General features: G+C 70.4%; 64 protein-coding genes (1 of these 64 running past the window's edge). 37 read left to right on the top strand and 27 right to left on the bottom strand.

Annotated features, from left to right (window positions below; all coding sequences use genetic code 11):
• Nucleotides 1-38, top strand: partial view of an isocitrate lyase/phosphoenolpyruvate mutase family protein gene (locus DEU35_RS00315; protein WP_103210743.1) — the final stretch only. 739 nt of this gene lie to the left of the window's left edge; 38 of the gene's 777 nt are visible here — the last part of the coding sequence; its start codon lies beyond the left edge, outside the window; the stop codon is at nucleotides 36-38.
• 63 nt (nucleotides 39-101) lie between these two features.
• On the opposite strand, the gene DEU35_RS00310 is transcribed toward DEU35_RS00315, so the two are convergent.
• The 3 genes from DEU35_RS00310 to DEU35_RS00300 all read right to left on the bottom strand — a co-directional run bounded on the left by DEU35_RS00310 (nucleotide 102) and on the right by DEU35_RS00300 (nucleotide 2,256).
• Nucleotides 102-755, bottom strand: a complete 654-nt coding sequence (locus tag DEU35_RS00310; protein WP_103210745.1) for an LON peptidase substrate-binding domain-containing protein — start codon at nucleotides 753-755, stop codon at nucleotides 102-104.
• 74 nt (nucleotides 756-829) lie between these two features.
• Nucleotides 830-1,885, bottom strand: coding sequence for an aromatic acid exporter family protein (locus DEU35_RS00305; RefSeq protein WP_307723121.1), 1,056 nt, complete (start codon nucleotides 1,883-1,885; stop codon nucleotides 830-832).
• 2 nt (nucleotides 1,886-1,887) lie between these two features.
• Nucleotides 1,888-2,256: a helix-turn-helix domain-containing protein gene (locus DEU35_RS00300; RefSeq protein ID WP_103210747.1), complete on the bottom strand. Its 369-nt coding sequence runs from the start codon at nucleotides 2,254-2,256 to the stop codon at nucleotides 1,888-1,890.
• 93 nt (nucleotides 2,257-2,349) lie between these two features.
• On the opposite strand from DEU35_RS00300, the gene DEU35_RS00295 reads away from it, so the two are divergent.
• On the top strand, nucleotides 2,350-3,210 hold the full coding sequence (locus DEU35_RS00295) for an SDR family oxidoreductase (RefSeq protein WP_103210749.1): 861 nt from the start codon (nucleotides 2,350-2,352) through the stop codon (nucleotides 3,208-3,210).
• Between the two features lie 41 nt (nucleotides 3,211-3,251).
• Here the strand turns inward: DEU35_RS00295 and DEU35_RS00290 are convergent, their stop codons facing one another.
• A complete protein-coding gene (locus DEU35_RS00290; RefSeq protein WP_103210752.1) occupies nucleotides 3,252-3,614 on the bottom strand; it encodes a DUF2834 domain-containing protein in 363 nt (120 codons plus the stop codon).
• A gap of 52 nt (nucleotides 3,615-3,666) precedes the next feature.
• Between DEU35_RS00290 and DEU35_RS00285 the strand changes: the two genes are divergently transcribed.
• The 3 genes from DEU35_RS00285 (at nucleotide 3,667) to DEU35_RS00275 (ending at nucleotide 5,718) form a co-directional block, all read left to right on the top strand.
• A complete protein-coding gene (locus DEU35_RS00285; protein ID WP_103210754.1) occupies nucleotides 3,667-4,008 on the top strand; it encodes a TraR/DksA C4-type zinc finger protein in 342 nt (113 codons plus the stop codon).
• A 53-nt stretch (nucleotides 4,009-4,061) separates the two neighbouring features.
• Nucleotides 4,062-4,277, top strand: coding sequence for an SCO4848 family membrane protein (locus DEU35_RS00280; RefSeq protein WP_103210757.1), 216 nt, complete (start codon nucleotides 4,062-4,064; stop codon nucleotides 4,275-4,277).
• A gap of 133 nt (nucleotides 4,278-4,410) precedes the next feature.
• Nucleotides 4,411-5,718 carry an MFS transporter gene (locus DEU35_RS00275; RefSeq protein ID WP_116238310.1) on the top strand — a complete coding sequence of 436 codons (1,308 nt, stop codon included), beginning with the start codon at nucleotides 4,411-4,413 and terminating at the stop codon, nucleotides 5,716-5,718.
• Here the strand turns inward: DEU35_RS00275 and DEU35_RS00270 are convergent.
• Together DEU35_RS00270 and DEU35_RS00265 are read right to left on the bottom strand one after the other, a co-directional pair.
• Entirely contained in the window at nucleotides 5,648-6,379 is a 732-nt protein-coding gene (locus tag DEU35_RS00270) for a membrane protein insertase YidC (RefSeq protein WP_116238309.1), read from the bottom strand. The genes DEU35_RS00275 and DEU35_RS00270 overlap by 71 nt on opposite strands.
• 118 nt (nucleotides 6,380-6,497) lie before the next feature.
• Nucleotides 6,498-6,776 (bottom strand): DUF6412 domain-containing protein, encoded by a 279-nt coding sequence (locus tag DEU35_RS00265; RefSeq protein WP_218026316.1) that lies wholly within the window; start codon nucleotides 6,774-6,776, stop codon nucleotides 6,498-6,500.
• Nucleotides 6,777-6,837: 61 nt separating this feature from the next.
• Here DEU35_RS00265 and DEU35_RS00260 point away from each other — a divergent pair, with 61 nt between their 5' ends.
• Nucleotides 6,838-7,347, top strand: a complete 510-nt coding sequence (locus DEU35_RS00260) for a glycine cleavage system protein R (RefSeq protein ID WP_116238308.1) — start codon at nucleotides 6,838-6,840, stop codon at nucleotides 7,345-7,347.
• A 110-nt stretch (nucleotides 7,348-7,457) separates the two neighbouring features.
• Here DEU35_RS00260 and DEU35_RS00255 read toward each other — a convergent pair whose 3' ends face one another.
• Entirely contained in the window at nucleotides 7,458-7,841 is a 384-nt protein-coding gene (locus DEU35_RS00255; protein WP_116238307.1) for a DUF3054 domain-containing protein, read from the bottom strand.
• A gap of 110 nt (nucleotides 7,842-7,951) precedes the next feature.
• Between DEU35_RS00255 and DEU35_RS00250 the strand changes: the two genes are divergently transcribed.
• Nucleotides 7,952-8,383 carry a VanZ family protein gene (locus DEU35_RS00250; RefSeq protein WP_103210769.1) on the top strand — a complete coding sequence of 144 codons (432 nt, stop codon included), beginning with the start codon at nucleotides 7,952-7,954 and terminating at the stop codon, nucleotides 8,381-8,383.
• Nucleotides 8,384-8,390: 7 nt separating this feature from the next.
• Here the strand turns inward: DEU35_RS00250 and DEU35_RS00245 are convergent, their stop codons facing one another.
• Both DEU35_RS00245 and DEU35_RS00240 read right to left on the bottom strand, forming a co-directional pair.
• Nucleotides 8,391-9,467 (bottom strand): HAMP domain-containing sensor histidine kinase, encoded by a 1,077-nt coding sequence (locus DEU35_RS00245; RefSeq protein WP_116238305.1) that lies wholly within the window; start codon nucleotides 9,465-9,467, stop codon nucleotides 8,391-8,393.
• Nucleotides 9,460-10,128: a response regulator transcription factor gene (locus DEU35_RS00240; RefSeq protein WP_116238304.1), complete on the bottom strand. Its 669-nt coding sequence runs from the start codon at nucleotides 10,126-10,128 to the stop codon at nucleotides 9,460-9,462. The genes DEU35_RS00245 and DEU35_RS00240 overlap by 8 nt, the downstream gene beginning before the upstream one ends.
• Nucleotides 10,129-10,222: 94 nt before the next feature.
• Between DEU35_RS00240 and DEU35_RS00235 the strand changes: the two genes are divergently transcribed.
• Both DEU35_RS00235 and DEU35_RS00230 read left to right on the top strand, forming a co-directional pair.
• Nucleotides 10,223-10,726, top strand: coding sequence for a metallophosphoesterase (locus DEU35_RS00235; RefSeq protein WP_103210775.1), 504 nt, complete (start codon nucleotides 10,223-10,225; stop codon nucleotides 10,724-10,726).
• A 78-nt stretch (nucleotides 10,727-10,804) separates the two neighbouring features.
• Complete coding sequence (locus DEU35_RS00230) at nucleotides 10,805-11,410, top strand: M15 family metallopeptidase (protein ID WP_103210777.1); 606 nt, start codon at nucleotides 10,805-10,807, stop codon at nucleotides 11,408-11,410.
• A gap of 47 nt (nucleotides 11,411-11,457) precedes the next feature.
• Here the strand turns inward: DEU35_RS00230 and DEU35_RS00225 are convergent, their stop codons facing one another.
• Nucleotides 11,458-12,642 (bottom strand): acyl-CoA desaturase, encoded by a 1,185-nt coding sequence (locus DEU35_RS00225; protein ID WP_396652074.1) that lies wholly within the window; start codon nucleotides 12,640-12,642, stop codon nucleotides 11,458-11,460.
• Between the two features lie 150 nt (nucleotides 12,643-12,792).
• Nucleotides 12,793-12,996, bottom strand: a complete 204-nt coding sequence (locus DEU35_RS00220; protein ID WP_013583139.1) for a cold-shock protein — start codon at nucleotides 12,994-12,996, stop codon at nucleotides 12,793-12,795.
• A gap of 530 nt (nucleotides 12,997-13,526) precedes the next feature.
• On the opposite strand from DEU35_RS00220, the gene DEU35_RS00210 reads away from it, so the two are divergent.
• Together DEU35_RS00210 and DEU35_RS00205 are read left to right on the top strand one after the other, a co-directional pair.
• Entirely contained in the window at nucleotides 13,527-13,877 is a 351-nt protein-coding gene (locus DEU35_RS00210; RefSeq protein ID WP_116238303.1) for a biopolymer transporter Tol, read from the top strand.
• Nucleotides 13,878-13,927: 50 nt separating this feature from the next.
• A complete protein-coding gene (locus DEU35_RS00205; protein WP_116238302.1) occupies nucleotides 13,928-14,419 on the top strand; it encodes a pyridoxamine 5'-phosphate oxidase family protein in 492 nt (163 codons plus the stop codon).
• A 49-nt stretch (nucleotides 14,420-14,468) separates the two neighbouring features.
• On the opposite strand, the gene DEU35_RS17330 is transcribed toward DEU35_RS00205, so the two are convergent.
• Nucleotides 14,469-14,600: a hypothetical protein gene (locus DEU35_RS17330; RefSeq protein ID WP_258027975.1), complete on the bottom strand. Its 132-nt coding sequence runs from the start codon at nucleotides 14,598-14,600 to the stop codon at nucleotides 14,469-14,471.
• Between DEU35_RS17330 and DEU35_RS17500 the strand changes: the two genes are divergently transcribed.
• Both DEU35_RS17500 and DEU35_RS00195 read left to right on the top strand, forming a co-directional pair.
• Entirely contained in the window at nucleotides 14,599-14,868 is a 270-nt protein-coding gene (locus tag DEU35_RS17500; protein WP_309545564.1) for a DUF2256 domain-containing protein, read from the top strand. The genes DEU35_RS17330 and DEU35_RS17500 overlap by 2 nt on opposite strands.
• Entirely contained in the window at nucleotides 14,865-16,328 is a 1,464-nt protein-coding gene (locus DEU35_RS00195; RefSeq protein ID WP_181904527.1) for a cryptochrome/photolyase family protein, read from the top strand. Before DEU35_RS17500 ends, DEU35_RS00195 begins: the two co-directional genes overlap by 4 nt.
• 76 nt (nucleotides 16,329-16,404) lie before the next feature.
• Here DEU35_RS00195 and DEU35_RS00190 read toward each other — a convergent pair whose 3' ends face one another.
• Complete coding sequence (locus DEU35_RS00190) at nucleotides 16,405-16,620, bottom strand: DUF2945 domain-containing protein (protein WP_103210869.1); 216 nt, start codon at nucleotides 16,618-16,620, stop codon at nucleotides 16,405-16,407.
• Nucleotides 16,621-16,801: 181 nt separating this feature from the next.
• On the opposite strand from DEU35_RS00190, the gene DEU35_RS00185 reads away from it, so the two are divergent.
• Nucleotides 16,802-18,331, top strand: coding sequence for a catalase (locus DEU35_RS00185; RefSeq protein ID WP_116238300.1), 1,530 nt, complete (start codon nucleotides 16,802-16,804; stop codon nucleotides 18,329-18,331).
• Nucleotides 18,332-18,487: 156 nt separating this feature from the next.
• Here the strand turns inward: DEU35_RS00185 and DEU35_RS00180 are convergent, their stop codons facing one another.
• From DEU35_RS00180 to DEU35_RS00170, 3 genes are read right to left on the bottom strand one after another with little or no spacing between them, the layout of a single operon-like run.
• A complete protein-coding gene (locus tag DEU35_RS00180; RefSeq protein WP_116238299.1) occupies nucleotides 18,488-19,075 on the bottom strand; it encodes a hypothetical protein in 588 nt (195 codons plus the stop codon).
• On the bottom strand, nucleotides 19,072-19,905 hold the full coding sequence (locus tag DEU35_RS00175; RefSeq protein WP_147301810.1) for an endonuclease/exonuclease/phosphatase family protein: 834 nt from the start codon (nucleotides 19,903-19,905) through the stop codon (nucleotides 19,072-19,074). The genes DEU35_RS00180 and DEU35_RS00175 overlap by 4 nt, the downstream gene beginning before the upstream one ends.
• Nucleotides 19,902-20,651, bottom strand: a complete 750-nt coding sequence (locus DEU35_RS00170) for a glycosyltransferase family 2 protein (RefSeq protein WP_103210797.1) — start codon at nucleotides 20,649-20,651, stop codon at nucleotides 19,902-19,904. Before DEU35_RS00170 ends, DEU35_RS00175 begins: the two co-directional genes overlap by 4 nt.
• Nucleotides 20,652-20,762: 111 nt before the next feature.
• On the opposite strand from DEU35_RS00170, the gene DEU35_RS00165 reads away from it, so the two are divergent.
• Genes DEU35_RS00165 through DEU35_RS00155 form a run of 3 tightly spaced genes read left to right on the top strand, consistent with a single transcriptional unit; the run spans nucleotide 20,763 to nucleotide 22,952 of the window.
• On the top strand, nucleotides 20,763-21,500 hold the full coding sequence (locus tag DEU35_RS00165) for a sulfurtransferase (protein ID WP_103210799.1): 738 nt from the start codon (nucleotides 20,763-20,765) through the stop codon (nucleotides 21,498-21,500).
• Between the two features lies 1 nt (nucleotide 21,501).
• A complete protein-coding gene (locus tag DEU35_RS00160) occupies nucleotides 21,502-22,455 on the top strand; it encodes a dipeptidase (protein ID WP_116238297.1) in 954 nt (317 codons plus the stop codon).
• On the top strand, nucleotides 22,452-22,952 hold the full coding sequence (locus tag DEU35_RS00155; RefSeq protein ID WP_180993489.1) for a GNAT family N-acetyltransferase: 501 nt from the start codon (nucleotides 22,452-22,454) through the stop codon (nucleotides 22,950-22,952). Before DEU35_RS00160 ends, DEU35_RS00155 begins: the two co-directional genes overlap by 4 nt.
• 121 nt (nucleotides 22,953-23,073) lie before the next feature.
• Here DEU35_RS00155 and DEU35_RS00150 read toward each other — a convergent pair whose 3' ends face one another.
• Together DEU35_RS00150 and DEU35_RS00145 are read right to left on the bottom strand one after the other, a co-directional pair.
• Nucleotides 23,074-24,309: an NAD(P)/FAD-dependent oxidoreductase gene (locus DEU35_RS00150; RefSeq protein WP_116238296.1), complete on the bottom strand. Its 1,236-nt coding sequence runs from the start codon at nucleotides 24,307-24,309 to the stop codon at nucleotides 23,074-23,076.
• A gap of 49 nt (nucleotides 24,310-24,358) precedes the next feature.
• Nucleotides 24,359-24,709 carry a helix-turn-helix transcriptional regulator gene (locus DEU35_RS00145; protein ID WP_103210871.1) on the bottom strand — a complete coding sequence of 117 codons (351 nt, stop codon included), beginning with the start codon at nucleotides 24,707-24,709 and terminating at the stop codon, nucleotides 24,359-24,361.
• Nucleotides 24,710-24,809: 100 nt separating this feature from the next.
• Here DEU35_RS00145 and DEU35_RS00140 point away from each other — a divergent pair, with 100 nt between their 5' ends.
• The 3 genes from DEU35_RS00140 to DEU35_RS00130 are packed head-to-tail and all read left to right on the top strand — an operon-like array spanning nucleotide 24,810 to nucleotide 27,003.
• Nucleotides 24,810-25,217, top strand: a complete 408-nt coding sequence (locus DEU35_RS00140) for an arsenate reductase ArsC (protein WP_103210809.1) — start codon at nucleotides 24,810-24,812, stop codon at nucleotides 25,215-25,217.
• The gene (locus tag DEU35_RS00135) at nucleotides 25,214-26,509 is read left to right on the top strand and encodes an FAD-dependent oxidoreductase (RefSeq protein ID WP_116238295.1); all 1,296 of its coding nucleotides are present in this window, start codon (nucleotides 25,214-25,216) and stop codon (nucleotides 26,507-26,509) included. Before DEU35_RS00140 ends, DEU35_RS00135 begins: the two co-directional genes overlap by 4 nt.
• Nucleotides 26,476-27,003, top strand: coding sequence for a GNAT family N-acetyltransferase (locus tag DEU35_RS00130; protein WP_246077960.1), 528 nt, complete (start codon nucleotides 26,476-26,478; stop codon nucleotides 27,001-27,003). Before DEU35_RS00135 ends, DEU35_RS00130 begins: the two co-directional genes overlap by 34 nt.
• 47 nt (nucleotides 27,004-27,050) lie before the next feature.
• On the opposite strand, the gene msrA is transcribed toward DEU35_RS00130, so the two are convergent.
• Entirely contained in the window at nucleotides 27,051-27,605 is a 555-nt protein-coding gene (msrA, locus tag DEU35_RS00125) for a peptide-methionine (S)-S-oxide reductase MsrA (protein ID WP_103210815.1), read from the bottom strand.
• Nucleotides 27,606-27,643: 38 nt separating this feature from the next.
• Entirely contained in the window at nucleotides 27,644-28,102 is a 459-nt protein-coding gene (gene msrB, locus DEU35_RS00120) for a peptide-methionine (R)-S-oxide reductase MsrB (protein ID WP_103210816.1), read from the bottom strand.
• A 187-nt stretch (nucleotides 28,103-28,289) separates the two neighbouring features.
• Here msrB and DEU35_RS00115 point away from each other — a divergent pair, with 187 nt between their 5' ends.
• Together DEU35_RS00115 and DEU35_RS00110 are read left to right on the top strand one after the other, a co-directional pair.
• Entirely contained in the window at nucleotides 28,290-29,117 is an 828-nt protein-coding gene (locus DEU35_RS00115) for an SDR family NAD(P)-dependent oxidoreductase (RefSeq protein WP_103210817.1), read from the top strand.
• Between the two features lie 103 nt (nucleotides 29,118-29,220).
• Entirely contained in the window at nucleotides 29,221-29,934 is a 714-nt protein-coding gene (locus DEU35_RS00110; RefSeq protein ID WP_103210818.1) for a TetR/AcrR family transcriptional regulator, read from the top strand.
• 15 nt (nucleotides 29,935-29,949) lie between these two features.
• Here the strand turns inward: DEU35_RS00110 and DEU35_RS00105 are convergent, their stop codons facing one another.
• Both DEU35_RS00105 and DEU35_RS00100 read right to left on the bottom strand, forming a co-directional pair.
• Entirely contained in the window at nucleotides 29,950-30,306 is a 357-nt protein-coding gene (locus DEU35_RS00105) for a hypothetical protein (protein ID WP_116238294.1), read from the bottom strand.
• Nucleotides 30,293-30,697 (bottom strand): hypothetical protein, encoded by a 405-nt coding sequence (locus DEU35_RS00100; protein WP_103210820.1) that lies wholly within the window; start codon nucleotides 30,695-30,697, stop codon nucleotides 30,293-30,295. The genes DEU35_RS00105 and DEU35_RS00100 overlap by 14 nt, the downstream gene beginning before the upstream one ends.
• 162 nt (nucleotides 30,698-30,859) lie before the next feature.
• Here DEU35_RS00100 and DEU35_RS00095 point away from each other — a divergent pair, with 162 nt between their 5' ends.
• The 5 genes from DEU35_RS00095 to DEU35_RS00075 all read left to right on the top strand — a co-directional run bounded on the left by DEU35_RS00095 (nucleotide 30,860) and on the right by DEU35_RS00075 (nucleotide 34,871).
• Nucleotides 30,860-31,555, top strand: coding sequence for a YafY family protein (locus tag DEU35_RS00095; RefSeq protein ID WP_103210821.1), 696 nt, complete (start codon nucleotides 30,860-30,862; stop codon nucleotides 31,553-31,555).
• 92 nt (nucleotides 31,556-31,647) lie between these two features.
• On the top strand, nucleotides 31,648-32,022 hold the full coding sequence (locus DEU35_RS00090; RefSeq protein WP_116238293.1) for a VOC family protein: 375 nt from the start codon (nucleotides 31,648-31,650) through the stop codon (nucleotides 32,020-32,022).
• Nucleotides 32,023-32,126: 104 nt separating this feature from the next.
• Nucleotides 32,127-33,557, top strand: coding sequence for a ferric reductase-like transmembrane domain-containing protein (locus tag DEU35_RS00085; RefSeq protein WP_103210823.1), 1,431 nt, complete (start codon nucleotides 32,127-32,129; stop codon nucleotides 33,555-33,557).
• A 10-nt stretch (nucleotides 33,558-33,567) separates the two neighbouring features.
• Nucleotides 33,568-34,089 carry an FMN-binding protein gene (locus DEU35_RS00080; protein WP_116238292.1) on the top strand — a complete coding sequence of 174 codons (522 nt, stop codon included), beginning with the start codon at nucleotides 33,568-33,570 and terminating at the stop codon, nucleotides 34,087-34,089.
• Nucleotides 34,086-34,871, top strand: a complete 786-nt coding sequence (locus tag DEU35_RS00075) for an FAD:protein FMN transferase (protein WP_116238291.1) — start codon at nucleotides 34,086-34,088, stop codon at nucleotides 34,869-34,871. The genes DEU35_RS00080 and DEU35_RS00075 overlap by 4 nt, the downstream gene beginning before the upstream one ends.
• 26 nt (nucleotides 34,872-34,897) lie before the next feature.
• Here DEU35_RS00075 and DEU35_RS00070 read toward each other — a convergent pair whose 3' ends face one another.
• From DEU35_RS00070 to DEU35_RS00060, 3 genes are read right to left on the bottom strand one after another with little or no spacing between them, the layout of a single operon-like run.
• Nucleotides 34,898-35,866, bottom strand: a complete 969-nt coding sequence (locus tag DEU35_RS00070; protein WP_116238290.1) for a sensor histidine kinase KdpD — start codon at nucleotides 35,864-35,866, stop codon at nucleotides 34,898-34,900.
• Nucleotides 35,863-36,540, bottom strand: a complete 678-nt coding sequence (locus DEU35_RS00065) for a response regulator transcription factor (RefSeq protein ID WP_116238289.1) — start codon at nucleotides 36,538-36,540, stop codon at nucleotides 35,863-35,865. The genes DEU35_RS00070 and DEU35_RS00065 overlap by 4 nt, the downstream gene beginning before the upstream one ends.
• Entirely contained in the window at nucleotides 36,537-36,848 is a 312-nt protein-coding gene (locus DEU35_RS00060) for a hypothetical protein (RefSeq protein ID WP_056227956.1), read from the bottom strand. Before DEU35_RS00060 ends, DEU35_RS00065 begins: the two co-directional genes overlap by 4 nt.
• Nucleotides 36,849-37,013: 165 nt before the next feature.
• Here DEU35_RS00060 and DEU35_RS00055 point away from each other — a divergent pair, with 165 nt between their 5' ends.
• The 7 genes from DEU35_RS00055 (at nucleotide 37,014) to DEU35_RS00025 (ending at nucleotide 45,009) form a co-directional block, all read left to right on the top strand.
• Nucleotides 37,014-37,982, top strand: a complete 969-nt coding sequence (locus DEU35_RS00055; RefSeq protein ID WP_116238858.1) for an intradiol ring-cleavage dioxygenase — start codon at nucleotides 37,014-37,016, stop codon at nucleotides 37,980-37,982.
• A gap of 144 nt (nucleotides 37,983-38,126) precedes the next feature.
• Complete coding sequence (locus DEU35_RS00050) at nucleotides 38,127-38,789, top strand: G5 domain-containing protein (protein WP_246077961.1); 663 nt, start codon at nucleotides 38,127-38,129, stop codon at nucleotides 38,787-38,789.
• 47 nt (nucleotides 38,790-38,836) lie between these two features.
• Nucleotides 38,837-39,562, top strand: a complete 726-nt coding sequence (locus tag DEU35_RS00045; RefSeq protein WP_103210828.1) for a CoA pyrophosphatase — start codon at nucleotides 38,837-38,839, stop codon at nucleotides 39,560-39,562.
• Between the two features lie 63 nt (nucleotides 39,563-39,625).
• Nucleotides 39,626-41,305, top strand: coding sequence for a glucose-6-phosphate isomerase (pgi, locus tag DEU35_RS00040; protein ID WP_116238857.1), 1,680 nt, complete (start codon nucleotides 39,626-39,628; stop codon nucleotides 41,303-41,305).
• A gap of 310 nt (nucleotides 41,306-41,615) precedes the next feature.
• Nucleotides 41,616-42,590 carry a phospholipase gene (locus tag DEU35_RS00035; RefSeq protein WP_246077962.1) on the top strand — a complete coding sequence of 325 codons (975 nt, stop codon included), beginning with the start codon at nucleotides 41,616-41,618 and terminating at the stop codon, nucleotides 42,588-42,590.
• Between the two features lie 90 nt (nucleotides 42,591-42,680).
• Nucleotides 42,681-43,259 carry a PadR family transcriptional regulator gene (locus DEU35_RS00030; RefSeq protein WP_103210829.1) on the top strand — a complete coding sequence of 193 codons (579 nt, stop codon included), beginning with the start codon at nucleotides 42,681-42,683 and terminating at the stop codon, nucleotides 43,257-43,259.
• Between the two features lie 52 nt (nucleotides 43,260-43,311).
• Nucleotides 43,312-45,009, top strand: a complete 1,698-nt coding sequence (locus tag DEU35_RS00025) for an AarF/ABC1/UbiB kinase family protein (RefSeq protein ID WP_116238288.1) — start codon at nucleotides 43,312-43,314, stop codon at nucleotides 45,007-45,009.
• 88 nt (nucleotides 45,010-45,097) lie between these two features.
• Here the strand turns inward: DEU35_RS00025 and DEU35_RS00020 are convergent, their stop codons facing one another.
• A complete protein-coding gene (locus tag DEU35_RS00020) occupies nucleotides 45,098-46,228 on the bottom strand; it encodes a hypothetical protein (RefSeq protein ID WP_103210831.1) in 1,131 nt (376 codons plus the stop codon).
• Nucleotides 46,229-46,292: 64 nt separating this feature from the next.
• Between DEU35_RS00020 and DEU35_RS17285 the strand changes: the two genes are divergently transcribed.
• Nucleotides 46,293-49,307, top strand: a complete 3,015-nt coding sequence (locus DEU35_RS17285; RefSeq protein WP_220340827.1) for a DEAD/DEAH box helicase family protein — start codon at nucleotides 46,293-46,295, stop codon at nucleotides 49,305-49,307.
• 4 nt (nucleotides 49,308-49,311) lie between these two features.
• Here the strand turns inward: DEU35_RS17285 and DEU35_RS00010 are convergent, their stop codons facing one another.
• Entirely contained in the window at nucleotides 49,312-50,232 is a 921-nt protein-coding gene (locus DEU35_RS00010; protein WP_116238287.1) for a lytic transglycosylase domain-containing protein, read from the bottom strand.
• Between the two features lie 543 nt (nucleotides 50,233-50,775).
• Between DEU35_RS00010 and rpsA the strand changes: the two genes are divergently transcribed.
• Nucleotides 50,776-52,230 (top strand): 30S ribosomal protein S1, encoded by a 1,455-nt coding sequence (gene rpsA, locus DEU35_RS00005; protein WP_056227982.1) that lies wholly within the window; start codon nucleotides 50,776-50,778, stop codon nucleotides 52,228-52,230.
• Nucleotides 52,231-52,335: 105 nt separating this feature from the next.
• Nucleotides 52,336-52,509 carry a hypothetical protein gene (locus DEU35_RS16930; RefSeq protein ID WP_170210603.1) on the top strand — a complete coding sequence of 58 codons (174 nt, stop codon included), beginning with the start codon at nucleotides 52,336-52,338 and terminating at the stop codon, nucleotides 52,507-52,509.
• Nucleotides 52,510-52,964 lie beyond the last annotated feature (455 nt).

Raw genomic sequence — 52,964 nt, 5'->3', positions numbered from 1 at the left:
ACGGGGTCATTCCGTCGTCGGTGCGCGAACTCAACTGACGAGAGGGTCGGGGCGTCACTCGCCCCGCGTGGCGTCCCGGCCCTCTCCCGGTGTTCGCGGGCTCAGTCCTCGTCGGTCGGTCCCTCGTCGTCGACGACGATCACGCCGTCGGGAACGGGGTCGCCGAGCAACGGCTCGGCCGCGAGGGTGAGGTCGATCGTGGCGCGCAAGAGGCCGCCGAGAGTCATCGACCGCAGCAGCTCCATCTGGTCGAGTTCTCCGAGCGGGGCGATCGCCGCGACCTGCCATGCGCGGGGGAGCGGCTCCTCCGCCAGCTCCACCTCGGGATCCCACCGCGTTCCGCCGAACAGTTGCGCGCGGCCGAGCACGCGACGCACGATTCGCTCGGCTTCCTCGAGGAGGGGGAGAAGAGCATCGTTCCACTCGAGGTCGGGAAGCGCGCGTATGTCGGCCCTCGGGTAGGGGTCGTCGTCGAGCCACGCGACGATCTCGAAACGTTCGGTTCCCCGCGCGACGATCTGCATCTGGCCGGCCTGCGGAACCACCTGGCTGAGCTGCGCCATCGTGCCGAGGGGGAAGCGCTGATCCCCGCCACCGGTCTCGCTGCCACGCTCGATGAGGACGACGCCGAAGGCAGGATCCGTCTCATCGAGCAGGCGTCCGAGCATGACGAGATAACGCTCCTCGAAGATCCGCAACGCGAGGGGCGTGTGCGGGAAGAGCACGGCCCCGAGGGGGAACATCGCGGTACCCATGTCCTCAGTCAACCAGGGGAGGACCGACCCGGGGGCGAGTGGGCGCGATCAGCGAGAGAGTTCCCAGGTGGAGGTCACTCGTGCTCGTCGCGCAGCGTCTGGTGGACGCGGTGGAGGTCCATCAGCAGGGAGCCCACGAGCACCCAGTGCGCGGTCGACGGCGTTCGGATCTGCAGGGGACGCGTGAGGGCCGGCTCCTCGTCGACCGCGCGCTCGGGGCCCGCGTCGAGGGCGAAGGCCAGTCGCACGTCGTGCGCGGCGCGATGCAACTGCTCGGCGATCGCGCGGACGGCGGGTTCGTCGGCGATCGTCTGCTCGTAGCCGTCGTAGACCGCGCGGGTCATCCCGATGGTCTGTGTTACGACGGGGCTGAAGCGGTCGACGAGTGCATCCATCTCCGCGAGGTCGGTGCGGTGTCGGCCGCTGCGGGGGTTCAGCGCCAGCGAGTCGGCTCCGTCGCGGATCGCGTCGGCTGCGGCATCCCGAACCGGACGGAGAAGGCGTGCTTCGAGGAGAAGTCCCTCGAGAGAGGCCGGCGTCTGCGGAGTTTCGAGGGCATCGGCGAGACGCTCGAGCGCCGCGGCGAGTTCGCGACCGAGGACGTCGACCTTCGTCCGAGCGGGGGGAACGAGCACGGGAGGCACGAGGACGGCGTTCACGACGATGCCGATGGCCGCGCCGATGAGGGTCTCGAGCACGCGGTCGAGGGCGTAGTTCGGGGTCGCCGTGCCCAGGGCGAGCACGAGCAGGGCGCTGATGGCGATCTGATTGGTCGCTCCGGGGGAGATGCGCGCGGCCCATGCCACCAGGAGCGCCACCCCGGCGGAGAGCAGCGCCACCCAGGGCTGCGACCCGAACACCAGACCGAGCAGAGCCGCGATGAGGACGCCGACGATCACGCCCACACTGCGCTCGACCGCCCGGGTGAAGGACTGATTGATGCTCGGCTGCACCACCAGCAGCGCGGCGATGGCGGCGAAGATCGGCGGAGGACCCTGCACGAGCCACCCGGCGAGCAGCCACGCGGCGACGATCGCGATGGCCGACTTGGCAACCTGGAGCAGCGGCACACGGCGCGGGGCGCGGAAGGTGAGACTGTCGCGCATGGCGCGGGCAGAGGGAACGCGCACGCTCACTCCCGCGGGCCGACGATGTCGTTCGCGTTGTCGGCCACCCAGCCCATTAGGGGGATGACGTGCGTCATGAGGTCGTGTCCGAGGTCGGTCAGCGCGTACTCGACGCGCGGCGGCACTTCGGGGTAGGCGGTGCGCAGGACCAAGCCGTCGGCCTCGAGCGTCTTCAGCGTGCTCGCGAGCATCTTCTCGCTGATCCCGTCGATGTTGCGCCGCAGAGCTCCCCATCGCTGGGTGCCGTCCGAGAGCGTGAGAAGCACGAGGATGCCCCACTTGCCCATCACGTGATCCAGGACCGTGCGGGTCGGGCACCCGTCGGCGAAGATTCCGGGGTGTTCGGCGCGCATCGACGCAAGACTGACGCTCATGTGAGTACCTAACCACAAAGTGGGTACCGGCATTTCGGAATGGTGAGGTCGACGGGGCGTTGAGCCCCACGAACCCATCGAAAGGATTCCACCATGACCCTCCTCGTCACCGCCGCTTCCGGTCACCTCGGTCGCCTCGTCATCGACGCTCTGCTCGAGCGCGACGTTCCCGCATCCGACATCGTGGCGGGCGTGCGTACGCCCGCCAGGGTCGACGACCTCGCGGCCCGCGGAATCCGCGTCGCCGAGCTCGACTACGCCCGCCCCGAGACCTTCGCCCCCGCTCTCGCGGGCGTGACGCGCGTGCTGCTCATCTCGGGCACCGACGCCGACCGCGTCGCTCAGCACCGCGCCGTCGTCGAGGCCGTCCGCGCCGCCGGCATCGAGCGTCTCGTGTACACCAGCGCTCCGCGCGTCGACGAGGTCGATTACGCCCTCGGCGCCGACCACAAGGCCACCGAGCAGGCCATTGCGGACTCGGGAGTGAGCGCCACGATCCTGCGCCACAACTGGTACACCGAGAACTACCTCGACACCGTCGCGCGTGCAGCAGACACCGGCGAGATCGTCGCGGCGACCGGCGATGCCCGCGTGGCGAGCGCGAGCCGTCGCGACTATGCCGAAGCGGCGGCGATCGCCCTGACCACCGACGAGCTGGCCGGTCGGACCGTCGAGGTCGGTGGCGACGTCGCATGGACCTACGACGAACTCGCCGCGGCCGCGTCCGAGGTGCTCGGCCGACCGGTGACCTACACGCGCGTCTCGGTCGAGCAACTGACGGAGGGGCTGAAGGCGGCGGGACTGGATGCCGGCACCGCGGCGTTCGTGGCCGGGATCGACGACGCGATCGCCCGCGGCGCGCTGGGCACGACCGACGGCTCGCTGTCGCGCATCATCGGTCGCCCCACCACCCCGCTGGCCGAGGGCCTGCGTCAGGGTCTCGCCGCGCGCTGAGCGCTCGCGTCGCGACGTCCAGGCTGAGGGTCCGGTGCGCCTCATGAGAGGCGTGCCGGACCCTCTGCGGCGAGGGCGGTGATGCGCCGCTGGCGCATCGCGAGGAACAGAGGGAAGGTGAACGCGAAAGCGGTCACCCCCGAGAGCACGACGTACAGCCACACGAAGCGCATGCCGAGCCGTCGCCCCTCGACGATCACGAAGATGCTCCCCGCGACCGCGACGACGAGCAGGTCGACGGTGATCGACGACACCGCCGGTCCGCTGGACACGAGATCGCCGAAGAAGTCCCGCATCTGCACGATCGCGAAGACGTTGAAGGTCCACGTGCCCACGAGACCGGCGAGGGCCAGCACGAGGAAGGCCGCGGCGGTGGGGGTCCAGTGTCGTCGGAGTGCGCTCATGAGCCGATCCTCCCGCAGCCCGCATGTCGGCGGTGGGGGCTAGCGTCGAAGGATGGATGCCACGACGGCGACGCGCATGCTCGACGACCGCGAGCGCGAGGTGGAGCACCGCCTCTCGCGCTTGCGCGACGATGAAGCGAGCCTGCGGCACGACCGTGCCGATGCCACGGCCGACGATGAGCACGACCCCGAGGGCTCGACGCTGTCGGGGGAGTGGGCCCAGGTCGATGCCCTCCGCCGGGGCGCCGAAGCGGAGCAGGCCGAGATCGCCGCGGCGCGCGAGCGAGTGGCATCCGGGACGTTCGGCGTGTGCGAGAACTGCGAGCAGCCGATCGCCGACGCCCGGCTCGAGGTGCTCCCATTCGCGCGCCGCTGCATCGCGTGCGCGGCGTGAGCTCCGGGTCGCGGCTGAAGAAGCGAGGGGCAGGCGGCGCTTAGGCTCGACGCATGGAACCCGTCCTCATCGCGCTGCTGTTCGCCAACGCCGTCTTCAACGTCGTCGTCTGGCCGCGTTTCTACGTGCGAGTCGCGAAAGACCCCCGCGCCAAGAACGCCGCGGGCAAGGCCACACCGTTCCTCATCGTGCACACGGTGCTCATCGGTCTGGCCCTCGTGCTCGCGGTCGCGTCGGTGATCGCCGCGATCGCCGCTCTCGTCAGCTGATACCGGGCGCCCAGGCGCCCCGGAGGTGCCCGCGGTAGACTCATAGCGCGGGATTTCCCGCCGCACTCTGTGCAACTACCTACCGGTCCGGCAAGGCGGCACGTTCCATCGCCCCTCCCTGGAGACCCGCTACATGACCGCGCCCGCCGTCGACCATCGGCCCCTGATCCACCACACCGGCTTCTGGTATTTCCCGGTCGCCTTCGTGGCTCGGTTGCCGTTCGCGATGATGACCGTCGGCGTCCTCGCCCTCGTCGTCGCGCTGCGCGGTTCGGTCGCCCTTGGCGGGTTGACCTCCGCGGCCGTGGGTCTCGGCGTCGTCGTCGCGGGCCCCGTGCTCGGTGACCTCGCCGACAGGTACGGGCAGCGTCGCGTGCTCGTGCCGGTGGGGCTGGCCAACGGCATCCTGCTGGCGGTCTTCCCCCTCGTGGTGGAATTCGCGACCTCCGACGCCCTGCTGCTCGGAGCGGCCGTGGCGATCGGCCTGACCGGTCCCCAAACCGCGGCGATGTCGCGCAGTCGCGTGATGGCGCTCATCGGTCTGCGCGTGCGCCCCGAGCGGCGCGACCGGACATTCTCGCGCGCCATGGCCTACGAGTCGGCGGCCGACGAGACCGCCTTCGTCATCGGGCCGTTCGTGGTCGGTGTGCTGGCGGCGGTGATCGCTCCCTGGGCGCCGATCGCGGGGGCCGCGATCCTCAGCTTCGTCTTCGTGACCGCCTTCGCCCTGCACCCCACCGGCCGCGTTGTCCCCGAGCGCTCGGAGCGTACCGCGATGGCGCCGATGCGCGAGGTGATGCACCCGCGCATGCTCGTGCTCGTGGCCGCCGTGTTCGGCGTCGGTCTGTTCTTCGGCTCCACTCTCACCTCGTTGACGGCGTTCATGGAGGCGCAGGGGGCGCCCGAGGCGGGTGCGCTGCTGTACGGCGTGATGGGCGTGGGCTCCGCGGTGCTGGCCCTCGCCGTCGCCCTCGTCCCCGAGCGTTTCCCGTTGCGCTGGCGCCTCGTGCTGTTCGCCAGTGTGCTGACGGCCTCCGCCGGGGCGTACTCGGTCGGCGGATCCGTGCCGACCGTGACCCTCGTGCTGTGCCTCATGGGCATCGGGGTCGGCCCGGCTCTCGTCACGCTCTTCAGCCTCGCCGGACACCGCGCGCCGCGCGGCCGGTCGGCCTCGACGATGACGATCCTCGCCTCGGCGCTGACTCTCGCGCAGGCGCTGTCGTCGGCCGTGGCCGGGGCGGTGGCCGAGAACGTGTCCGTCGCCACCGCGATGCTCTTCCCCGCCGGAGCCGCGCTCCTCGTGCTCGCCATGGCGGCGGTGAACGCCGCGGCCGCACCGCGGTGGGACCGGGCGTTCCCCGCCGCCGGTCTCAGCGCGGCAGCGGGTAGCGTCGCCGCAGCAGCAGACGCTGGCACAGCGTCCACGCGGTCGTCACGGTGAGGTAGAGCCCGGCCGCCAGCGGCACGAACAGTGCCACGCAGGCCGTCGTGAACGGCAGGATGCCGACCATCCCCGTCGTCCACGCGGGAGCCGAGGGATCGACCGCGGGGCGCAACAGCCGACGCGTCAACTCGGCGACGCCGGCGATCACGGCGACGAGCACCGCGAAGACGGCGAGGGTCGTGGCATCCGCCGTCCCCGTCGACAGGGCGCCGACGAGACTCCGGCCGAGCGGAGCGCCCAGGACGTCGTATTCGAGCAGGGTGTTGACGTGTCCGCCGACCTGCGGGTGCAGGAACACCGCGTAGAGCAGTCCGACGACGGGCGCCTGCGCCAGGACGGGCAGGCATCCGGCGAAGGGCGAGGCGCCCTCGTCGCGGTACAGCTGCATCGTCTCGCGCTGCAGGCGTTCGCGGTTCTTGGCCCACCGCTTCTGCAGGGTGCGAAGCCGCGGAGCGAGGCGGGCCCGCGTCTGCTCGGCGCGCGCCTGCGACACTCCGACGGGGACGAGCAGCACCCGCACCGCCAGCGTCACGACGACGACGGCGACAGCGGCGGCGAGACCCCCGGTGAGGGGTTCGAGGAACGAGGTGAGAGCGAGCAGAGCGCGCGTCGTCAGGTCGAGCAGGAGGGCGAGGGGCGGAAAGGCGAAGAGGTCCACGGGGCATCCCATCAGAGCGAGTGATCACGGGCTGATCGGTCGCGGGGCGCACCGACGGCGCGCGGGCGACCGGCGTCGCGGTCACCGCCGAACCGTCGCCGAAGCGACGAGGCAGGAGCTACGCGACGCGGGTCACGAGCCCCGGCGCTCGAGGGCGCGGGTGACCCGCGGCGTCGGGATCGCTCTGGGGAAGGGATGCCGAGGGGTCGATCGGCCGTGCGGACGGCGGCGGTGTCGCGGCGACGAGCGCCGGTGCCACGACGAGGACGATCACGGCGGTCAGCACGACGGCCGCGGCGAGAACCACCGCCAGCAGGGGCGCGCCGCCGCCGGGGGTCAGCGCGAGCTCGGCCGTGGACAGGAGCAGGTTGAACGCGGCGATCAGCGATGCGATCACGAACTCACCCCCTCCGGTTGAACACCCACGGTAGCAGCGCGGGTGTCGCTACGCTGTCGCCATGACCACCCTCGTCCTCACCGTCGTCGGCGACGATCGCGCGGGCCTCGTGTCCGCGGTCGCCGACATTGTCGACGCCCACGGCGGCAACTGGGAGAACAGCGAGCTCGCCGAACTCGCGGGGGCCTTCGCCGGGATCATCGAGGTCTCGGTCGCCGCCGAACGCGCCGACGCGGTGCGTACGGCGCTCGAAGGACTCGCTGGCACGCTCACCGTCACCGTTCACGCGGGAGCGGGATCGGCCGGGCCGGCGGGGCGTACCGTCACGTTCGACGTGGTCGGCAACGACCGCCCCGGGATCGTCCGCGAGGTCTCGGCCGCCCTCGGCGTGCACGGCGCGAGCATCGAACGCATGTCGACTCAGACGACGGATGCCGCGATGGCGGGCGGACGCCTGTTCGAGGCGTCGATCACCGCGACGGTGGAACCCGACGTCTCCGTCGACGACCTCGTGGCGCAGCTCGAGCGCCTCGCGACCGAGATTCAGGTCGACGTCACGCTCGCGGACTGAGTTCTGCGGGTCCGAGGCCGCAGCTCGACGCGCCGGGGGTTTCCACGGAGCGGGAAAGGGAGCCGCGGGCCTGCGCATGCCGCGTCTGACGCGAGCGCAGACGCTCGGCTTCAGGCCCGCCGCGACCGCGACGCGAGGCGGGCGATCGCGCGCCACCCCAGCAGCAGGACCGCCAGCGTGATCGTGGCGACGATGATGAACGCCACCGCGACCCCCTGACCGCTGAGCGCGCGCAGCACCATGCCCAGGGCCACGGTGATGGCCCACACGGGCAGGCCCGTCTTGACGACGGCGACCGGGCGTCGCCAGGCGCGCGTCGCCAGCCAGCCGACGAGCAGCGCCACCGCGAACGGCCAGGCGGTGGTGGCGAGCCCCGAACCGAACGGACCCAACACGTCGCCGTCATGGGTCGCCCGGCCGATCGCGGCGAAGACGACGACGAGCACGACGTCGATGATCAGGGCGAGCACGGGGAAACGGCGCGAAGGGGACACGCTCCCATTGTCCCGCGCGCCGGCGGGCCTATCGTCCGCGTATCGCGAGACCGAGACACCGGGGCAACAGCTCGGTCGATGGGATGGATCCTTCCGAACCTGGAGGCCGCATGTCCGCTCGTTCCATCTTCACCCCCGCGCGCGTGCTGACCGCGGGGGCCGTGCTCGCCGCCGTCGCCGCGCTGACCCTCGCGCCTCGCGCGATCGCGTGGCCGGCCCGCACCCTCGTCCTCGACGCGCTCGATCACCTGCCGCCGTCGTGGAGCGCGCTCGTGCTCGGCGCGGGCGCCGACGTCGCCCTCAACATCGCGTTCTTCGTGCCCCTCGGTGCCGCGATCGCATTGCTGCTGCCGTTGCGGTGGGCGCCGGCATCCCTCCTGCTGTGTGCACTCGTGTCCCTCGCGGTCGAGGCGCTGCAGGCGGGGATCCCCGGTCGGGTTCCGGATGCCGAGGACGTGGTGTCGAACACGATCGGCGCCGCGATCGGGACGGTCGTCGTCATCGCTGTTCGCCTGACGGCGCGGGGAGCGGGGCGCCGCTGATCCTCCGTCAGCGCGGCAGGCGCAGTCGGGCGTGCAGACCGCCGCCCTCTCGCGGCCATAGCTCGAGGCGGCCGCGGTGCGCGCGGGCGATCGAGGCCACGATCGCGAGCCCGAGTCCCGTGCCGTCGGCGCGCCCGCGCGTGCGGCCGGTCCCGCGCACGAAGGGCTCGGGGAGGGTGGCCACGAGCTCGCGGGAGAGCTCCTCGCCGCTGTTGACGACGTCGACGATGACCTCGTCGAGCTCGCCGCTCACCGCGACGCGCACCCAGCCGTTCTCGACGTTGTGCACGAGGGCGTTGCGAACCAGGTTCGTCACCGCCTGGTGCACGAGCGTCTCGTCGAGCCGTGCGATCCCGCCCGAAGCTCCGGCCAGCGCCAGGTCGAGACCCGCGGCGCCGCCCTCGGCCTCGGCCAGCACGGTCGCGACGAGGTCGTCGATTCCCGTCGGCTCGGGAGACAGAGCGCCACCGCGCGTCGATCGGGCGAGGGCGAGCAGTGCCTCGGTCAGACGGATCGCGCGCTCGTTCGTGAGGTCGAGGCGATGGAGGAGCCGCTCCAGGTCGACGCCCGCGGGGTCGGCCCGGGCCACCTCGAGGAGCGTGCGCATCGTCGCGTGCGGCGTGCGCAGTTCGTGGGACGCGTTGGCGGCGAACCGTCTCTGCTCGTCCAGCGTCTCCTCGACGCGGGCGAGCATCGCGTCGAAGGTGTCGGCGAGGTCGGTGAGTTCGTCGCGGCGCCCCGGCAGGTCGACGCGGTGCGCGAGATCGCCGTCGCGCACCGCACGGGCGGCATCCGTGATCCGATGGAGCGGGCGCAGCATGAGCCCCGAGACGATCCAGCCGCCGCCGAGGCCGACCACCGCGAGAGCGCCGACGGCGAACCACGCGTACCGGACGAACACCTCGGTGAGGTCGCGGCGCCGCGGGGTGAAGATGCCGCTCTCGGAGTAGAGGTTGCCCTCGGGAAGGAACCGCAGGACCAGGAACCCGACCACGAACACCGCGATCCCCACGATCACGACGAAACCGGCGTAGCTCAGGGTCAACTTGAGGCGCACCGAGAGCCCGGGGGCGCGTTCACGCATCGGCGGGGCCCATGCGGTAGCCGACGCCCGCGACCGTCTGGATGAGCCACGGCTCGCCGAGGCGCTTACGCAGCGTCGAGATCGTGATGCGCACGGCGTTGGTGAACGGGTCGGCGTTCTCGTCCCACGCGCGCTCGAGCAGGTTCTCTGCGCTGACCACCCCGCCGCCCGCATCCATGAGCACCTGGAGCACCGCGAACTGCTTACGGGTCAGCGACACGTAGCGCCCGTCGCGATAGACCTCGCGGCGGAAGGGATCGAGCCGGATGCCGTGCTGCTCGAGCACCGGCGGGGTCGAGGCCGCCGGGCGACGCGCGAGGGCGCGCAGGCGCATCACCAGCTCACGCAGGACGAACGGCTTCGTCAGGTAGTCGTCGGCGCCGCTCTCGAAGCCGCGGGCCTTGTCGTCGAGCCGGTCGGCGGCCGTGAGCATGAGCACCCGCGGGGCGGCGGCTTGCGCGCTCAGATGGCGGGCGATCTCGTCGCCGTCCGGACCGGGGATGTCGCGGTCCAGCACCACCACGTCGTAGGCGGTGTAGCCGAGCACCTCGAGAGCCGTGTCTCCGTCGCCGGCGATGTCGGCCGCGATCGCCTCGAGACGGAGCCCGTCGCGGATGGCCTCGGCGAGGAAGGGTTCGTCCTCGACGATCAGCACGCGCATCCCGTCATCGTAGGCGGGGACGTGTATCGCGGACGTATGCGCGGGTGCGACGTTCGGTCGCCCGGTCACCGAGACCCGTGGGTAGCGTGGGGGCATGGCGACCCGACTGCTCCTCGTGGCCGATACGCACGTGCCGAAGCGGGCGCGCGCTCTGCCCGCGGCGGTGCGCGAGGCGGCATCCCGGGCCGATCTGATCGTGCACGCGGGCGACTGGGTGAGCGCGAGCGTGCTCGACGACCTCGAGAGGCTCGGTCCGGTGCTGGGCGTCTGGGGCAACAACGATGGCGACGACCTGCGTTCGCGGCTGCCCGAGATCGCACGCGCCGAGTTCGAGGGGGTGCGCGTCGCCGTCGTCCACGAGACGGGGACGTCGGCCGGGCGAGAGAAGCGGATGGATGCCGCCTTCCCCGACGTCGACCTGCTGGTGTTCGGGCACAGCCACATCCCGTGGGACTCCGTCACCCCGAACGGTCTGCGCCTTCTCAATCCGGGTTCGCCGACCGACCGCCGCCGCCAGCCCGCGTGCACCCTGATGACCGCGACCCTCTCTGCCGGCGAGATCCGAGACGTGGTGCTGCACGAGGTCTCACGCGACTGAGCTATCGACGCGGGGGTATCGCCGTCGTATGGTCCCCGCCATACGGCCCGGCAACGCGGGCCCGGCTCGAATGGGGGCATGGCATCTTCGGCATCCCGCACTCGATCCCCCTCCCGCGGCCGTATCGCATTCGTCGCTGTCGCGGTCGGTCTTGCCATCGTCCTCACCGCGGTCGCGGCAGTGCTCGCGATGAGCACGGCGTCGTCGTTGTCGGCCGGGCTGAGCGCGCACGCGCCGTTCTCGCCGACCGAGGCCGAGGGGATGATCCCCGCCGAGGCGCCGCTGACGGTCGACGACGATCAGCACCCCGCGATGACCGGGCTCGACGGTGAGCTGCGCGATGCTCTGCGCTCGGCCCAGCGGGCCGCTGAGGTCGACGGGATCGTCTTCGACGTCACCAGCGGATGGCGCAGCGCCGACTACCAGCGGTGGCTGCTGGGGGATGCGATCCGCACCTACGGCTCCGAAGCGATCGCGCGACAGTACGTCGCCTCGCCCGAGGGGTCGAGTCATGTCACCGGTCACGCCGTCGACATCGGCTCGCTCGACGCGCAGCTGTGGATCATCGATCACGGACGTGAGTGGGGTCTGTGTCAGACCTACGCCAATGAGCGGTGGCACTTCGAGAAGGCCACGGACGCCGGAGGAGAATGCCCCGCGCCGATGGCGGACGCGCGCGGGTGAACGACGACGGCGCCGCCCCGGAGGGGACGGCGCCGTCGTCGGGATGCCTACTCGACGTTGAGCTGACGCGTTGGAGAGGTCAGCGGGCAGTCGAAGGGGTCGCGGGCGGCCAGGCCGACCCGATTGAGGTACGCGATGACGATGCCGTACGACTGCAACAGCGTGGTCTCGACGTAGGGCACGTTCAGCGTCGCGCAGTGCTCGCGCACGATGGCGCGGGCCTTGCTGAGATGCGGGCGCGGCATGTTCGGGAACAGGTGGTGCTCGATCTGGTAGTTCAGCCCGCCCATGAGCCACGTGGCCCACCAGCCGCCGGAGATGTTGCGCGAGGTGCGCACCTGCTTGCTGAAGAAGTCGAGCTTCGCGCCGGGCGCGATGATCGGCATGCCCTTGTGGTTGGGAGCGAACGACGCTCCCATGTAGATGCCGAAGACCGCCACCGAGACGCCGAAGAAGGCGAAGGCGAGCCCCACGGGCAGGAAGATGAAGATCGGCGCGATGAAGAGCGCGTGGCGCAGCGTCAGCAGGGCGATCTCGCTCCAGCGACCCTTGACCTCGCCTCGAGAGAACAGGTGCCGGAAGGCCAGAACGTACAGGTTGATGCCCTCGAACGCCAGCAGTGGGAAGAACAGGTACCCCTGACGTCGGGTGATCCAGCGTTGGATACCGCGGGCTTTGGCGGCGTCGACGTCGAGGAACGAGATCGTGTCGATCTCGATGTCGGGGTCTTTGTCCACCCGGTTCGGATTCGCGTGGTGGCGCGTGTGCTTCGACGCCCACCACGAACGGCTCATGCCCACGATGCCGTTGCCGATGAGCAGGCCCAGGCGGTCGTTGGCGGGTCCCGAGGCGAAGATCTGCCGGTGCGCGGCCTCGTGGGCGAGGAAGGCGACCTGCGTGAACAGGATGCCGAGCACCGCTGCGACGATCAACTGGAACCAGCTGTCGCCGAGGAGGATGAAGCCGGTCACGCACCCGGCTAAGCCGAGCACGATGGCGCCGGCGACGACGGAGTAGAACACCGGAGTGCGAACGAGCAGTCCGCTCTCACGGACGACCTGAGACAGCTCTGTGTAGGCCTTGGTGATCGGGGGGAATTCGGTGGTACCGGAATAGGTCTGACGAACGGGGCCGAGACGGGACTCGACGACGGTGGAGGCTATGTTCTGCTCCTCGGATCGGGAAGGACCGGGGTGGACGGCGGAGCGGCTACTCCGTGCTGAGGCCCACACTACGGCTGGCCGTATGGGCGACTCGGAATACGTCGCGATGCTCAGCGGGCTCTCGGGAAACCGAAACCCAGCGAGCGAAAACGTGCCGGAAACCGACGAAAGCCGGGTCGTCGCGATGGCGACGAACCCGGCTCTCGAGGTAAGCGGAGCTTAGAGGGGGCGGATGTTCGCCGCCTGCATGCCCTTGGGGCCCTGCTCAGCGTCGAATTCGACCTTCTGTGCTTCCGTGAGCTCCTTGAAGCCGTTGCCCTGGATCGCGCTGAAGTGCGCGAACAGGTCGGCGGAGCCGTCGTCGGGAGCAATGAAGCCGTAGCCCTTTTCGGAGTTGAACCATTTCACGGTGCCAGTGGCCATCGTGTTCTTCCTTTATTCATGTTGGGCCGCAATGCGGCCGTGGGCGCCGCTCCGACGAGTGCGGAGCGGACGGGGACGCCGCGTCACCGTGGTGGTGGCGCGTACGCGATGCCCGTCGACGGCGGCCTGAGCCGCGTCGACGGACGTGTGGACACCGAGATTTTCGCCGAGGGGGCCCTGGGCTTCGAAGCCCGAGGTTCCCGCGCCGACGAAACCGGCGTAGTCGGATCCGACCGTCGCGACGTACACGTCGAGATCGGCCTGGCGCCACGATAGTGGCGAGGGGTGAAGCAGAGACACAAGAACTTTCCGCGAGTGCGAGGCGAGGACCGAAGCCGTCGAGCGAGGCACGCGATGGTGAGAGGGGGGATTGCTGTCGGAAACGGCTCGGCGCCGTGCGCCCGGCATCTCAGCGATGAGGCGGGCGTCGATGAAGCAAGTCCCAGAACGAATACTGACCACGGTAGCACGGATGCTGCTCTGATGCCCGAGAGATTTCCCGACCGACGTCGAGCGGGTGCACTGGGGTCATGGCATCCGGAGACGACACCACCGACGATCAGCGCTGGCTCGTGGTCGACGGGCGGCGCTGGCGGCGGACCGATCCAGAGCTCCCCGACGACGTGACGACGCGGCTGCGGTCGCACCTGGGCGCGGCGCGGTCCGCCGTGCGCGTGGCGAAGAAGAACGGCGATGACGACGCGGTCGCCGCCGCGCGCGAGCGCGTGGGCGCCGCGAAACACGGTCTGGGGGAGCGGGGGCCGCGCTGGTGGCACGACGAGGTCGAGGCCCGTGTGAGCCGGGCCCGCGACGCGCTGGAGCAGCTCGACCTGCTCATGCCTGCGAAGAGAGCAGACGGGGCGGCCGACGTCAACGCGTAGCGCGGGGGGTCCCCACGCGATTCGCTGGAGGTTCGAACCGAGGGAGTCCCATGTCCACCACCGCATCCGAGCTCGACACGCTCAACGACCTGCTCAAGAAGTTCCGCTTCGCCATGGTCACCACTCGCGCCGAGGACGGCGCGCTGCACGCGCACCCGCTGACGGTGCAGGAGAACGAGTCCGACGGCGACCTGTGGTTCATCGTCGGCACGCACGCCTCGGCCGTCGAGCACGTGCGTCGCGACCCGAAGGTCGGCCTGTCGTTCAGCACCGACGGTACCTGGCTCTCGCTCGCGGGTGAGGCCGAGGTGATCGACGACCTCGCCAAGCTCAAGGAGCTGTGGTCGACGAGCGTCGAGGCATGGTTCCCCGACGGCCCCGAGTCGCCCGGCGTGACGCTGCTGAAGGTGTCGGCGCTGTCCGGCGAGTACTGGGGGAGCGCCGGGGGACGCCTTGCCACGGCGATCGCCCTGGTCACCTCGAAGGTCACGGGGGAGCGACCCCAGGGTGGCGAGAACGAGAAGTTCGACCTGACCGACTGAGAGCACTGCCCGGAGCCCCGCACCGCGAGAGTGCGGGGCTCCTTTCGTGTCAGCCCCCCGAGGGGTTGTCGACCGGGGCGCCGCCCTCGTCGGTCGTGTCGGGGATCGCGGGGGCGTCGGCGGTCTCGAGCTCGTCGGGCTCGTCGGCGGTGTCGTGCGTGCGGCGCGGTGTCGTGTCCATGGCCCCACCCGACCACGCCGGTGGCGGCTGCCGCGCGGGCCTTGCGCGAACCGGATCGGCGTGCTGGCGCAAGCCCCCGGATGCCGCGGGTGCGCTTTGCGACGATGACGGCATGTCACGGCCCGAGGTGCGCTCCAAGCCCTGCGCTCACTGCGGACGCCCGTTCACCGACCGCAAACGGTGGAGCGGGCGTGACCAGTGGGACCAGGTGCTGTACTGCTCGCGCGGTTGCCGGGCGAATGCCGCGAAGCAGAGGAGGCGCGCGTGAAGGCCGCGCTGATCCTCGCGACGCAGCAGTTCGCCGAGCACCCCGCGTACTCCGACGAGGACATCCAGGAGTTCTTCTTCATCGAGTCGGCACCTCGATTCGCCAAGTTGCCGTACCACCGGCACAAGATCGTGCTTCTGCTGTCGGCGATGCGCCACACGGCCGCCCGCCTCGAAGCCGAGGGGAGGACCGTCCGCCGGATCACCCTCGACGACGGCCTCTCTTTCAAGGCCGGCCTCGAGAAGCTGTTGAAGACGCACCGGGTGACCGAGCTGACGTGGATGAGCGATCCGAACCGACCCGTCGACGAGCGGATCGCCCGCATCTGCGCCGATCACGACATCGAGACCGATGTGCTCTCGGACGGGCTCTTCCTCACGCCCGAAGAAGACGTCGACGGCTGGTTCGCCGAGCACCCGACGCCGCTGATGGAGGACTTCTACCACTGGCAGCGCCGGCGCACCGGCATCCTGATGGACGGGGGTAGACCCGCCGGTCGCCGCTGGAACTTCGACGCCGACAACCGCAAGGCGCTACCGAAGAAGGGCGTGGAGATTCCGCCCCTGCCGCAGGTCGAGCACGACGAGATCACCCGCGCGGTCATCGCCGAGGTCGACGAGCGCTACCCCGAGCATCCCGGCAGCGCCGGGGACTTCTGGCTGCCGGTCACCCCCGAGGAATCCCGCGACTGGCTCGACGTCTTCGTCGCGGAGCGCCTCCACGACTTCGGCCGCTACGAAGACGCCATGAGGGCCGACGAGCCGTTCCTCTTCCACGCGATCATCTCGCCGTTGCTGAACATCGGTCTGCTCACCGTCGAGGAAGTGGTCGCCGCGGCGACCCGGACCGACGCACCCCTGGCATCCGTCGAGGGGTTCGTCCGTCAGGTGATCGGATGGCGCGAGTACATGCGCGGCATGTACCGGGCGCACCCGAAGCTCGAGCACGTCAACGCGCTGCACCTCGAGAAGCGCATCGAGAAGTACTGGTACTCGGGCGACCGGATGCCGCGGGACCTGCCTCTCCCCGTGCGCACGGTGCTCGAGCGGGTGCACCGGTGGGGCTACGCGCACCACATCGAGCGGCTGATGGTGCTGGGCAACTGGTTCCTGCTGCAGGGATACGCGCCGCGGCAGGTGAACGCGTGGTTCCTCGCGCTCTTCGTCGATGCGTACGACTGGGTGATGGTGCCGAACGTCATGGGCATGAGCCAGTTCGCCGACGGCGGGTTCGTCGCGACCAAACCGTACGTGTCGGGCGGGGCCTACCTGCAGAAGATGGGCTCGTGGTGGCCCTCGGCCCAGGATGCCAAGGACTCGGTGTTCACCGACGCGTACTGGGCGTTCCTCGAACGGCACGAGGACGTGCTGGCGGGAAATCACCGCCTCGGGCTGGCGCTGGCGCAGATGCGGAAGCGGCGGGACGAGCGGGATCCGGACGGTGACGGGCCGAACTCCTGAGAGACACGCCGTGCGCTCCGCCGACGCGCGCGAGGAGGCTCTCCGGTGCCACCGACTCAGGAGTCCGGCCCGGCGTTCAACTCTTCAGCTTGTTCAGCGCCGAACCCTTGTGCGCGGCCTTCGAGCCGGATTTCTCGGACTTCACGATGTAGGCCGGGTCGTCGTCGGATGCCGTGAACTTCTGGCCGTCGTGCTGGAAGTCCTTCGTCTTCTTCTCGACGACCTCGCCCTGCGTGCGTCCCTGCGGGGTGTCCCAGCTGACGCGGTCGCCCTTCGACAGATCCTTCGACATGCTCTCGTTCCTCTCGTTCGGTTCCGCCATGCTGTCGAGTCGAGGCGGAGCCTCTCGGGGGATTGACACCATCGGGGGCCTACGTGTTCGGCGGCGGATGCGCAATGCCTCGGCGATGTCGGACCCCCTGCGTACCGTCTAAGTGGGCCTTCGTTTCGCGGCCCACGACGTGAGGAGAGCTATGACCGAGCCGACCACCACAAACGGCGGGGCGCCCGTCGCCAGCGACGAGCATTCCCAGAGCGTCGGAGCCGATGGCTCGATCGCTCTCACCGACCATTACCTCATCGAGAAGCTCGCGCAGTTCAACCGCGAGCGAGTGCCCGAGCGGGTGGTCCACGCCAAGGGCGGCGGCGCGTTTGGAACGTTCCGCACGACCGGTGACGTGTCCGCATACACACGGGCAGCGCTGTTCCAGCCGGGCGTCGAGACCGAGATGCTCGCACGCTTCTCGTCGGTCGCCGGCGAGCAGGGCAGCCCCGACACCTGGCGCGACCCGCGCGGGTTCTCGCTGAAGTTCTACACGACCGAGGGCAACTACGACCTCGTGGGCAACAACACCCCGGTCTTCTTCGTGAAAGACGGCATCAAGTTCCCCGACTTCATCCGCTCGCAGAAGCGCCTCCCGGGCAGCCACCTGCGCGACAACACGATGCAGTGGGACTTCTGGACGTTGTCCCCCGAGAGTGCGCACCAGGTCACCTGGCTGATGGGCGACCGTGGCATCCCGGCATCCTGGCGCCACATGAACGGCTACGGCTCGCACACGTATCAGTGGATCAACGCCGAGGGTGAGAGGTTCTGGGTCAAGTACCACTTCCACACCGACCTCGGTCACAAGACGCTGACCCAAGACGAGGCCGACCAGATCGCCGGGCAAGATGCCGACTTCCACATCCGCGACCTGTACGCCGCGATCGAGCGGCAGGAGTTTCCGACGTGGACGCTCAAGGTGCAGATCATGCCGTACGAGGACGCGAAGACCTACCGCTTCAACCCGTTCGATCTGACGAAGGTGTGGCCGCACAGCGATTACCCCGAGATCGAGGTGGGCACCATGGAGCTCAACCGCAACCCGGGCAACTACTTCGCCGAGATCGAGCAGGCCGCCTTCGAGCCGTCGAACTTCGTGCCCGGCATCGACGGCAGCCCCGACAAGATGCTGCAGGCGCGCATCTTCAGCTACGCCGACGCGCACCGCTACCGCGTGGGCACGAACTACCAGCAACTGCCGGTGAATCGTCCGCACACCGAGGTGCATTCGTACTCGAAAGAGGGAGCGATGCGCTTCGAGTACAACCCGCCCGAGGTGCCCGTCTACGCGCCGAACTCGGTGGGCGGCCCGGCGGCCGACCCGCGCCGCGCGGGCGACGGGGGATGGCACAGCGACGGCGAACTCGTACGCTCGGCCGCGACCCTGCACGCCGAGGACGACGACTGGGGCCAGGCAGGAACCCTCGTGTGCGAGGTCATGACGGCTGAGGAACGCGACCGTCTCGTCGAGACGATCACCGGACACGTCGGAGGGGTGACGCGCGCCGAGGTGCGCGATCGCGCCGTGCAGTACTGGAAGAACGTGGATGCCGAGATCGGCTCGCGTGTCGAGGCGGGGCTCCCGCCGCTCGAGGGGTCGACCGCCCCGGGCGAACAGCTCAGCGAGCCCAACCCCGACGGCGATCTCGTCGGACGGGATGTGGCGGGTCGCGTCTGACCGCGGGGTGATCCGGCCGGCGGCATCCGTTCACGCGGATGTCGCCGGTCGCTGTCCCTGCCGCTCGGCGAGCGAGACGCCGCCTCCTTCCGGGGGAGAGGGCGCGAGTCGGCATCGATGCGTCAGCGAGATGCCGTCACCCGTCCGAGTGGGTGGCTATAGTGCGGCGCGGTCCGCGCGAGTCAGAGAGAACCGGGATGCCAAGACCCCGGCGATCAGCGCGCCCGCGCCGCCGGCCAGCATGTCGCCGATCGTGTCGTCGTACGTGACGAAGATCGCGTCGGTGATGAAGCGGTAGCCGAACCACTCGATCATCTCCCAGACGGCGCTCAGCGCGAGGCCGGCGATCGTCGCGACGACGATGGGAGTGCGGCGGCGGCCCGTCGCTTCGATGACGCGCGTGTCAGCGAGGATGACGAGAGCCACCGCGGCGAGAACGCCGGTGCACGCGAGGTGCACCACGAGGTCCCACCCCGTCCACGCGCGGTACAGGTCGACGACGTTGCTCCCCGCGGCCACGAACACCGTGACGCAGGTGACGAGGTCGAGGCCCGAACGCAGACCGGCAATGCGTGACAACATCACGGCGGGCAACGACATCGACAGCACGGCGACGTCGGTGAACGGCAGGGTGAACAGCGACACGATCACGACGACGATCGCCACGGCTCGCACGGCGTCGGCCAGCCACGCCGTCGCGCTGCGCGGCGGGCGCTTCAGGTTCGCGTACATCGCGCCGATCACGGCGACACCGGGGGATGGATACGCACCACCGCCTGTACCGGAAGGTGATCGCTCGGCCACTGCGTGCCGGTCGGGCGCGGATCGATGCCGACCGCGCGAACGCCCACATCGGGGGTCGCGAGCAGGGCGTCGATACGCCGAGCGCCGACCTTGGGCGCCGCGTAGTTGTTGAAGGTTCCCCACTCGGCGGTGCGACGGGCGGGGGCGTACGACCACGTGTCCACGAGCAGACCATCGGCGAACATGTCCGCGAGCTCGCTCGAGCGCACGTGGGCGTTCACATCGGCGGTGAACAGCAGCGGGACCTCGCGGCGCGCCACGAGATCGTGCAGCCACGTCGCCGACCGCCGCCGCGCGCGGCGCGAGAACGCGTCGAAATGCGTGTTCACGAAGGTGAACCGGGCATCGGTGGCCCGGTCGCGCAGCTGCGCGATGACCGCGATGCGCGGGATCGTGTTCCCCCAGCCGGTCGAAGCGGGCACGTCCGGGGTGTCGGACAGGGCGACCTGCTCCCAGTCCTCGACCTCGATGCGCTCGCGGTCGTAGAAGAGCGGGGTGCCCTCGCCGTCGCGTCGAGGTCCGCGACCGAGACCGATGCGCCCGTACGCGGAGCCGAGCGAGGCCTGCACCCACTGCGCCTGATCGGGCATGGCTTCCTGCGTCCCCAACAGGTGCGGCGTGTTGGCGCTCAGGAAGGTGCGCAGCCGCTCCTTGCGCATCGGCCACCGGTCAGCGGGCGGCCAGGTGATCCGGTCGAAGCGGCGCCGGATGTTGAAACTCATCATGTGCAGTTCGGGCGGCTCGACGTTCGGGAACAGGATGCCGGTCACGAGCGCGCTCGCCGTCCGAGTCGCACCCATCGTGCCGGGGGGATGTCGGCGGGCCAGTGCGCGAACACCGTGCCCGCACCGCGGCGGAAGCACCGCGCGAACCGACGCGGCTCGACCGTGCGCGAGGAGACGCGCATGTGTGCTCCCGACACCCGCGCGATGCGGTGCCGCCGACCCAGGTGATACGCGAGGTCGAGGTCGTCGTGCAGCTCGGGGTCGAGGTGCACCTCGCCGCGTACGTCCTCCCACGCGCGACGGCGGAACGCCATGTTCGACCCCCACAGCGGCGTGTGGCCGAGGGCCGGGGTCGCGAACGTCGCGTACGTGCCGAGAAACAGCCTCGCCATCGCCGCACGCCGCCGTGCGGGACCGTCGTGGAACACGGCGCCTCCGGTCACGGCATCCACCGTCGGGTCCTCTAGCGCCGCGACCATGCTCTCGACCCACGTCGGGGCGGGAATGCTGTCGGCGTCGAGCCGGAGAACGAGGTCTCCGTGCGCGGCGTCGTACCCGGTCGCGGCGGCGGCGGGAATGCCGCGCTCGCCGCAGAACACCACGCGGGCGCCCGCGGCCCGGGCGATCGCGGCGCTGTCGTCGGTCGAGTCGTTGTCGACGACGACGATCTCGGTCGGGGTGAGCGTTTGCCCGGCGAGCGCGCGCAGGCAGCGCCAGAGGTGCGCGCCGTCGTCACGGCAGGGGATGACGACGGACACGGTGACGGCCGGCGCGACGGGGCCTTGGGGCACGCTTCCTCCCGGGGACGAGTGCTTCCACGCTAGGCGATGGGCGAGGGGCGTTTCCCGGCTTGACGCCTGCGTCGTCGGCCGACAGGGTGCTCCTTTCGTATCGTGGATGCCATGGCATCCGTCTTCAACGTCTCGGCGTACCTGTTCACGCGCATCGACGACCCCGCGTCCGTGCGTGCGGTCCTTCTCGAGCGTGCGGGCGCGGCGGGTCTGCGCGGGACGATCCTGTTGGCGGAGGAGGGCATCAACCTGTTCCTCGCCGGAGAGGAGAACGCCCTGCGCGGCTTCCTCGGCGACCTGCGCTCCGACGCCCGCTTCGCGGCGCTCACCGCCACGGAGAGCTGGTCGGACGAGGTGCCTTTCGGCAAGCTCCTCGTCAAGGTCAAGCGCGAGATCATCCGTATGGACCGCCCCGAGGTGCGCCCGCAGGACGGTCGTGCGCCCGCCGTCACCCCCGACACCCTGCGCCGCTGGCTCGACCGCGGCGCGGACGACGAGGGCCGCGAGGTCGTGCTCGTCGATACGCGCAACGCGTTCGAGGTCGACTACGGCACGTTCGCCGGCGCGAAAGACTGGCGCATCGACCGCTTCACCCAGTTCCCGGATGCCGCGGACTCCCACCGCGACGAGCTCGAGGGCAAGACCGTGGTGAGTTTCTGCACCGGTGGCATCCGCTGCGAGAAGGCCGCCCTGCATCTGCGCGCGGAGGGGCTCGAGGCCTACCAGCTCGAGGGCGGCATCCTGGGGTGGTTCGAGGCGCAGGGCGCCGCTCACTGGAACGGCGACTGTTTCGTCTTCGACGAGCGCGAGGCCCTCGACCCCTCGCTCTCTGTCCGGGTCGTGTCCTGACGTGCTCTGGGATCAGCATGCCTGCGTCGAGCTCGTCGAGTCCGCCGACCTCGGCGACCTGCGGCGGTATCGCGGGGCCGGGGGCGGCTACGTCTCGGTCAACGTCGGCTACGCGCCCCATGCGCCCGAGCTCACGGCATCCCTCCTCCGTTCCTTCCGCGCTCAGGTGAACGCGGTCGACGGGCTGGAGCTGGCCGCCACGGTGGCGGACATCGACCGGATCTCGGCGCGTGGCGACACCGCCGTGGCCTTCGACCTCGAAGACAGCGGGCCGCTCGGCGGAGATCTGGATGCCGTGGCCACCCTCGTCGCGCAGGGGGTGCGCACCCTCGGTCCGACCTACAACCACGCCAACCGCGCCGGCGGCGGCTGCCTCGACGCGGCCGACGACGGACTCACCGCGTGGGGCCGCGCCCTCGTCGCCGAGATGAACGCGTGCGGCATGGTGCCCGACGGTTCGCACGTGGGCGCGCGGACGACGTTCGACATGTGCGCGGTGTCGACTCGGCCGGTGGTCTTCAGCCACTCGAACATGCGCTCGGTGTGGGAGCACCCCCGCAACATCACCGACGACCAAGCCCGCGCGGCGGCCGCGACCGGGGGAGTCGTGGGTATCACGGGCGTGGGCATCTTCCTCGGGCCGAACACCCCGACCCTCGAGGCGATGATCCGCCACCTCGAGCACGCCGTCGAGATCGTCGGTATCGAGCACGTGGGCGTCAGCACCGACTTCTCGTTCGACTGGGAGACTTTTCGCGACGAGATCGTGCGCATGCCCGAGCTGTACGACGCGAGTTACACCCGGTGGGGACCGATGGAGTGGATGCCGCCCGAGACCTTCGTGCTCCTGGGCTCAGCGCTCGCCGCGCGAGGATGGAACCACACCGACATCGCCGCCGTGCTCGGCGGGAATTTCCGCCGCGTGGCGGCCGAGAGCTGGGAGCCCCTGTCATGACCGACCTGAAAGACGGCGCCGTGCTGCGCCCCGCCCGTGCGGGAGACGAAGAGGGAATCCTCGCGTGCATCCAGGCGCTCGCCGACTACGAACGCGAACCGGATGCCGTGGACAACACCGTCGCGATGCTCACCGAGACGCTGTTCGGCGACGACCCGCGCGCGTTCGCCTTCGTGGTCGAGAAGGAAGGGGAGATCCGGGCCATCGCGATCTGGTTCCTCACGTACTCGACCTGGACCGGACGCCACGGCATCTGGCTCGAAGACCTCTACGTGCACGAGCGGTACCGCGCCAACGGCTACGGCGTGGCCCTGTTGGCCGCGCTCGCGGCAGAGTGCCTCGACAGGGGCTACTCGCGCCTGGAGTGGACGGTGCTCGACTGGAACGAGCCCGCGATCGGCTTCTACCGCGCGCTCGGCGCCGAGGCGATGGACGAGTGGACGACCCGTCGTGTGACCGGCGACGCGCTGGCGGCGCTGGCGGCGCGGGGCCGGTAACGGCGCTCCGAGCGCAGCGGGCGCTGAGACTGCATCTCGCTGTCGAACCCGCGTCAGGCTGCAACGGGGTTGTCAGCGAGATGCAGTCTCGCGGTCTCAGACGGGCTGAGACCCCGACCGCTCACGGCGCGAGGTCGGCCAGGACGGCCTCGGCGGCACGCTGCCCCGACACGAGCGCTCCCTGGATCGATGCGGTGTCGCGATGGTCCCCCGCGACGTAGCGACCGTCGTCGAGCCGCACGGGGCGGCGCAGGCGCAAAGGCGGATCCTGCACGGGGAGCGCGTGGGTGATGTCGTCGCGTCGCAGCAGACGCCACGGCCGGGTGTCGGCCTCCCAGACGTCGCCGAGCTGACGCCGCACCTCGTGCTCGGTGGCGGCGGACGGCATGACGCACGTGGCTTGGACGAGGTGCTGCCCGCGTGGGGCGTACGTGGGCGCGGTGTTCGTCATGACCGCGGTGTTGACGATCGGCCCGCGGCGACGGCCGTCGACCCGCAGCGCGGCATCGCCCGAGGGGGCCTCTTCGGCGGCGAACCACCAGGTCTGAAGGCCCCGCGTGGGAGGGTGCGGGGCGTCGAGGGCGTGGTCCAGGCCGCTCGCGAGCACGAGGGTGCGGGCGGTCACGGCATCCCGACCCTCCACCCCGATGTGCCAGCCGTGCGCGCGCCGCCGGGTCGACACGACGCGGTGCGAGAGGCGGATGCCGACACCCGCACGTCGCGCGGTGTCGGCGAGCTGCGCGGGGAGGGCGCCGATCCCCGCGGCGGGAACGCCCGGACGCCCGAGCGCGAAGCTGCGGATCAGCAGGCGCACGAAGGCGTCGGACGTCCGCTGGCGGTCGTCGGCGATCACCCCGGCGAGGAACGGCTCGAGCATCGCTTCGCGGAGGGGGCCGCGCAGGCCGGCCCGGTCCCAGCCCTCGTCGAGTGATACATCGCGGCCCTTCTTGGCGGCCCGTGCCGACAGCAGGGTGGGGCCTACCCATCGCGCAAGGGCGGCGATATCGGCGGGGCGAACGAGTCCGCTGCGCAGTGTCTCGGGGAGTGCGGACGGGTGACGCAGCGGGTGCGCCAGTCGAGCGATCCGGTCATCGAGCCGTACGCCGACGGCGACCGGGAACCGCCGCAGGGCGAGGGCGTCGATGTCCACCCAGCGCCGCACGGCCGGGTAGGCCGGATTGAGCACGTGAAACCCGAGGTCGAGGCGGAAACCGTCCACGATGTCGGTGCGTTCACGCCCGCCCACCGCGGTGTTCGCCTCGAGGATCACGACGTCGCGCCCGGCCTCGGCCAGCCGGGTCGCGGCGCGCAGCCCCGCGAGACCGGCTCCCACCACGATGACGTCGTAGTCGTTCATGGGGCGAGCCTAAGGAGGGTCGAGCCGGGCGGAGCGGGGGTTGCGAACGTCAGCGACGGGGCGCGATTGCCGCAGCGACGCTGTCGAGAGCGCCCGGCACGAGCGAGAAGTACGCCCAGGTGCCGCGCTTCTCGCGGGTCAGGATGCCGGCATCCACCAGCACCTTCGTGTGGTGCGAGACCGTGGGCTGCGAGAGGCCCAGGGGCTCCTGCAGGTCGCACGCGCAGGTGGCGCCGGCGTCGTGCGCGGCGATGATCGACACGATCCGCAGGCGAGCCGGATCGGCGAGCGCTTTGAGCGTCTTCGCCAGGGTCTCCGCTTCGGCGGGGGCCATCGCGGCATCGCCCGATGAGACGCAGCAGGGGGCGTCGAGCAGGGGCAGAGCGATACCGGGGGTCATGGCATCCATCATCGCTGGCTCATCGATGAACGTCAATATTGACGAACGTCGATGTACTGCGTCATGCTGTTCCCGTTCGTCCCGACTCGAAGGAAACGTCATGTCCGACACCGCCACGATCCTCTTCGTCTGCGTGCACAACGCCGGCCGCTCGCAGATGGCCGCGGGCTACGCCCGCACCCTGGGCGGCGACCGCGTACGCGTGCTCTCGGGTGGCAGCGCTCCCGGCGACGCTCTCAACCCGATGGCGGTGGCCGCGATGGCCGAAGAGGGGATCGACATCAGCTCCGAGGTGCCGCAGCTGCTGCTCACCGACGACGTGCGTGCCTCCGACGCCGTCATCACGATGGGCTGCGGAGACGCGTGCCCGATCTTTCCCGGCAAGCGCTACGAGGACTGGGAGCTGACCGACCCGGCCGGCAAGGGTCTCGACGAGGTACGCCCCATCCGCGACGACATCAAGGCGCGGGTGACCACGCTGCTGCGCGAGCTCGGGGTCGACGCATGAGCCTGACCCTCACGGTCCCGCCGCGGCTCGAGGCCGATCGCCGCGCGGGTCTGCCCGTCGCGATCATCGGCGCCGGCCCCGTCGGCCTGGCTGCCGCCGCGCACCTCATCGAACGCGGGCTGCCGGTCGTGGTCTTCGAAGCGGGCGACACCGCCGGCGCGGCCGTTCGCGCGTGGGGGCACACCCGTCTCTTCTCGCCATGGCGCTACGTCGTCGACGCCGCCGCGCGTCGCCTGCTCGAGGCCGAGGGGTGGACCGCCCCGGATGCCGAGGGACTCCCCACCGGAGACGAGCTGGTCGACGGCTACCTCGAACCCCTCGCGCGCACCGCCGCCCTGGCATCCGTCATCCGGTACGGCACGCGCGTCGAGGCCGTGGCCCGCCAGGGCATGGACCGCACGCGGTCGGTGGGTCGGGCGGCCACTCCTTTCGTGCTGCGACTGCGCACGGCCGAGCAGACGACGGATGCCACGGCTCGCGCCGTCATCGACACCTCGGGCACCACGAGCTCGCCGCGGTCGCTGCTGTCGTCGGGTCTCGCGCACGACGACCTCGGTGATCGCGTGACGACGGCACTCCCCGACGTGCGAGGACGCGACCGCGATCGTTTCGTCGGTCGTCGCGTGCTCGTCGTCGGTGCGGGGCACTCGGCGGCGAACACCCTGATCGCCCTCGCCGCTCTCGCCGAGGAGGATCCGGCGACGCGTGTGTCGTGGGCGGTGCGCAACGACGGCACCGCACGCCTGGCCGCCGACGCCGCCGACGACCTCGCCGCGCGCGGACGCCTCGGCACGGCGGTCCACGACCTGGTGGCCGATGGCCGTGTCGAGCAGATCGCCTCGTTCGAGATCGACGACGTGCGGCTGTGCGACGACGGCGTGCGGGTGACGGGGCGGCGGTCGGGAGAGCCGTTCGCCCTCGAGGTCGACGTGATCGTCAACGCCACGGGATTCCGTCCCGACCTGACGATGCTGCGCGAGATCCGCCTCGGTCTCGACGAGATCGTCGAGGCACCGCGCGCGCTCGCCCCGCTCATCGACCCGAATCTGCATTCGTGCGGCTCCGTGCCGCCGCACGGGGTCGCCGAACTGACGCACCCCGAGCCCGACTTCTTCCTCGCGGGCATGAAGTCGTACGGGCGGGCGCCCACCTTCCTTCTGCTCACCGGATACGAGCAGGTGCGCTCGATCGCGGCGGAACTCGCCGGCGACCGGGTGGCGGCACGGCAGGTCGATCTCGTGCTGCCCGAGACGGGCGTGTGCACGACCGACGCGGGGTCCTGCTGCGCGTGAGCGCGTCGCTGCGCCCGCTCGCCGCGGACGATTGGCCGGAGGTGCGCCGCATCTACGCGGAGGGCATCGCGACCGGCCACGCGACTTTCGAGACGGAGCCGCCGGCGACATGGGACGACTTCGATACCGGCAAGCTGGCCGCGCATCGCTTCGTCGCGGTCATCGACGGTCGCGTCGTCGGCTGGGCGGCCGTGTCGGCCGTGTCGTCGCGGTGCGTCTACCGCGGAGTCGTGGAGCATTCCGTCTATGTCGAGGCTGACGCTCGCGGACGGGGGATCGGTCACCTGCTGGTCGAGGCCGTCATCGCCTCGACGGAAGGCGACGGCGTCTGGACCATCCAGTCGTCGATCTTCGCCGACAACCACGCCTCACTCGCCCTGCATGCGCGCCACGGGTTCCGCACCGTCGGGTTTCGCGAGCGCATCGCCCGCGACGCCGGCGGCGTCTGGCGCGACACGGTCCTCATCGAGCGGCGCAGCCCCGTCGTCGGCTGATACGACGAGGGCCCGGATGCCGCGGCATCCGGGCCCTCGTCCTCGACTTACGCCGAGGCTTCCTCGCGCTTGGGCAGCACCCAGCCGGGGCGCACGAAGTGGCACGTGTACCCGTTCGGGATGCGGACCAGGTAGTCCTGGTGCTCGGGCTCGGCCTCCCAGAAGGGCGCCTCGGGCTCGATGGTCGTGACGACCTTGGCGGGCCAGATGCCCGACGCGTCGACGTCGGCGATCGTGTCGCGCGCCACCTTCTCCTGCTCGGGAGAGAGCGGGAAGATCGCCGAGCGGTAGCTCGTGCCGATGTCGTTGCCCTGACGGTTCAGGGTCGACGGGTCGTGGATCTGGAAGAAGAACGCCAGGATGTCGCGGTACGAGGTCTGCGTCGGGTCGAAGACGATCTCGACGGCCTCTGCGTGACCGGGGTGGTTGCGGTAGGTCGCGTGATCGTTCTGACCGCCGGTGTAGCCGACGCGCGTGTCGAGTACACCGGGCTGGCGCCGGATGAGGTCTTCGACGCCCCAGAAGCATCCGCCCGCGAGGACGGCGGTCTCGGTGCCGGGGCGGCGGGTGATCTCGCCGGTGTCGGAAGGTCCGCTGGTCATGGTGGTGCTCCTTTTGCGGTTGCGGAAGGGGAAGAGGTTCATGAGGCCCGGCTCTCTCGGAACAGGGGGAGGTAGGCGCCGTAGCCCTGTGCCTCGAGCTCGCCGACGGGCACGAAGCGCATCGCCGCCGAGTTCATGCAGTATCTCAGTCCGCCGGCGTCCCGGGGGCCGTCGTCGAAGAGGTGTCCGAGATGGCTGTCGGCTCCGGATGAGCGCACCTCGGTGCGTGTCATCCAGAGTGAGCGGTCGGTCTTGTTCACGACGGCGGCGTCGTCGATCGGTTTGGTGAAGCTCGGCCATCCCGAGCCGCTCTCGAACTTGTCGGTCGAGGAGAACAGCGGCTGTCCCGATACGACATCGACGTAGATGCCGTCCTCGTGGTTGTCCCAGTACTCGTTGCGGAACGGCGGTTCGGTGGCGTCGTCCTGCGTGACGGCGAACTGGCGGTCGGTGAGGCGACTCAGCGCCTCCGACGTCTTCCGGTACTCCGTGCTCACGGTGCATATCCCTTCGTCGTGTCGCCCTGTGGCGGGCGTCACGGGTAAGAACGCGGGGCACGTCGGTTTTGGTCCCGCGGGGCTGGGAGCGGGCTGTGAGTTCTCCGCGACAGTGGATGCCGAGAGCAAGCCCCGGAGTTCTCATCGGTGCCCGCACTAGCGTGGCGACATCGACCAGGAGGTACGCATGACCCGCACGATCGTCATCACCGGAGCCAGCGACGGCATCGGCGCCGCAGCCGCGAAGCAGCTTACGCAGGTGGGCGAGGAGGTCGTGGTCGTCGGGCGCAATCCCGACAAGACCGCCCGCGTCGCGCGGTCGCTCGGGGTGGATTCCTTCGTCGCCGACTTCAGCGACCTGGCGCAGGTGCGGGAGCTCGCGGCATCCCTCCTCGAGAAATACCCTCGCATCGACGTGCTCGCCAACAACGCCGGCGGCGTCTTCGGCGAGCGCACCCTGACGAAGGACGGCTACGAGACGACGTTCCAGGTCAACCACCTCGCGCCATTCCTGCTCACCAATCTGTTGCGTGAGCGCCTCATCGAGTCGGACGCCTCGGTGATCCAGACCTCGAGCGCCGCGGCGAAACTCTTCCCCCGCTTCGACATCGACGACCTGCAGGGTGAGCGCCGCTACTCCTCGACCGCGGCGTACGGCAACGCGAAGCTCGCGAACGTGCTGTTCACCAAGGAACTCAACCGCCGGTTCGGCGACCAGGGTGTGTCGGCCGTGGCCTTCCACCCGGGGGTCATCGCCTCGAACTTCGGATCGTCGAGCGATGGACCGTGGAAGTTCCTCTACGGGGGCCCGCTCGCGAAGAGCCTCATGACCTCGACCGCGGTGGGCGGCGCACGTCTGACCTGGCTCGCGCTCGGCAAGCCCGGTGTCGACTGGACCCCCGGAGGCTTCTACTCGAACAACAAACCCGCCACGACCAGCCGCATCGCCGATGACCCCCTGGTCGCACGGCAGCTATGGGAACGCAGCGCGGTGCTGGTCGGTCTCGACGACTGACTCCGACGACAGCGGGCTAGCGCACGCCTCGCTCGAGGGGCAAGCTACCTCCTCGGGGAGCCGATCTCGGCCACGATTGTGTTCTACGCACGGAGAGTGGGACATGGGCGAGAACATCGTGGACACCGAACGGACGAACACCCCTCGGCTCAGCCGGGACGCGATCCTCGATGTGGCCCTGTCGCTGATCGACGAGCGGGGTCTCAACGAGCTGTCGATGCGCCATCTCGGCAAAGCGCTCGGGGTCGAGGCCATGTCGCTGTACCGGTACGTGAACGGCCGGGAGGATCTCCTCGAGGGCGTCGTCGATCGGCTCATGGGGGGTCTCACCGACGCACTGCTCGTGGCGGAAGACAACGGGTGGCAGCGGTATCTCCAGGTCGTCGCCCACGAAGTCCGTCGCATCGCGATCGAACACCCGAAGGCGTTCCCCCTTGTCGCCACTCGTCACCCGGCGGCACCCTGGCTGCGCCCGCCGCTGCGGAGCGTGGAGGTGGTGGAGCATTTCCTCACTGCGATGATCGGTTTCGGCTTCGACGATGAGCGGGCGGTGAGGGCCTACCGCTCGTTCAGCAGCTTCCTGCTCGGAAACCTGCTCCTCGAAGCGGCCGTGCGCGGCGCCGAGACCGCGCCGGTCGAGGAACCTCTCAACGAGGGCGGAGCCGCGATCGGGCAGGGCGACGCCGAGAAGGAGCTCGCAGACACTCCTCACGTGCAGCGACTGCGCGGTCTTCTCAGCAGGGATCGCTCCGAGGACGAGTTCGAGGAATCGCTCGAGGCGCTTCTGGACCGACTGGACCGTGAGCTGTCCCAGTAGTGGCCGGCCCGCGCCTCATCCGCGGTGCCGATCGGGTGCGTCTTCGGGGTGGGCTGCTGGCCCGAGGAGAGCATTCAGGCGTGCGCGGAGGGCGGAGACGGCCTCCGTCCGACTGCGGCCCGTGTGCGCCTGCTCCGCGATCTCGATCGCGATCTCGGCCAACAGCGCCGTTCCCAAGAAGAGATCGGCCCCGCCGGCGATGCGCAGATCTTCGTCGGCCGCATGTCCGACCCGCATGATCACGGCGGGGGACCCGAAGTTGCGCGCCACCTCGGCCCTCTTCTCGGCGCTGACCTCCCAGAACGGGCGTTCCATGGCGGCGCAACGGTCGAGGATGTTCGACAGGAGTTCGTGCGCGTCATCCTGAGGCATCTTTCGCCCCTCCCGCCATGTGGCGTCCGCTTGCTCGGTCCCACTCCAGCGACTTCCACTGCAGGTAAGCGCAGAGGTTGCCGGCGACGACGAGGTCGGCCGCGAGCCCCGCCAGCGCGTAGGGCGACAGCATGACGTCGTCGTCCCCACCGGTGAGGGCGGCCTGCCAGACGGGATCGTCGTATCCGCGGGGTTCGAGCGAGACCCATCCGCCGCCGTGGATGAGCTCGACGACGACGAGGCCGGTGTCGCGTCCGTCCGCGTCCTCTTGCTCCGCAACGCGGATCCGGCTGGCGATCGGGTGCCCGAGATCGACGAATTCCTGCACCCACTCCTGCAACTGCACACGAGAACGGCGCGGAGGCGAGTCTTCGATGCTCTCGTGTTCCACGGCATCAGCTTACGCTGTAAGTCGACTGGTCGGGCAATGTCCGATCCGCTCGTCCCCGCCCATCGAGACGGGTGACGGCATCCTTCCAGGCGTGATCTGCGCCAGTACCTCACTGAGGCGTCGCGGAGTGCTCCGGGCGACGAGGCGTCCGATGATGGGGGAGTGAACCGCACCGATCGTCTCTATGGCCTGGTGGAAGAACTGCGGGCCGTCTCGCCGCGACCGCGAAGTGCTCGTCGTCTCGCGGAACGGTTCGAGGTGTCGGTGCGCACCATCGAAAGGGATCTCTCGGCGCTACAGCAATCGGGTCTGCCGATCTGGGCGGAGCCCGGCCGCACCGGTGGGTATGTGATCGACGCGTCCGCCACGCTGGGCCCGGCCGGGTTCACGCTCGACGAGGCGCTCGCGGTACTGATCGGGCTCGGCACCCTCGGGCGCAGCCCGTTTCGGCTTTCCGCCCGCACGGCAGCCCTCAAGATGCTCGCGGTCATGCCGGAGGGCGAGGCGGCGCGCGCCAGCGCCCTCGCCTCACGCGTTCACCTTCTCGAGGGTGAGGACGAGGTCGTCGCCCCGCCCGAGTTCGCTGCAGCCCTGCGCGCCGACCGCGTCGTGCGCTTGCGCTACCAAGATGCCGGCGGCACCGAGTCCGTTCGAGAGGTCGAGCCCCTCGGGTCCATCGGCAAAGACGGGCAGTGGTACCTCATCGCGTGGTGTCGACTGCGCGACGGGGTCCGAGCCTTCCGGGGAGATCGGATGCTGGCGATCGAGGTGACCGAGGAGCGACCCCCGCAGCGCGCACTGCGTGCCGCCGACCTCGCGATCCCGTACGGACGATTGCGGTCGGTGATCGAGGACTGAACGGAAAGGACTTCGCGAAACACCGACAGGACGGTGTCGCGCTCCCCGGTGAGGCTGGAGCTTCCCTCCACCGACCTCACCGAAGGAATCCCATGTCGTTCGCCTCCGTCCGCATCGTCACCGATCACCTCGACGCGCTCGTCGCGTTCTACGAGCGGGTCACCGGTCAGCGGGCCGAGCGGCCCGCCCCCGTCTTCGCGCAGTTCAGCGGCCCCGGCGCGACCCTCGCGATCGCCAGCACCGCCACGGTCGCGATGCTCGACGGAGCCCTCGTGCCCGCCGCGAACCGGTCCGTGTTCATCGAGTTCGAGGTCGCCGACGTCGACGCCGCGTTCGCCGCGCTTCAGGCGCCTGGTGGAGACGTCGTCCTCGAACCGACCACCATGCCGTGGGGCAATCGGTCGGCCCTGATGCACGACCCCGACGGCAACGTCGTGAACCTCTTCAGCACGCCCGTCGCGAGGTAGCCGACTCGGCGCGGGCGAAGCCGTAACCTACGCAATTCCTATGCATCACCTCCGTGCGCCGCATTCTTGGAGCCGTCTGGGGAGCACGCGGGCACGCTGACCGCATGGCCACCGCACCCGCCCTCGCCGCCCCGCCCGTCGCCACCGTGCGCCGCGCTCGCCAGGTCTCGCGGAGGAGGCCGAACACCCGGCCGCTGTGGAACCTCGCCGCGATCGTCGTCATCTGGGCGACGAGTCTCGTCGTCGTGGCCGTCTGGGTCGCGGGTGGCGAGGTGCAGTCGCTGCTGGCCGGGGGAGTCGACTCGCTCAACTCCCTCGGTCGCGCCGCGGGCCTGGCATCCGCGAACCTGCTCTTCTACCAGGTGCTGCTCATGGCCCGCGTGCCGCTGTTCGAGCGCGGTTTCGGCCGCGACGGCATCACCCGCCTGCACCGCATCGTCGGCTTCTGGTCGTTTGCCCTCTTCACAGCGCACATCGGGCTGCAGATCCTCGGCTACGCCGTGCAGGCGGGTATCAACCCCCTCGAGCAGGCGTGGCAGTTCGTGTGGGAGTACCCGGGCATGCTGCTGGCGACCGCGGGGACCGCCCTGCTGCTGCTGGTCGTGGTCACTTCGGTGCGCAAGGCGCGCAAGCGTCTGCGGTACGAGTCGTGGCACCTGCTGCACCTGTACGGCTACCTCGGCGTCGGCCTCGCCATTCCGCACATGCTGTGGACGGGCGCCGACTTCACCGTCTCGCCCGCCGCCACCGTCTACTGGTGGGCGATGTGGGGCGTGACCGTGGCGACAGTCGTCGTCTTCCGCCTCGGGCTTCCGCTGGCGACGTCGCTGCGCCACGGCATCCGGGTCAGCGCCGTCGAACGCGACGGCCAGAGCGGCGTCTCGGTGCGCATGACCGGGCGCCGGATCGACGCCCTCAAGGCCCGAGGCGGACAGTTCTTCGTCTGGCGCTTCCTCGACGGGGCGGGCTGGACGCGCGGACACCCCTTCTCGCTCGCCACCGACCCGGCCGGCGGTGAGCTCGTCATCTCGGCCCGCCTCGTCGGCGACGGCACGCAGCGGCTCGCCGCGCTCCGCCCCGGCACGCGCGTGCTCATCGAGGGCCCCTACGGCACGATGACCGCCGACGAGCGCCGCGGCGGACACCTGCTCATGATCGGCGCGGGTGCGGGAGTCGCGCCGCTGGTCGCCATGCTCGAAGAGGCCGACTGGGCCCCGGGCGAGGCGACGCTCATCGTGCGCGACCACAGCGCCGCCGACGCCCTCCGCGCCGACGCGATCGATCACCTCGTGCGGGAGCGGGGCCTGCGCCACGCGCCGCTGCCCGGCCGTCGCGCACTGACCACCTCGTCGTGGCTACCGACCTCGCACGCCCCGTGGGCCGGGGCCGACCTCATCCGCTACGTCTCGCCGCGCCCCGCCGACACCGACGTGTTCCTCTGCGGACCCCAGCCGTGGATGGATGCCGTGCGCGCCGACCTGCGCCGCGCCGGGGTCCCCGCCGAGCGCGTCCACCTCGAAGCCTTCACCGTCTGAGGAGAATCCGATGAAGAAGATCGTCTACGCCCTCATGGCGACCGTCACCGGCCTCGTGCTGCTGTTCAGCTACCGCACCTCGACGGTCCCCGAGTCGACGAGCGCGCTCGCCGACGCCCCCTCGTCGGGTGTCGCGACGGTGCCGAAGACCACGCCGAGCCCCTCGGCATCCACCTCCTCGGGTTCGAGCTCGACCTCGAGCGGCTCGACCTCCAGCGGATCGTCCAGCGTGCAGACCTCGTCGAGCGGCCTCACCGACGGCACCTACACCGGCCAGGCGGCGAACACCCGCTTCGGTCCCGTGCAGGTGCAGATCACCGTGTCGGGCGGCGCGATCACCGACGTGCAGGTGCCGCAGTACCCCTCCGAGAGCGGACGCGACCAGCAGATCAACTCCCGCGCCCTTCCCGTGCTGGTGAAAGAGACCGTGCAGGCGCAGAGCGCCGAGGTCGACATGGTCTCGGGTGCCACCTACACCAGCACCGGGTACCGCACCTCGCTGCAGTCCGCCCTCGACCGGGCCCGCGCATGACCGGCGGGTTCACGGTCGTCGAACCCGTGATGGGGACGGTCGCCTCGATCACCGTCATCGGCGAGCGCACGGCGCGGGTCGAGCGGGCAATCGCCGCGTGCGTGGCGCGCCTGCGCGACGACGAGCGGGTGTTCTCGACCTACCGCGACGACTCCGACATCTCGCGGCTGCGCGACGACGGTCTCGAGCTCGGCGACGTCGATCCGCGGGTGGCCGAGGTCGCAGCGGACTGCCGCGACCTGCGCGAGCGCAGCGGCGGCCGCTTCGACGCGCACTGGCGCGGGTGGTTCGACCCGACCGGGTACGTGAAGGGATGGTCGACGGATGCCGCGACCCGGGCCTTCGACGAGCTTCTCGCCGACGGCGCGATCGAGGCGGTCGGCGTCAACGTGGGCGGCGACATGCGCCTGCGCACGGCCGCGACGAGCGAGCACGTCTGGCGCATCGGCATCGCGCACCCGACCCACGAGGGGGAGCTGCTGGCCACGGTCGAGGTCGTCGACGGGGCCGTGGCCACTTCGGGCACGTCCGAGCGCGGCGCGCACCTCGTCGATCCGCGCACGGGCGTACACCTCGCGGGTCCCGTGAGCGCGACGATCGTCGCCGACGACCTCACCACCGCCGATGCCTGGGCCACCGTGGCGGCCATCGCCGGGATCGACGACCTCGACTGGCTGCCGGTGGCCCCCGTGGCATCCGGGATCGTCTGGGAACACGGCCGCACGCGTCGCTTCGCCGGGCGGGTCGAGGTGTCGGCGTTCCACGACGCGCTCGTCGGCTGAGTCCGCTCGTCAGCTGAGTCCGCTCGTCAGCTGGCGCGGGGGAGGCGCAGGGCGAACACCGTGCCCGTGGGAGAGGTGCGCTCCACCTCGATGCTGCCGCCGTAGCGGGTCGCCGCCTCGCGCACGAGCGCCAGCCCGAGCCCGAAGCCGCGGCGCCGGCCCGACTCCGCCCCGCGCGCGAAGCGTTCGAAGATGCGGGGCAGATCGTCGTCGCGGATGCCGCTTCCCCCGTCCTCCACGCGCACGACGACCTCGCGTTCGTCGGCGTCGGCGGTGATCGTGACCTCCGAGCCCGCGGGCGTGTGCCCGATGGCGTTGTCGAGCAGGGCGGTGCACATGCGCACGACGGTGACCGCCGGCACCGCGACCGTCGCGTTCGTCAGCGCGCCTGGACGCAGGTGCACGCCCGCGTCATCCGCGAGAGAGGCGAGGGCGTCGGTCGCCGCACGCACGCTGTCGTCGACCCGCGCGGTGCCCGTGTGCACCTCGCTCTCGGCGGTCAGCAGCATGTCGGCGAGCACGTCGTCCATGATCTGCGCGTCGCGCCGCAGCTGATCCAGCGGCTCGTCGGCGGGTTCTCCGCGGTGCAGGCGACGCTGCACGATCTGGATGCGGCTCGTCAGGGCGGTCAGGGGCGTGCGCAGCTCGTGGCTCGCGTCCGAGACGAACGCGCGCTGCCGGCGCAGGGCCTCGTCGAGCGGTCGCACCGACCAGCGAGCCGCGGCCGAGCCGACGAGCCCGAGCACCACGACCCCGACGAGGCCCAGGCCGATGACCCACGGCAGCACGTCGTCGAGGTCGACGACGAAGCGATCGCCCGTCGGTGCGCCGCCCGGGCCGTGCCGACCGCTGCCCTCGGTGCGCGCCTGCGCCACCAGAACAGAGACGAGAACGCCGACCCCCACGGCGATCGCGACGGCCGACGCGCCCGCGACGAGCGTGCCCACCCGCAGGGCGGCCCGCCGGACGACCCGCCGGTCGTCGTCGGCGCTCACCGCTCGGCCCCCGCGCGATACCCGCGCCCGCGCACGGTCTCGACGAGGTCGGTCGCGGTCTTGCGGCGCAGGTAATGCACGTACGTGTCGACGGTGGTCACGGCATCCGGAGACGAGAACACCGCGCGGGCGATCTCCTCGCGAGAGTAGACGTGGTCGGGGCTCCGGGTGAGCAGCTCGAGCACGGCGTTCTCGGTCGAGGTGAGGGCGACGCGCTCGCCGGAGGGACCGTAGACCACGGCCGTGTCGGGGAGATAGGTCCAGTCCGAAACGTCCCGGCGGCGTCCCTCGGCCCGGTAGCCGCGCCGCAGCGCCCGCAGTCGGGCGAGCAACTCGTCGAAGTCGAACGGCTTGAGCAGATAGTCGTTCGCTCCGGCGTCGAGTCCCTCGACGCGATCGGCGACCGCCCCCAGCGCCGTCAGCAGCAGCACGGGGGTCGTGATGTGCGCGGTGCGCAGGTCGCGCACGATCTCGGCGCCGTCGCGGCCGGGAAGACGCCGGTCGAGCAGGATCACCTCGAAGCTGTCGCGCAGCGCCCGATCGCGGCCCGCGAGCCCGTCGGCCTCGTGCGCGACCTCGTAGGTCTCGCGGAGCACCTCGAGCGTCATCGCGGCGATCTCGGCGTCGTCCTCGACGTAGAGCAGTCGCGGCCGCGGTGCGGCGGCCTCGCTCACTGCACTCCCGCGCGCGGCGGGCTCACGTTCCAGCCGAAGCGCTCGAGGGCGTCGAACAGGCGGCGGGCCTGCGCCCACGCCACCGCGCCCGAGACGTCGGAGTACACGTCGATCGCGAACGGCGGGGGATCGGCGAACTTGGGGATCTCGACCTCGGCCCACGCGTGCGGGGCGAGCCAGACGCGCGGGCTCATCGTGCCCGCACCGTCGACGCCTCCGTCGGCGGCGAAGGCGATCGCGTCGAGGGCGTCGATCTTGGTAATCGGCATGTTCACGACGAGGGTCACGGCGTGCAGCGTTCCGGTCATCGCGTACCTCCCTCGTTCATCCTGACACGCGCACCGGGGTCGGGGACGGTAAATACCGTGCGGATCCAGCGCGCATAGCCGGTCCATAGATTCGGTGAGGGAGGGGGCAGGGTCGCGGCGTCATCGTCGCTTCATCGACACCCGCAGCGACCAGTGGAGCAGACCATGAGCAGAATCCCCGACACCCAGATGACCCCCGACGGTCCCGCCTACGAAGGTCGCCTGCTCGACCGCGCCGACGAGCCCGTCGTCGATCAGGGCGCGCCCTTCGACATCCGCACGCTGGTTTCGCGGCGCGGCATCCTGGGCCTGGTCGTGCTGGGCGCGGGCACCGCCACGCTGGCCGCGTGCGCCCCGTCGGCCTCCGGCGCCGCCACGACGGCCGCGACGGCGACCTCGACAGCGACGCCCACGGCGAGCGCGACCCCCAGCGCCACCGCGACGAGTGCGGCCGCCGCTCTTCCTTCGGGCGAGATCCCCGACGAGACCGCCGGCCCTTACCCGGGCGACGGTTCGAACGGCCCCGACATCCTCGAACAGTCCGGAATCGTCCGCAGCGACCTGCGCTCGAGCCTCGACGGCGGAGCCACGGCCGCGGGCGTTCCCATGACCTTGAACCTCACGATCTTCGACACCGCCACCGGCGACGTGCCCCTCACGGGGGCCGCGGTGTACGTCTGGCACTGCGACGACCAGGGGCGCTACTCGATGTATTCCTCGGGGATCGAGAACGAGAGCTACCTTCGCGGCGTCCAGGTGGTCGGGAGTGACGGTGTCGTGTCGTTCACCTCGATCTTCCCCGGCTGCTACGACGGCCGGTGGCCGCACATCCACTTCGAGGTGTACCCGAACGTGGATGCCATCACCGACGCCTCGAACGCGATCGCCACCTCGCAGGTCGCCCTGCCGCAGGCCGCGTGCGACGTGGTCTACGCCGACGCGGCGTATCCCTCCTCGGCATCCAATCTGTCCCGGGTGTCGCTGGAGAGCGACAACGTCTTCGGCGACGACGGGGGAGCCCTCGAGCTCGCCACCGCGACCGGCGACAACTCCACCGGCTGGACGGTCGCCCTCGGCGTGCGCGTCGACACCACCACCACCCCGACCGCGGGCGCCATGCCCGGCGGCCGCTGATGTCAGGGAGCGCAGCGAAAACGACGCGAAGCGACGAGGTGAGCGAGGCGGCCGGGGTTGCGCTTGCGTCCGCGACCCCGATCTGGTCTGCTGAGCCGTGGCGACGCGAAGGGGCGTGGCTCCTGTTCTGGGGGGAACATCTCGATGACCGTTGTGAACGATCGCGCCGTGGCGCGCCCGCGCCTCACCCGATGGGGGCGGTCCGTCTCCATGCTGACAGCGGTGACGGCAGCGCTTCTGCTCGTCTCGGGGTGCTCGTCCTCGACCTCCGCTGCCGATCCGGCCGCCACCGACAACGCCCGTCGAGTGTCGGCACCGTCTCCGTCCGCGACGCCGTCACCGACACCCGTCGTCGTCGTTTCCGAGCAATCCGTCACCTCCGCGGTACCGTTCGAGCGGGCGACCGTGGATGACGCGACGATCCCGTCGGGGCAGTCGCGCATCTCGACGCCGGGCGTCGACGGTGAGAAGGTCTCGGTGTTCCGCGTCACGACGATCGACGGTGTGGAGTCCGAGCGGGTACTGATCAGCGAATCCGTCGGACGAGCGCCGGTCTCCGAGGTCACCTCACGAGGGACATTCGTCGCTCCGCCTCCTCCCGCTCCGGTCGAGAAGGCGTCGGGCGGCGGGGGCGGATGCGACCCGAACTACGCCGACGCGTGCGTGCCGATCGATTCCGATGTCGACTGCGCGGGCGGAAAGGGCAACGGCCCGTCCTACTTCGACGGCGTCGCCCGGGTCGTGGGTTCCGACATCTACAAGCTCGACGGCGATGGAGACGGCCTGGCCTGCAACGGCTCCCGCTGACGGCATCGCTCGACACGGCCTGCCGGCGACGCGGCTAGCCTCGAGGAATGCCCTCACCCCGCGCCCAGCTCGAGGCCCTGCTCGCGCGCGGTCTCGGCGACGTCTCCCCGGCGCTGCAGGCGCTACCCGTCGAGGGCGAGGCACGAGCGGCCGCGGTGCTCATCCTTTTCGGTGTGCTCGACGGGGTACCCAGCCGCCGGGTCTCGCGCACCGTCCCGCGCGATCTCGACGTGCTGCTGCTCGCGCGGGCGAGCACCCTGCGCGCTCACCCGGGCCAGGTCGCGTTCCCCGGTGGCCGGGTCGATCCCGAAGACGCGGATGCCGTGGCGGCGGCGCTGCGGGAAGCGCGCGAAGAGACGGGGCTCGAGCCCGACGGTGTCGAGGTGCTGGGCACCCTCGAGCCGCTGCCCCTGGCCTTCTCTCGCCACGAGGTCACTCCGGTGATCGGATGGTGGGCGCGCCCGACCCCGGTCCGTGCCGTGGATGCGGCGGAGTCGGCCGAGGTCTTCCGCGCCCCCGTAGCCGATCTGCTCGATCCCGAACGCCGAGGCGTGACGGTGCTGCGTCGTGATGGTCGAGAGTGGCGGGGGCCCGCCTTCGCCCTGCAGACGGCACGCGGCCCACAGACGGTGTGGGGATTCACCGCGATGGTGCTGGACGGGTTGTTCGACCGCCTCGGGTGGACGGAGCCCTGGGACGGATCGCGCGAGATCCCCCTGGCCGACGCCGCCGCGGGCGCCCGCGACCGATCCGGGCCGCCGGCCCGGTCGTAGCGCGTGAGGCGCACTTCGTCATCCGCGGCGTGGCGATCGTCCGAGGTCGCTAGCGTGGGTTTCGTGACTGCGCCTATCGACCCCACCACCACCTCCGCCTGGTCCCGCCTCAGCGCCCTGCGCGAGAGCTTCACCCCCGATCTGCGCGGCTGGTTCGCCGCCGACGCCGACCGTACGCGCGACCTCACCCGCACGGTCGGCGACCTCCACGTCGACCTGTCGAAGAACCTCGTCACCCCCGAGGTCCTCGATGCTCTGGTCGCGCTCGCCGATGAAACCGGCGTCCGCGAGCGCTTCGCCGACATGCTCCGCGGTGCCCATCTCAACACCAGCGAGGACCGTGCCGTGCTGCACACCGCTCTGCGTCGGCCCGCCGGCGCCGAGCCCGCGCTCGTCGTCGACGGTCAGCAGATCGATCACGACGTGCACGAGGTGCTCGACCGGCTGAGCGCCTTCGCCGACCGCGTGCGCTCGGGCGAGTGGCGCGGCGTCACCGGCAAGAAGGTCACGCACGTCGTCAACATCGGCATCGGCGGCAGCGACCTGGGCCCGGTGATGGTCTACGAGGCTCTGCTGCCGTACGCCGACGCCGGCATCCACGCGCGCTTCGTGTCGAACATCGACCCCACCGACATCTCGCAGAAGACGGCTGACCTCGATCCCGAGACCACCCTCTTCATCGTCGCCTCGAAGACGTTCACCACACTCGAAACCCTGACGAACGCCCGCCTCGCGCGGGACTGGCTCTGGGCGCAGCTCGCCGAGAAGGGTGCGATCGACGATTCGGATGCCGCGCGCACCGACGCCGTGGCCCACCACTTCGTCGCCGTGTCGACCGCGCTCGACAAGGTCGAAGCGTTCGGAATCGACCCGACGAACGCCTTCGGCTTCTGGGACTGGGTGGGCGGACGCTATTCCGTCGACTCGGCGATCGGGCTGTCGCTCGCCATCGCCCTGGGTCCCGACGTGTTCCGCGAGCTCCTGGCCGGTTTCCACACGGTCGACGAGCACGTGGCATCCACCCCGGTCGAGCAGAACGTACCCGTCCTCATGGGACTGCTGAACGTCTGGTACACCAACTTCCTCGGCGCGCAATCGCACGCGGTGCTGCCCTACGCGCAGCAGCTGCACCGCTTCGCGGCCTACCTGCAGCAGCTCACGATGGAGTCCAACGGCAAGTCCGTCCGGTGGGACGGTACGCCCGTCACGACCGACACGGGTGAGGTGTTCTGGGGTGAGCCGGGGACGAACGGTCAGCACGCCTTCTACCAGTTGATTCACCAGGGCACGCGGCTCATCCCCGCGGATTTCATCGCGTTCGTGAACCCGGCCTACCCCCGCGCCGATGACGGTCGCGATGTGCACGGACTGTTCCTGGCGAACTTCCTCGCGCAGACCAAGGCGCTAGCGTTCGGCAAGACCGCCGAAGAGGTGGAGGCGGAGGGGACCACCGGAGCTCTCGTCGCGGCCCGGACCTTCCCCGGCAACCGCCCGACGACATCCATCTTCGCGCCGTCGCTCACCCCCTCGGTGCTCGGTCAGCTCATCGCGCTCTACGAACACATCACTTTCACGCAGGGCACGATCTGGGGCATCAACTCCTTCGACCAGTGGGGTGTCGAACTCGGCAAGCAGCTCGCCCTCCAGATCGCCCCCGCGATCGAGGGCGACGACGAGGCCCTGGCCGCCCAGGACTCCTCCACGCGTGCGCTGCTCGACTACTACCGGGCGCACCGCGGCTAGCCCGCCGGACGCCGTCCGACGGCGAGATCCGATGTCGAAAGGCCGATCGGGCGAGATTTTTCCTTCGCCGGATCGGCCTTTCGCTGTGCGCGAGGGGACGCTCAGCGGACACTGACGGATCCGGGTCGATGGGCCTGTCGAATAATCCCAGTTCACGCGGCTATTTTCGCCTCCCCGTGATAGCGGCGAACGACAGACGCACTCACCGGCTCAGGCCCTGTGCCTCGCGGTGCGACCGGCACTCGGCTCCCACCGGTCTTCCAGGTAACGAAAAGATAACGTCCAGAACCAGCACCCACACTCGGGGCCCGTGCCGACCCGACGGCACGACATCGCGCTCGATCCCGACGAGCGCGCCCCCGACGAAAGATCTCTCTTGCTGCGTTCCGACATCAAACTCACCCACGTCAACCGCGCCCGACGCACCCTGGTCACGGCGGCCACCTGTGCCGGCCTCGCCTTCGGCATGGTCGCGACGACCGGCCTCGCGATGGCGTCCCCGCTGTCCCTGCCGGACGCGTCGGCCTCCTCCTTCTCCGCCCCCGGCACCTCGGTGCCCGTGTCGACGGCGCCGACCCTCGACGCCGTCACCGCGGGGGCGAGCACCGCCCTCGATGGAGCGCAGACGGCGCTTTCGAGCGCGAACGCGGTGCAGGCTGACGTCGCCGCGACCGGACTCCCTCTCGCGATCGGCGACGCCTCGATCGACACGAGTGCCCTGCAGGATGCCGTGGATCGGCTCACCTCGCGCGACCTGCTCCCCGTGCTGCTCGTTCCCGCCCTGAGTCAGAACGCTCAGACCGAGACCGAGCGCGTGAGCGCCCGTGTCGCAGAGGTCCAGGGGAGCCTGGACCAGGCCAAGGCAGAGAAGGCGGCCGCCGACGCCGCCGCCGAGGCGCAGCGCCAGGCCGAGGCCGCAGCTGCCGCCGAGGCTCAGCGCCAGGCCGACGCCGCGGCGGCTCTCGCCCGCGTCAACACCACAGACGGAGCCAAGGCGTACGCCGCGCAGCTCGCGTCCGAGAAGTACGGCTGGGGGAGCGACCAGTTCTCCTGCCTCTCGTCTTTGTGGACCAAGGAATCGGGCTGGAACTACAAGGCCTACAACAACGACGGTGGGGCCACCGGCATCCCTCAGGCGCTCCCCGGCAGCAAGATGGCGTCGTTCGGTGCCGACTGGGAATCGAACGCGGCGACCCAGATCGCCTGGGGCCTCGACTACATCTCCCGCGGTTACGGCACGCCGTGCAGCGCCTGGGGGCATTCGCAGGCGATGAACTGGTACTGAGAATCCCCTCGAAGGTGACCCGCCCTCTGCATCAGCGATATATCGTTATGTATCGCTGACTCAGGTCGGGTCCGCGCGAAGGAGGTCGTCATGAGTGGTTCATTCCTGGGAGACGCGTTCGGCGGGCGAGGTGGGAGCAACACCCCCGGCTGGCCGATGTCCAACATCCTCGAGGGTCTCGAGCAGCTGCGCACGCAGTTCGAGCAGAAGACCGCCTCGACGCCGCGCATGAACAAGGGAGACGTGCGATCGGCCGTCCTCTCGCTCCTGCTCGAGCAGCCGATGCACGGCTACCAGATCATCCGCGAGATCGAGGACCGCAGCGGCGGCTCGTGGAAGCCGAGCCCCGGCTCTGTCTACCCCACGCTGCAGCTGCTCACCGACGAGGGCCTCGTGCAGGCCGAGGAGTCCAACGGCCGCAAGACGTACTCGCTCACCGCCGAGGGGCGCGCCGCGGCGGGAGATGAGACCACCGAGCGCACCGCCCCGTGGGAGTCGGCCGGTTCGCGCGACAGCGGCCGCATGACGGCGCTGCCCAAGGCGGGCGTCGAACTCGCGCAGGCAGCGGCCCAGGTCGCACGCACGGGTGACAAAGAGCAGGTGGCGCAAGCCGTCGAGATCCTCGACGAGGCCCGCCGTAAGCTCTACTCCATCCTCGCCCAGGGTTGAGGTCACGCCCGATCGACGGGGGCTTCCCGCCCGTCGGCATCCAGGAGAATCGATGACCGACGACGCCCTCATGAAGGCCCGCTACCGGCGGATCACGCGCTTCGCGGCGCGCTACCTGGTGCAGGCCTGGTGGTTCGAGCTGTTCCTGCCGAGGTTCGGCCTCGGGTGGATCTCCGCCCGGGGTCGTACCCGGCGGCTCGAACGCATCGCCCAACGCTTCCACGTGCTCGCGGTCGACCTCGGTGGTCTGATGATCAAGGTTGGGCAATTCATGTCGTCTCGCCTCGACGTCCTGCCCCCCTCCATCACGAAGCAGCTCGAGGGGCTGCAAGACGAGGTGCCCGCGGTCCCGTTCGTGCAGATGCGGGCTCGGGCCGAGGAAGAGCTCGGGATGCCGCTGGAGCGCGCCTTCGCGAGCGTCGATGAACGGCCTCTCGCCGCGGCGTCGCTGGGCCAGGCGCACCGCGCCGTGCTGACGGAGGATCTCGCCGCCGAGACCGGCCTGCGCGCCGTGGTGCTGAAGATCCAGCGGCCCGGCATCGACCGCATCGTCGACGTCGACCTGCGCGCCCTCCGCAAGGTCGGTGTGTGGCTCAGCAAGGTCGCCCTGGTGCGCGATCGTGTCGACATGCCCTCCCTGGTCGAGGAGTTCGCCGTCACGAGCCTCGAAGAGATCGACTATCTCCACGAGGCCGCGAACTCCGAGCGCTTCGCGGCCGACTTCGGCGGGCCCGACGGAGTGGCCGTCCCCGAGGTCGTGTGGGAGCGCACGACCCGCCGCGTGCTCACCCTCCAAGACGTCACGGCGATCAAGATCAACGACGTCGAGGCCCTCCGCGCGGCCGGCATCGATCCGTCCGAGGTCGCCGCCCGCTTCGCGCGCGTGATGTTCGATCAGCTGTTCGACGACGGCTTCTTCCACGCCGACCCGCACCCCGGAAACGTCTTCGTCACGCCGCTCGGCGGCACGACCGACGCCGGTACACCGGCCTGGCGGTTCACCTTCATCGACTTCGGCATGATGGGCGAGGTGCCGCCGAGCCTCCGCCGCGGCCTGCGCCGCGTGCTCATCGCGGCGGCCTCGCGCGACGGCAAGGGCCTGGTCGACGGCATCCGCGATGTCGGCGTGCTGCTGCCCTCGGCCGACACGATCCAGCTCGAGCGCGCGATGACGCAGCTGTTCTCGCGTTTCGGCGGAATGGGGTTCGCCGAGCTGCAAGAGGTCGACCCGCGCGAGTTCCGCGCCTTCGCGATCGAGTTCGGCGACGTCGTGCGATCGCTGCCGTTCCAGCTGCCCGAGAACTTCCTGCTGATCGTGCGCGCGATGTCGCTCACCAGCGGCATGTGCAGCGCGCTCGATCCCGCCTTCAACATCTGGGACGCCGTTGAGCCCTACGCGCAGCGCCTCATCCGGGAGGAGAGTGGGAACACCGCGCAGGCCTTCGTCCGCGAGGTCGGGGCGGTGGCCGCCGTCACCGCGCGCCTCCCGCGCCGTGCCGACAACCTCATCTCGCGCTTCGAAGACGGCTCGGTCTCGGTGCAGACTCCGCGCATCGAGCGCCGCATGCGCGATCTCGAGCGGATGGTGCGCCGGGTGGTCTCGTCGGTGCTGTTCACGGGCCTGCTCATCGGCGGGGTGCTGCTGCAGGCCGAGCAGGCGGTGCTGGGCACGATGCTCATGATCGTCTCGATCGCGCCGCTCTCGCACGCCCTCCTGGCCGGGTGGGTCGCTCGGCGCAACGGCGCTTGACCCGTCGGGGCGCTCGTCGCGCCGGCGGCATCGCTCCGCCGCGGCGCGCACGATCGTGACGACGGCACGACGCCGGATGTCGCGCGGTTCAGCGTCCGTCGAAGATGCCCAGAAGAGTGACGACACCGAAGAACACCGGGATGCCGTAGACCGCCGTCCCGACCATGAACGACGAGACCACGCGCACGTTGGCCCACCAGCCGTGGCGGGGCGTCCACGAGCGGAGCTGTCGCCCCTCGGGGCCCACGACGGGCGCGTGCGGGCGCCACGCCGAAACCCCCGCGGTACCGCTCACGAGACTTTCCGCGATCTCCACCGCGACCTGGCCAGCGACCCTCTCGTCGGTGTACCGCAGCGAGCGCTCTCGCAGTCGGGGTGCGACGTGGGTGAGGATCGCGTCCACCTCTCGCCACAGGGCCGGATCGTCCCAGCGACGCCGTTCCGCCCGGAAGAACACGGCCCGGTCCTCGATGATCTCGACGTCGAACGCGCGCGCGTGGTCCGCGAGCGTCGCCATGACGTCGGGGGTGAGGACGTAGAGCGCGTCCCGGGCGTATCCCCGTGGAGCGTACGCACGGAAGATGCGGTCGAAATCACCCTCCAGGGAGAGCCGTTGCCGTTCGGCGAGGTTCTCGGGCAGTCCCGAGCGCACCCCGTCGTTCTCGACGGCGTCGAGGACCAGGTGGGGGAGAGGGGATGCCAGCGAGACGCAGACGTAGGAGCGTGGACGCGTGCGCGGCATCCGCAGTCGAACCGTCCCGAATTCGACCCCTTCGCCCACGAAGCGCGGGTATTCGCGGACGCCGGCGGAGTGAGCGGTGACGATGGCTTTGAAGGAGTCCCGCCACCACGCTTCTGCGCGGAACTCGTTCGCCCGCGCGGTGAGAGCGCGGCGAGCGCGGCGGAGCCGAACGGGCGTCGAGGCCTTCCGCGACCATCGCCACAGGGCGACGCTCGCGGCGGTCCAGACGATGGAGACGACGAGGGTGATGATCAGGGTGCGTACGTCGTCGGCCTCGAGCGTCCCGTCGCCCCGGATGTCGACGTCGAGTCCGGTATCGAACACCACGATGAAGAGGGTCCAGACCAGGATCACGGCGTTCAGCCGCACGAGCAGGCGTCTGCGGGTCGGCACCCACGGCGGCGGTTCGTGCTCCGGTACGGTCGGCAGCTCCCGCCGTACGTCGTCGTCGGGGGCATCGAGCCATCGAAGGTCCACGCGTCGTCCTCTCCGGCGGAGGTTGGTCCGCCCGCCCGCCGGGGCGCTTCTCTAGACTGGCGCGGTGTCGACCGAACCGAGCCGTCCCCTTTCGGCGTGGCGGTTCGACGGGACGCTCCGGGCCTACCAGCGCGCCGCGCTCGACCGTGTCGACGTCGACGCGGGGGAGCCGCTGCACCTCGTCGCCCCGCCGGGTGCCGGGAAGACTCTGCTCGGGCTCCTCCTCGCCACGCGCAGGGGGCACCGCACCGTGGTCTTCGCGCCGACGACGGCGATCCGCGCGCAGTGGGTGGGGGCTGCCCGGGCGCTCGCGCATGACGACGCCGCCGTGTCGGAAGACCCTGATCGCCCCGCCGACCTCACGGCCCTGACGTACCAGGCGATCAGCGTGGTCGACTCCGGCGAGCCCTTCGCGGCCCTGGCGCGTGCCCGCTGGGCCGAGGAGCTGATCGCCGACGACCGCACCCCCGACCAGGCCGAGGGATGGCTAGACGCGCTCAGCGAGAGCAATCCCGCGGCGTACGGCCGTGGCATCCGTTCTCGGTCCCGCGCCCTTCGTCGCACGCTGGCGAGGCAGGATGCCACCGCGCTCACGGCCGCGCTCCACCCGCGATCGCGCGAGCTGCTGGAGCGCCTGGTCGGGGCAGGCGTCGAGACCGTCGTCCTCGACGAGTGCCACCACCTCCTGGATCACTGGGCGCTGGTGGTCGCGGCGCTCGTCGCGCGGCTGCGCGCGGCGGGTCGGGAGCCGCTCGTGATCGGGCTCACCGCCACCCTGCCCTCGCCCGATGACGCGAACGAGTACGAGAACTACGTCTCGCTGCTGGGCGAGGTCGATCTGGAGGTTCCCGTCACGGCCGTCGTCCGAGAGGGGGATCTCGCGCCGTACCGCGACCTCGTCCACGTGGTCGAACCGACGGCGGAGGAGCGGGCGTTCCTCTCCGCGCACGCCGAAGCCCTCGCGGAGGCGCTGCGGACGACCTTCGCGGTGGGCGCCGGGAGGGAGTTCCTCCGCGCGGTGCTCCAGCCGTCGGCCCCTTCCACCTCCGAGGACCCCCTCGAACCGCCCGCCGAGGGCGTCTCGTCCCCGGACCCGGTCGCTCCCGCGGGGACGAGTGCGGACGCGCGTCCGGGGATCGAGCCCCCGCCGCCCGCCGCGGAGTCGTCCGACCCCGACGCCGCCGTCGATGCCGCTCTCTCGGCGGCGTTCGCCGTCGACTTCGCCGGTGCCGAGGCCGCTGCGGCGATGTTCTCCGTCGTCGCACCCGGCGACCCGCTCACCGCGCGTCTTCCCGCCGTGGCACGACGTGCGCCCACGACGGACGAGACGCTGCGCCTGCTGGGTCGATACGCCCTCGACCGCGTTCTCCCCGACCCCGCGCGCGTCGACGACTGGCACCGGCTGCGCCGCCTGCTCGCCGATTTCGGCTTCGCCTTGACCGACCGCGGGGTGCGGCGCACCCGCGATCCGATCGACACGGTCCTCGCGTCCTCCCTCTCGAAGGACAGGGGAGCGTGCGACATCCTCGCCCGCGAGCGCACCGAGCTCGGCGACCGCCTCCGCGCCCTCGTCGTGACCGATTACGTCACCCACGGCAACGTCCACGGGGGGCTCCTGGGCTCGGCCGGCGCCGTCCGCACGTTCTCGATCGTGGCGACGGATGCCGTCACCTCGGCGCTGCGCGCGATCCTCGTCACGTCCTCGACGGTGCGCGTCGCCGTCCGTCACGCGGAGACGCTGCTCCCGGCGCTCACGCGCGAGCTCGGCGTCCCGGTGACGGGAGAGCCGTGCCCCGACGATGCGGCTGTCCTCGAGGTGCGGGGGACCACGGGGTCCGGTGTGGTCGGCGCCGTGTCCCGGCTGCTCGCCGACGGCTCGCTCGAGGTGGTCGTGGGCACGCGCGGTCTGTTCGGCGAAGGCTGGGACTGCCCGGCGGTGAACACTCTGATCGACCTCACGGCGGTGGCGACGGCGTCAGCGACGCAGCAGTTGCGAGGCCGTACCCTGCGACGCGATCCGAGCTGGCCCGAGAAGGTCGCCCACAACTGGACGGTCTCGGCGCTGCTGCCGCCCGACTCGCCCCTCGACGCGCAACCCGATGCCGCCCGTCTCCGTCGCAAGCACGCCGGCCTGTGGGGACTCGACGCCGACCACCCGGAACGCATCGTCCGCGGGCTGCCCGCGGCGCTGGGGCGCGACCGTCGTCGCGCGCTCGACGAGGTGCTCGAGAAGGCCCGCGGTGCGTCGCTGGAGGGTGTCGACGCCCTGACCTCGGCTCCGCCGCGGGACGAGACGCGATCCGCCTGGCGCATCGGCTCCTCGTACGACGATCGCGAGGAGCTCTCCGCGGTGGTCGAGCGCCCGGCCCGCACGCCGGTCTTCTCGACGTCGGTGCGGGCCGAGCGTGCCCTCGGCGGGTGGCTCGGAGTATCGGCGGGAGCGCCGGCGGCGATGCTCGCGTTGTCGTTCTTCCTGCCACCCGTCGCGGGAGTCGCGGTGGGGGGAGTCAGCATCCTGATCGGTGCCGTCATGGCCGTGCCCCTGTTCTCCGCGTGGCGTCGCACGCGTCGGCAGGCTCGGGATGCCGCGGCGACGCTGCGGAACATGGCGCGTGTGGTGTGGACGGCGCTGTCCGAGAGTGGGCGCGTCCGGTCCCCGCTCGCGGTGCCCGTCTGGGAGCGAGAGCGGAGGGATGCCGATGGCACCCGCGCCGAGATCCGGATGGCTGACGCGAGCCTTGCCGATCAGAGGACGTTCGGGATCGCCCTGGAGGAGCTGTGCGGTCCTATCCGGACGCCGCGCTTCGTTCTGGAGGTCGACCGCGGCGGAGGGCCGTGGTGGGTGCGCGGTGTCCTCGATCGCGTGGGACGCTCCCGGCCCCGGCAGTTCGTCGCCGTGCCGGCCGAGATCGGTCGTCGTCGGGCGGACGCTCTCCGCTTCCACGGCGCGTGGCAGGTGCACGTGGGTCCGGCCGTCCTGCACGAGCTCAACGGCCCCGAGAACCTCTCGCTACTCGCAGAAGCGCGCCGCACCGGAGGGTTCTCCGGAGCGGCGCGCTCGATGATGCGATGGAGCTGAGGGCTCAGTACCAGCCGGTCGACTGCGAGTGACCCCACGCGCCGCACGGCGTGCCGTAGCGGCCCGAGATGTACCCCAGGCCCCACGACACCTGGGTGGCGGCGTTGGTCTGCCAGTCGGCACCGGCGGACGACATCTTGCTGCCGGGGAGGGCCTGCGGAATGCCGTAGGCGCCGCTGCCGGAGTTGTAGGCCTTGTAGTTCCAGCCCGACTCCTTGTTCCACAGCGAGACGAGGCACGACATCTGGTCGTCGCCCCAGCCGCGGCTGGCGAGCATGTCGCGCGCGGCGGCCTGGGCGCCGGCGGGGCTGTTGTCTCCCGAACCGCCTCCGGTCGGGATGGGGGCCGAAGACCCTCCACCGCCGGAGTTCGACGAGGACGACGACGATGCCTGCTTCTCGGCGGCGGCCTTGTCGGCGGCGGCCTTCGCGGCGGCAGCAGCCTCTGCTTCCTGGCGCGCCTTCTCGGCCGCCTCTTCTTCCGCCTTCTTGGCGACGGCGGCGTCGAGACCCCCGCGCAGCTCGGCGACGCGCTGATCGACCGCGGCGGAGGCCGCGGAGACGTCGTGCGAGAGCGCCGGCAGGAACGTCTCGGGCAGCACCGAGGCCGCCTGCAGGCGCTCGGCGGCCTGCTGCAGCGCGGTCGTGTCGACCGTGGCGGGCTGGCCGATGTCGAGCCCGGATGCCGCGATGTCGCTCTGCACGGTGGCGACGGCCTGGATCGAGCTCGACGCGGCGGTCTCCGCCGCGCGGGCCTCGGTCTTCTCGGGGCCGGGGGAGGCCGCGAGCACCGTAGGCGTGATCGAGGAGGCGAACGAGAACGTCGCGGTCGACAGGTCGGCGGGAGAGGCGGTGGCGGACGGCGCGGTGCCGGTGAGGGCCGAGGCCGCGACCACGCCGAGCACGAGCGCTCCCACTGTCGTCACGGGGCGACGACGAGTGCGGCGGGCGGCGAGGCGGCGGTCACGACGATTGGAAAAGGACGTCGAGTCAGAGCGCATAGAACCGGTTTCACGTGAGGGGAGGACGGTGCGGGTGTCACCGTCCGACCCGCGTCAGCGGGCACAAGACGGGGAGCCTGGCACGTGTTTCTGGACGCCACCTGGGCGGACCGCCTCAGAACACCGGAACAAAAACGCCGATCCGGGGCGAATCGCGCGCACGCGTGATCGCCCTGTCCAGCCCTCCGTCTCCGTGCGCGCTGCCCGGCCCGCGTCGTCGTGTGACGGCTCGACCGCGGGATGCGCGCCACCCGGGACTGCGCGGGAGGCCCGGTGCGTTAGACTGAGGTGTCACACCTGGGTTCTGCCTATCTGGCGAGCCCGTGGCATCGCACAAACAATCCGCTTCGCTTCGACTCGTGGTTGGAGTTCGCCCTCGGGCGGCCCCAGCCCGACGGCCCCCGGTCCTGGACCGACGGGTACAGGAGTCGGAGCCCGACACCACACCCAACTAGGACAACCCACTACATGACTACCGCAACGACCGCCCCGGCTACCAAGCAGGTCGCGATCAACGACATCGGCTCGGCCGAAGACTTCCTGGCCGCGGTCGAGAAGACGCTCAAGTTCTTCAACGACGGCGACCTCATCGAAGGCACCGTGGTGAAGATCGACCGCGACGAGGTCCTCCTCGACGTCGGTTACAAGACCGAGGGTGTCATCCCCTCCCGCGAGCTCTCGATCAAGCACGACGTCGACCCCAACGAGGTCGTCAACGTCGGCGACCACGTCGAGGCCCTCGTTCTCCAGAAGGAGGACAAGGAAGGCCGCCTCATCCTGTCCAAGAAGCGCGCTCAGTACGAGCGTGCGTGGGGCGACGTCGAGAAGATCAAGGAGAACGACGGTGTTGTCACCGGTTCCGTGATCGAGGTCGTCAAGGGTGGTCTCATCGTCGACATCGGCCTCCGCGGCTTCCTCCCGGCCTCGCTCATCGAGCTGCGCCGCGTCCGCGACCTCACGCCGTACCTCGGCCAGGAGATCGAGGCCAAGATCCTCGAGCTCGACAAGAACCGCAACAACGTCGTGCTGTCGCGCCGCGCCCTGCTCGAGCAGACGCAGTCCGAGTCGCGCACCACGTTCCTCAACAACCTCCACAAGGGCCAGGTCCGCAAGGGCACGGTCTCGTCGATCGTCAACTTCGGTGCGTTCGTCGACCTGGGCGGCGTCGACGGTCTCGTCCACGTCTCCGAGCTCTCCTGGAAGCACATCGAGCACGCCTCCGAGGTCGTCGAGGTGGGCCAGGAGGTCACCGTCGAGATCCTCGAGGTCGACCTCGACCGCGAGCGCGTGTCGCTCTCGCTCAAGGCGACGCAGGAAGACCCGTGGCAGGTGTTCGCCCGTACCCACGCGATCGGCCAGATCGCTCCGGGCAAGGTCACCAAGCTCGTTCCCTTCGGTGCGTTCGTCCGCGTGGCCGACGGTATCGAGGGCCTCGTGCACATCTCCGAGCTGTCGGGCAAGCACGTCGAGCTCGCCGAGCAGGTCGTGTCGGTCGGCGAAGAGGTCTTCGTCAAGATCATCGACATCGACCTCGAGCGTCGCCGCATCTCGCTGTCGCTCAAGCAGGCCAACGAGTCGGTCGACCCCAACGGCACCGAGTTCGACCCGGCGCTGTACGGCATGGCCACCGAGTACGACGAGCGTGGCGAGTACAAGTACCCCGAGGGCTTCGACCCCGAGTCGGGTGCGTGGCTCGAGGGCTTCGACACTCAGCGCGAGGCCTGGGAGCAGGAGTACGCCGCTGCTCAGGGTCGCTGGGAAGCCCACAAGGCTGCCGTCGCCAAGGCCCTCGAGGCTGAGGCCGCCAACCCGACGGACGCTGGTTCGTTCGGTGGATCGTTCTCGTCCGAGACGCCCGCCCAGGGCACCCTCGCCGACGACGAGTCGCTGGCTGCGCTTCGCGAGAAGCTCTCCGGTCGCTGATCCGTCCCGCATCGAAGGCCGGTACCTCCTCGGAGGTGCCGGCCTTCGGTCGTTTCCGGGCGCAAGCCCTGGCGGGCAGGTGGGCAAGCAGGGCAGGATGAATGCATGGCTTCTCGACTTCCGCTTCTGATCACCCTCGCCGGCGTGGCCGTGCTCTTCCTGTCGATCGCGTTCGTCTTCGCTCTGGTCATCGGAGCGATGTTCTTCGGCGGGATCGAGTTCACCGGGGGACACACGGATGCCATGACCTCGCCGTCGACGTGGACACTCGTCGCCTGACCGTCATACCGTTCCCGTCACTCGGCCCGGACGACCTCGAAGGTCGTGCCGGGCCGTCCGCGCTTCCGCGGGTTTCCGCGTGTGCGGTCCGGCGACACGCCCGAGATGTGCCTGGATTCGACGGGTCGGTCGTTCCCGCGTAACTTATTACTTGTTCGCCCCACAGGGGAGAGCGGAGAGGCCGGAAGGCCCCGCATCGTCTCAAGTGGCAGACCACCCAAAACCTCATCGTTTCGGTGTATGGTTTTGGTTCTGGTCTTCGACCGGGTCTCACGACGCTGATCTTTCATAGGTCCCATGGTGAGAACCACAAGGTTTGAATGATCGAATAGGTAGTGAACTGCCTCACGGGTAGGTCGGGAGATCGTTTCTGTGGGTGCGTCCGTTCCTTGAGAACTCAACAGCGTGCACTTGTCAAATGCCAATTTATTCCTCGTCGGTCTGACTTTTGTTGG

This window comes from Microbacterium sp. AG157 (assembly GCF_003385695.1).
Taxonomy (GTDB): domain Bacteria; phylum Actinomycetota; class Actinomycetes; order Actinomycetales; family Microbacteriaceae; genus Microbacterium; species Microbacterium testaceum.
This window is presented reverse-complemented; position numbering and strand designations above follow the sequence as displayed.

What these genes read in the sequence shown, in the direction of transcription:
- DEU35_RS00310 (WP_103210745.1), bottom strand. Translation starts at nt 755, where the DNA reads ATGGGTACCGCGATGTTCCCCCTCGGGGCCGTGCTCTTCCCGCACACG.
- DEU35_RS00300 (WP_103210747.1), bottom strand. Translation starts at nt 2,256, where the DNA reads ATGAGCGTCAGTCTTGCGTCGATGCGCGCCGAACACCCCGGAATCTTC.
- DEU35_RS00295 (WP_103210749.1), top strand. Translation starts at nt 2,350, where the DNA reads ATGACCCTCCTCGTCACCGCCGCTTCCGGTCACCTCGGTCGCCTCGTC.
- DEU35_RS00290 (WP_103210752.1), bottom strand. Translation starts at nt 3,614, where the DNA reads ATGAGCGCACTCCGACGACACTGGACCCCCACCGCCGCGGCCTTCCTC.
- DEU35_RS00285 (WP_103210754.1), top strand. Translation starts at nt 3,667, where the DNA reads ATGGATGCCACGACGGCGACGCGCATGCTCGACGACCGCGAGCGCGAG.
- DEU35_RS00280 (WP_103210757.1), top strand. Translation starts at nt 4,062, where the DNA reads ATGGAACCCGTCCTCATCGCGCTGCTGTTCGCCAACGCCGTCTTCAAC.
- DEU35_RS00275 (WP_116238310.1), top strand. Translation starts at nt 4,411, where the DNA reads ATGACCGCGCCCGCCGTCGACCATCGGCCCCTGATCCACCACACCGGC.
- DEU35_RS00260 (WP_116238308.1), top strand. Translation starts at nt 6,838, where the DNA reads ATGACCACCCTCGTCCTCACCGTCGTCGGCGACGATCGCGCGGGCCTC.
- DEU35_RS00250 (WP_103210769.1), top strand. Translation starts at nt 7,952, where the DNA reads ATGTCCGCTCGTTCCATCTTCACCCCCGCGCGCGTGCTGACCGCGGGG.
- DEU35_RS00245 (WP_116238305.1), bottom strand. Translation starts at nt 9,467, where the DNA reads ATGCGTGAACGCGCCCCCGGGCTCTCGGTGCGCCTCAAGTTGACCCTG.
- DEU35_RS00240 (WP_116238304.1), bottom strand. Translation starts at nt 10,128, where the DNA reads ATGCGCGTGCTGATCGTCGAGGACGAACCCTTCCTCGCCGAGGCCATC.
- DEU35_RS00235 (WP_103210775.1), top strand. Translation starts at nt 10,223, where the DNA reads ATGGCGACCCGACTGCTCCTCGTGGCCGATACGCACGTGCCGAAGCGG.
- DEU35_RS00230 (WP_103210777.1), top strand. Translation starts at nt 10,805, where the DNA reads ATGGCATCTTCGGCATCCCGCACTCGATCCCCCTCCCGCGGCCGTATC.
- DEU35_RS00220 (WP_013583139.1), bottom strand. Translation starts at nt 12,996, where the DNA reads ATGGCCACTGGCACCGTGAAATGGTTCAACTCCGAAAAGGGCTACGGC.
- DEU35_RS00210 (WP_116238303.1), top strand. Translation starts at nt 13,527, where the DNA reads ATGGCATCCGGAGACGACACCACCGACGATCAGCGCTGGCTCGTGGTC.
- DEU35_RS00205 (WP_116238302.1), top strand. Translation starts at nt 13,928, where the DNA reads ATGTCCACCACCGCATCCGAGCTCGACACGCTCAACGACCTGCTCAAG.
- DEU35_RS17500 (WP_309545564.1), top strand. Translation starts at nt 14,599, where the DNA reads ATGGCCCCACCCGACCACGCCGGTGGCGGCTGCCGCGCGGGCCTTGCG.
- DEU35_RS17330 (WP_258027975.1), bottom strand. Translation starts at nt 14,600, where the DNA reads ATGGACACGACACCGCGCCGCACGCACGACACCGCCGACGAGCCCGAC.
- DEU35_RS00190 (WP_103210869.1), bottom strand. Translation starts at nt 16,620, where the DNA reads ATGTCGAAGGATCTGTCGAAGGGCGACCGCGTCAGCTGGGACACCCCG.
- DEU35_RS00185 (WP_116238300.1), top strand. Translation starts at nt 16,802, where the DNA reads ATGACCGAGCCGACCACCACAAACGGCGGGGCGCCCGTCGCCAGCGAC.
- DEU35_RS00165 (WP_103210799.1), top strand. Translation starts at nt 20,763, where the DNA reads ATGGCATCCGTCTTCAACGTCTCGGCGTACCTGTTCACGCGCATCGAC.
- DEU35_RS00155 (WP_180993489.1), top strand. Translation starts at nt 22,452, where the DNA reads ATGACCGACCTGAAAGACGGCGCCGTGCTGCGCCCCGCCCGTGCGGGA.
- DEU35_RS00150 (WP_116238296.1), bottom strand. Translation starts at nt 24,309, where the DNA reads ATGAACGACTACGACGTCATCGTGGTGGGAGCCGGTCTCGCGGGGCTG.
- DEU35_RS00145 (WP_103210871.1), bottom strand. Translation starts at nt 24,709, where the DNA reads ATGACCCCCGGTATCGCTCTGCCCCTGCTCGACGCCCCCTGCTGCGTC.
- DEU35_RS00140 (WP_103210809.1), top strand. Translation starts at nt 24,810, where the DNA reads ATGTCCGACACCGCCACGATCCTCTTCGTCTGCGTGCACAACGCCGGC.
- DEU35_RS00135 (WP_116238295.1), top strand. Translation starts at nt 25,214, where the DNA reads ATGAGCCTGACCCTCACGGTCCCGCCGCGGCTCGAGGCCGATCGCCGC.
- msrA (WP_103210815.1), bottom strand. Translation starts at nt 27,605, where the DNA reads ATGACCAGCGGACCTTCCGACACCGGCGAGATCACCCGCCGCCCCGGC.
- DEU35_RS00115 (WP_103210817.1), top strand. Translation starts at nt 28,290, where the DNA reads ATGACCCGCACGATCGTCATCACCGGAGCCAGCGACGGCATCGGCGCC.
- DEU35_RS00110 (WP_103210818.1), top strand. Translation starts at nt 29,221, where the DNA reads ATGGGCGAGAACATCGTGGACACCGAACGGACGAACACCCCTCGGCTC.
- DEU35_RS00105 (WP_116238294.1), bottom strand. Translation starts at nt 30,306, where the DNA reads ATGCCTCAGGATGACGCGCACGAACTCCTGTCGAACATCCTCGACCGT.
- DEU35_RS00090 (WP_116238293.1), top strand. Translation starts at nt 31,648, where the DNA reads ATGTCGTTCGCCTCCGTCCGCATCGTCACCGATCACCTCGACGCGCTC.
- DEU35_RS00085 (WP_103210823.1), top strand. Translation starts at nt 32,127, where the DNA reads ATGGCCACCGCACCCGCCCTCGCCGCCCCGCCCGTCGCCACCGTGCGC.
- DEU35_RS00080 (WP_116238292.1), top strand. Translation starts at nt 33,568, where the DNA reads ATGAAGAAGATCGTCTACGCCCTCATGGCGACCGTCACCGGCCTCGTG.
- DEU35_RS00075 (WP_116238291.1), top strand. Translation starts at nt 34,086, where the DNA reads ATGACCGGCGGGTTCACGGTCGTCGAACCCGTGATGGGGACGGTCGCC.
- DEU35_RS00060 (WP_056227956.1), bottom strand. Translation starts at nt 36,848, where the DNA reads ATGACCGGAACGCTGCACGCCGTGACCCTCGTCGTGAACATGCCGATT.
- DEU35_RS00055 (WP_116238858.1), top strand. Translation starts at nt 37,014, where the DNA reads ATGAGCAGAATCCCCGACACCCAGATGACCCCCGACGGTCCCGCCTAC.
- DEU35_RS00050 (WP_246077961.1), top strand. Translation starts at nt 38,127, where the DNA reads ATGACCGTTGTGAACGATCGCGCCGTGGCGCGCCCGCGCCTCACCCGA.
- DEU35_RS00045 (WP_103210828.1), top strand. Translation starts at nt 38,837, where the DNA reads ATGCCCTCACCCCGCGCCCAGCTCGAGGCCCTGCTCGCGCGCGGTCTC.
- DEU35_RS00030 (WP_103210829.1), top strand. Translation starts at nt 42,681, where the DNA reads ATGAGTGGTTCATTCCTGGGAGACGCGTTCGGCGGGCGAGGTGGGAGC.
- DEU35_RS00025 (WP_116238288.1), top strand. Translation starts at nt 43,312, where the DNA reads ATGACCGACGACGCCCTCATGAAGGCCCGCTACCGGCGGATCACGCGC.
- rpsA (WP_056227982.1), top strand. Translation starts at nt 50,776, where the DNA reads ATGACTACCGCAACGACCGCCCCGGCTACCAAGCAGGTCGCGATCAAC.
- DEU35_RS16930 (WP_170210603.1), top strand. Translation starts at nt 52,336, where the DNA reads ATGGCTTCTCGACTTCCGCTTCTGATCACCCTCGCCGGCGTGGCCGTG.